A 57,671-nucleotide genomic window follows, 5' to 3' on the forward strand; every position below is an offset into this window, starting at 1 on the left:
TGACCCCGATCGCCGATTTCAACGAGCGTTTCAGCGCGGATTTCGACGACGACGAGTACGACACCATCGGCGGCCTGGTCACCGCGGCGATCGGTCACCTGCCCGAAGCCGGCGAGGAGCTCACGCTGGGCCGCTTCGCGTTCCGCGTGACCCGCGCCGACGCGCGCCGGCTGCATGCCCTGCACGTCAGCGTGCATGCCGATCATTCCGCCGAATAGCGGGCCCGTCCCCGCTGCGGCGGACGGGCCCGGGCGGACACGCGAAGCACGGCTCGCCGATCGCTGGCTGGCGCTCCCGGACGTCCGGCCCGGCATCGCGAACCCGTCGACCGGATCGCACGCGGGCCCGCCCCTGTTCGCCTGCCGGCCCCGGCGCCCGGTGCGGATGCTGATGCTGCTCCTGTGGCTGCTGGCCTTTCCGGCCGCGGCGCAGGTCCGCATCGGCGTCGCCACGATGCTGCCCGGCGAGATCTTCTTCGAGCGTTTCGGCCACAACGCGATCGTGATCGACGATCCGGCGACCGGCGGGCCGGTCTCGTACAACTTCGGCTTCTTCGACCTGGACGAGCCGGATTTCACCGGCCGCTTCGTGCGCGGAGACATGCGCTACCGGCTGGTCGCGCTGCCGCTGTCGCAGGACCTGGCCTACTACCGCGAGGTCGGGCGCGGCGTCTCTGTGCAATGGCTCGACCTGGATCAGGACGAAGCTGCGCGCCTGGCCGCGGCGCTCGCGGACAACGCGCGCCCCGAAAACGCGGTCTACCGCTACGACTACTTCACCGACAACTGTTCCACGCGCGTGCGCGACGCGCTCGACGGTGCGCTCGGCGGCCTGCTCCGGCAGCAGCTGGCCGGACGCTCGCGCGGCAACACCTTCCGCGGCGACGCGGTGCGGCTGGCCTCGCCCGCGCCGTGGCTGTGGCTGGGCTTCGACCTGGGCCTCGGTCCCGCGGCCGACAGGCCCAACGCGCTGTGGGACGACGCCTTCGTGCCGATGCGCCTGGCCGATGCGCTGGCCGGCATCCGCCGAGCGGACGGCCGCCCGCTGGTCGCCGCGACCGAAGAACTGCTGCCGCACCGGCTGCCGCCGGAACCGCCCGAGGCGCCGCGGCCGTGGTGGCCTTGGCTGCTCGCCGGCCTCGCGATCGCCGCGGGCTCGCGCCTGCTCGGCCAGCGCCGCCCTGCCGCGCTGGCGGCGCTGGCGCTGCCGTTCTGGACGCTGGCCGGCATCCTCGGCCCGACGATGCTGTTCCTCTGGGGCTTCACCGAACACCGCTTCGCCTGGGCGAACCAGAACCTGCTGCTGCTGTCGCCGCTGTGCCTGCTGTTGTGGCCGGGGGGGTGGCGGATCGCGCGCGCGCGCGCGCCGGGCAGGCTGTTCCGCGCGATCGCGTGGCTGGTCGCCGCCGGCGCCGTACTCGCGCTGTTCCTGCACTGGCTGCCCGTGCTGCCGCAGCGCAACGCGCACTGGATCGCGCTGCTGCTGCCGATCCATGTCGCCCTGGCGTGGGCGCTCGCGGGCAGCCCGTCGCGGACTGCGTAACTCGCGAATACCGTCCTCCCACACCGCCGCAACTGCATACGTATGCACGCCTCGGGCGCGCGGGCGCCGTGACATCATCGGTCCGATTCCGCGAGAGGGACCCGCCCGATGCAGATCCGCCACGCAGCCATCGCCGCCATGCTTCTGTGCGCCGCGGCATCACCCGGTTGGACGGCCCCGCCATCGCCGAAGGCGCAGGCTTGCTCGCCCGGCAACGTGCTGTGCGTCGAGCTGACCACCGACAACGACGGTCGGCCGAGCTACGCGGTGCATCGCGTGGGCCGTGAGGTCATCGCGCCTTCGCGCCTGGGCGTGCTGTTCACCGATGTGCCGAAGTTCGAGCGCAACCTCGAGATCGCTGAACTGGCACAGGATCGATTCGACCAGACCTGGGAACAACCCTGGGGCGAGCGCCGCGAGATCCGCAACCACTACAACCAGCTCACGGTGACCCTGCGCGAGAGGACGGGCCGCAAGCGCGACTTCGATGTGGTGTTCCGCCTCTACGACGACGGCATCGGCTTCCGCTACGTGTTCCGCAACCAGCCCGGGCTGGAGGAGCTGAACATCGCCGAGGAACTGACCGAGTTCGCGCTCGCCAAGGACGCCACCGCGTGGTGGATCCCGGCCTTCGAGTGGAACCGCGAGGAATACCTGTACCACACCACGCCGCTGCAGCAGGTCGGCGACGCGCAGACGCCGATCACGCTGCGCACCGGCGACGGCCTGCACGTGTCGATCCACGAGGCGGCGCTGGTCGACTACTCGGGCATGAACCTCACCCGCGTCGAAGGGCGAAGGCTCAAGGCGGCGCTCACCCCGGGCAGCGGCACGGCGGCGAAGGTGTCGGTGGCCACGCCCTTCAGCACGCCGTGGCGCACGCTGCAGGTCGCGACGCGCGCCGGCGACCTGGTCGAGTCCTCGCTGATCCTCAACCTCAACGAACCCAACAAGCTCGGCGACGTGTCCTGGGTCAAGCCGATGAAGTACGTCGGCGTGTGGTGGGAACTACACATGGACCTCAAGACCTGGGGTACCGGTGCGCGCCACGGCGCCACCGACGCCAACGTGCGCCGGCACATCGACTTCGCCGCCGAGCATGGCTTCGGCGGGGTGCTGGTGGAAGGCTGGAACCGCGGCTGGGACGGCGACTGGTTCGGCAACGGCGAAGAGTTCAGCTTCACCGAGTCGGCCGGCGATTTCGACCTCGCGGCGCTGAGCGAGTACGCGCGAAGCAAGGGCGTGGTGCTGATCGGCCACCACGAGACCTCGGCCCATGCCGCGCACTACGAATCGCAGCTCGACGCCGCGTTCGACCTGTATCGGCGCGTCGGCGTGCCGGCGGTCAAGACCGGCTATGTCGCCGACGCCGGGCAGGCCAAGGTGCGCGATGCGGGCGGGAATATCGCCTACGCCTGGCACGAGGGGCAGGCCATGGCCAACCACCACCTCAAGGTGGTGACGGAAGCGGCGAAGCGCCGGATCTCGGTCAATCCGCACGAACCGGTGAAGGATACCGGGCTGCGGCGCACGTATCCGAACTGGGTCACCCGCGAGGGCGCGCGCGGCATGGAGTTCAGCGCCTGGGGCCAGCCCGGCAATCCGCCCGAGCACGAGGCCAACCTGGTGTTCACGCGCCTGCTGGCCGGACCGATGGACTACACGCCCGGCATCTTCGGCATGCGCACGCGTTCGTCCGGCGGCATCGAGACCACCTGGGCCAAGCAGCTGGCGCTGTACGTGATGATCCACAGCCCGCTGCAGATGGCGGCCGACCTGCTGGACAACTACGAAAAGAACCCGGGCCCGTTCCAGTTCATCAAGGACGTGCCGGTGGACTGGGAGACCACCCGCGTGCTCAACGGCGAGATCGGCGACTACGTCACCATCGCACGCCGCGAACGCGGTGGCGACGACTGGTACCTGGGTTCGCTCACCGACGAGCATGCGCGCAGTTTCGAGGTGACGCTGTCGTTCCTCGACCCAGGTCGCCGCTACACCGCCCAGGTCTACCGCGACGGCGACGACGCGGACTACCGCGGCAACCGCGAGGACATCGTGATCGAGCAGCGCGAGGTGACGCACGCCGACACGCTGATCCTGCGGCTCGCACCGGGGGGCGGCCAGGCGATCCGCTTCGTCGCGCACTGACGCAGGTGGGCGGCGACGCTTCCCGCCGACGCTCCCCTCCGATCGCCCCTCGCGTCCGACCGGCGGCCGCGCATCTGCTCGCGCCGGCTTGCCCGCGCCGGCCCGCTCGCGCAGGATGCGTCCCATGAGCGAAACGCCCGACCCCGCGTCGAATCCGCCTTGCGTCGTCAACTGCGCGGTGTACGCCCGCGACGGCGTCCGCCGCGACATCGCGCTCGACGCGATCAGCGACGTGCTCGCCCAGGACGACGGCAGCTTCGTCTGGATCGGGCTGTACGAGCCCGACGACGCCAGCCTCGAGAAGCTGCAGGAGGAGTTCGACCTGCACGAGCTCGCGATCGAGGACGCGCACAACGCGCACCAGCGGCCCAAGGTCGAGGCCTACGGCCAGGCACTGTTCCTGGCGGTGAATACGGCGCAGATGGTCGACGGGCGCATCCTGTTCGGCGAGACCCACCTGTTCGTCGGTCCGAACTACCTGATCACGGTCCGGCACGGCGCTTCGCTTTCCTACGCGCACGCCCGCGCACGCGTCGAGCGCGAGCCGGCCCTGCTCGCACTGGGTCCCTCGTACGCGCTGTACGCGGTGCTCGACTTCATCGTCGACAACTACCTGCCCATCGCCGACCAGTTCAAGGCCACGCTGCGCGCGCTCGAGCGCGACATCTTCTCCGACGCGTATCGGCGCAGCACCCTGGTGCGGCTCTACGATCTCAAGCGCGAACTGACCGAGATGCGGATGTCGGTGGCGCCGCTGATCGACGTGCTGTCGCAGCTGGTGCGTTCGCCCTCGCCGCAGATCCCGGAGGAAACGCGCTTCTACTTCCGCGACGTGCACGACCACGTGATCCGGGTCAACGACACGGTCGACGCACTGCGCGACCTGCTGGGCACGGCGATGGCGGTCAACCAGTCCCTGGTGACGCTGGCCCAGGGCGAGACGGTCAAGAAACTCGGCGCCTGGGCCGCACTGCTGGCGGCACCGACCCTGATCACCAGCTGGTACGGGATGAACTTCCATGCCATGCCCGAACTCGACGAACGCTACGCCTACCCGGTGCTGGTGCTGCTGGTCGGCGTGGTCTGCTTCGGTCTCTACCGCCTGTTCCGACGCATCGGCTGGCTCTAGCCGGTCCGCGCCAGCAGGTCGGCGATCGCGGCCACACCCGTCTCTCCCGCCACGTCCCCCGCCAGCAGCGGAAGCTCCTGCAAAGCGATTCCCGGCAACGCTTCGCGCAGCAAGTGCAGGTGGACCTCCTCCTGCGCCCGCCGTCCGGCGAGGAACGCCCCGGCATCGGCGGGCGAGCGCCGGTTGACCACGAGCGCGCCGACGTGGATCCCCGCGCGTACCAGGCCGGCGTGGAGTTCGATGGTTTCCAGCACCGGCAGGCGCTCTGCCGCCAGCACGATGGCGAACGCGGTGGTGCCCGCATCCGCCAGCACCTCGCGCAGGTCGCCGAACAGGTGGCGGCGCCGGTGCAGCATCGCGCGGATCGCCTGGTCGCGGTCGCCGGGGGTCCGCGCCTCGTCGCCTTCGCCGAGCGCGCGCGCGGCCAGGCCGTCGTCGCCACCCAGGTTGCGCAGCGCGGCGCCGAAGCGTTCGCTGCGGGCCTGGCGTCGCAGCAGGCCGTCGGTCCACGCCGCCATCATGTCCGGCAGCGCCATCAGGCGCGCGGTATGTCCGGACGGCGCGGTATCGAAGACCAGCAGGTCATGGCTGAGCAAGCCCTGCTGCACGATCCCCGCGATGCGCTCGAGCAACGCGGCCTCGTGCATCCCGGGCGCGTCGCGCGACAGCGCCAGGTGCCGGTCGACCTCGCCGGACAGGTGCGGCGGCATCAGTTTTCGCAGGGCGTCCCCGACCTGCGCCAGGTGCGCTTCCACGGTGGCGCCGGGGTCGATCTCGACCGCGTCGAGCCCGGTCGCAAGCGGTCGCGCATCCGCGCCGATGCGGCATTGCCACAGGTGGCCGAGGTTGTGCGCAGGATCGGTGGACACCAGCAGCACCCGCCGGCCGGCGCGGGATTGGGCATACGCCACGGCCGACGCGACCGTGGTCTTGCCCACCCCGCCCTTGCCGCCCAGGAACAGTACGCGGCGCGACGCAGCGAGCGTCAGCAGCATCCGACGTGGTCCAGCGGCGAACGCTCCATGCCCATCCGCCGGTGCCAGTCGTGGAACCGCTCGTACAGCACCGGCATCAGCTCCAGGGTGTAGTAGGCGGCCGGGTTCGGCACCCCCAGCGCCTCCGAGCAGACCAGCAGCATGAACAGGTCGTCCTCGTCGCGCCGGGCACGCGCGAACGTGCGCCGGTACGGCGCGGCGTAGAACTCGCCGAGCGCCGCCGACAGCCGCGCCAGCAGCGAACCGCCGGGTGCATCCTCCGCCATCAGCCGCGCCCGGCGTCCAGCGTTCCGTCGTCGGCGGAACCTGCCTCACGCCCCTTGCGCATCGCCAGGAAGGCCTCGAACGACACCCACAGCGCGGCCACCAGGATCACCAGGTCCATCGCCAGCAGCAGCCAGTTGCGCTGCTCGAGGAACGTTCCCAGTTGCACGATCAGGGCATACACGGACATCACCAGCAGGAACGCCAGCGGCACCAGGGTGAACACCGGGTTGCGGCCCTTGCGGATCAGGATCACCGAGATCACCGCCAGGGTCAGCGCCGCCAGCAACTGGTTGGTGGTGCCGAATAGCGGCCAGATCACCATGCCGCCGGCGCCATCGCCACCGGCGCCGAAGGCCAGCGCCATGCACACCGCCAGTGCGACCACCGTGCCGAGGAGGGTCCCGACCTTGAACCCGGCCAGCTCCGCCGCCTCCTGCACCACGAAGCGCTGCAGGCGCAGTCCGGTGTCCATGGTGGTGGCGGCGAACAGGATCGCCATCGTCGCCAGCAGCGTCGAGCCGAGCTGCTCGGGCATCCCCAGCCCCTCGACCAGCAGCACGTCGCCGCCGTTGACGAACGCGGTCACGCCGCCGGCGCCGAACTGGGCATAGACCGCCTGCCAGTCCACCAGCGTGGCGAAACCGGCCGTGCAGCAGATGATCGCCGCCAGCGACAGCATGCCCTCGCCGACCGCGCCGAAATAGCCCACGAACCGCGCATCGGTCTCCTTGTCGAGCTGCTTGGACGTGGTGCCGGACGCGACCATGCCGTGGAAGCCCGAGATCGCCCCGCAGGCGATGGTCACGAACAGCAGCGGCACGATGCCCGGCGTGCCGTCGGGGACCGCGTCGTTGAACGCCGGGGCGACGATCGTCGGCGAGGCGATCAGCACCGCCGCGTACAGGATGCCGAGCCCCACGAACAACTGCAGGCCATTGATGTAGTCGCGCGGCTGCAACAGTACCCAGACCGGCAGCAGCGAGGCGATGCCCGCGTACAGGAACAGGAGCACGATCCAGGTCGACTTCGCGCTCATGCCGAACACGGAATCCGGCAGTACCAGCGGATAGCTGTTGCCGACCAGGATCAGCGCGTACAGCACGAGCACGCCGCCGATCGAAGGCCACAGCAGACCCACCTTCCAGCGGTAGATCAGCTGGCCGATCACCAGCGCGACCAGGATCGCGCCCCAGACCGGGATCACCGAGGTGGGCGTGGACACCAGCAGGTTGGCGATCACCACCGCGAACGCGGCATTGACCATGAGCAACAGCAGGAAGATCACGACCAGGAACAGGTTGCGCCCGCGTCGGCCGATGTAGCTGCCGCTGAGCATGCCCATCGACTGGCCCTTGTTGCGCACGCTGGCCCAGAGCGCGCCGAAATCGTGCACGCCGGCGAAGAACACCGTGCCCAGCGTCACCCACAGGAACGCCGGCGCCCAGCCCCAGATCACCGCGATCGCCGGACCCACGATCGGCGCCGCGCCGGCCACCGACGTGAAGTGGTGGCCCCAGAGCACGAACCGGTTGGTCGGCACGTAGTCGACGCCGTCGCGCAGGGTATGCGCCGGCGTCGGGTAGTCCGCCTGCAGCCGGTAGATCTTCTCGGCGATGAACTTCGAATAGAACACGTAGCCCAGCGCCATCGCGCCGAGCCCGACCAGCAACAGGATGATGGCATTCACGTGCAGCGGCCTCCCTTGGCGACGGCGATGCCGCCCGGTAGCGCAAGCCGAACCCATACGGCGCCGGTTTGCAAGCCCCGGGCGGTGCAGCCGACTGCGATGCCGGTCCACTGGACTTGCTGCACCGCGAAAAACGTGCCGTGGAGCGCAGGGCAGGTTCCCTCGCGCTATGCAGGCGTAGCACGGCCGGGACACAGGACCCGCAGTCGCGCGAAACCGCTTCGCGAGGCACAGGCGGTCTTGCGGCCCCTCCCGCGGACCTCGGCTGCGCCGGGTCATCCAGGGCCACGGATCTGTGCCTGGCGCTTCCGCGCCCCCCGGTAGCGCCCACCAAGGGCTTGCGAAACCTTCTTTCGCGGGTGTCTTCGGGAATCCCCGGGCGGCCTGGCGGCTTCCGGCGCGAGCTATGGCGATCCGCCCGGGGAGTCGCCCGGAGTCGGGTCCCCGCCGCGTACCGGACGCTCGGATGCAGCGGCCAAGGAGGCGATCGCCGCGAGCACCAGCAGCGGGAAGGCAGCCTGCAGATACTGGTGGTTGAGCGCAGGAAACGAAGACAGGTCCACCAGAGCCAATAGCAGCGCGCGACTGGCCACCAGGCCCCACCCTGTCGCCGCCAGCACCAGCAAGACGCCGAGCCGGCGCTGCCCGAAGGCCCGCAGCAGTGCCCAGGCGAAGGCGAGCAGTCCGGCGCCGGCCAGCCAGGGCAGCCCCCGCTCGTAGGCCAGCCACACCCCACGCTTGACCGTAGCCGACCAGGCGGGCGCCACGGCCTGAGGCGGGATGGCTTCCAGACCATCGAGGTACAACTGCGCGCCACCGAGACTGAACGCACCTGGCGTCGCCTCCACCGCCGACAGCGCGAGCCTGCCCGCGCCGGGCAGTTCGATGTCGCAATCCGGGCCCGGAGGCCTGAACCGGAAGCGGTTGTGGACCGTCGTCGGATCGTCCAGGTGCGCTGCGACATCGGGACTGGGCAGGCGGTCGATCGCGATGATGCGATCGTCGGCGCCGCAACGCCCCCGGATCCACCCCCCATGCGGATCGCGCATCCAGCCGACGGCGCGGTCCCCCAGGGCCTCGGCCTTGTCCGGCACGCGCGGGCCGCCGACGAAACGCCACATGTCCGCGTTGCCGGGATGGTCGAGATGGCTGCGGAACGGTGCCTCCTGCACCCCTTGCCAGGACAGCAGGCCAGCAGCGGTCCGCAGCCGTCCGGGCAGGCTCCGCCACTGCTCTGCGGTGGCCGCCGGCATCAATTGGAGCAGCGGGCGCTTACAGGTCAGTCGGCCGTCCTCACAGGCCCGGCGCACTTCGTCGGCCAGTCCTGCGTAGAACGCGTCGGCCGTCGGTGCGGACGCGTGTGCGCCCACCGAGGCTGCCGCATCGCGCAAGGCCCACAGGAACCAGCCACCGGCGTAGTCGCCACAGGTCTGTCCGTACAGCGTGCAACCAGGGCGGAGCCAGAACCGATCGCCCTCTTCCAGCGCGGGCCGCAGTCGCGCGAACGAAGGGCTGACGGCGTACACGGCCTCGCGCACCCGCTCCGGAACCGGCACGAAGGGCACCACGTCTCCCTCACGTACGCCCTGCAGCGCGCCCAGGGCATCGCTGAATGCCGGGCTCTTGAGTTCGACCGTCGTGAACGCGCCGTACTTGAGGCCGTTGGTCGTGGCCACCAGCGACAGCCAGGCAAGGGTCGCCAGCACCGTCCAGGCGCAGGCGGCAAGCACCGAGCGCCGCTGCGCACGGTCGCGCCAGGCCCAGCCCGCGCCCGCGAGAAGCAACAACGCGACGCCGGGCAGCATCCAGATGCCGTCTTCGCGAGTGGTCCAGAACCAGCCCAGCGTAACTCCGGCTGCGCTGGCCCAGGCCAGACGCGCCCTGGGTGAGCGCGCCACCCAGACCGCCTGCAGCACACACGCCAGCACCAGCAGCGCCTGCGAGGCGGAGAGGTTGTCGCGCAACACCCGCGTCCACGTCATCGCAGCCGGATGCCACTGCATGGCGACGACCAGGAGCAGCGACAACCCAGGCCTGTCACTGACGCGATAGATGGCGTGGCCCAGAAGAAGGCACGCGACCGAGTACAGCAACGCCTGCGAAGTGGCTACCGACAGTCCCAGCCCGTGGTTGACGGCGAGGAACAGCGGGTAACCAGGGCCCTTGATCAGCGTGTGCTGGTCGTAGCCGCCAAGCCAGCTGCCGCTTGCGATCGCCCTGGCCCGCAACCAGAACCAGGCATCGTCGTGCCCTGCGCCTGAGAGGATCGCGATCGGCAGGTTCGACACCAGCCCCACGAACAGCAGCGACGAGGACAGTGCCACCAGCACCGCGATCCATGCGCGCCTGTCGCCCCGCCACGATCCTTCCCGCACGCGCCAGCCTCCGTATGCCCGGGCAAAGCGTAGCGCATGCGCTCGCCCTGCGGCGCCCCCGGGCGCGCGCGGACCCGCCGGTCCTGATTGCTACGACTCCGCGCCCCGGGCCTGGGGCTTGCGCAGCACCAGCAGCAGGTTGCTCGGCCACATGCCCAGCGAGACGCTGTCGACCCGCCAGCCATCGAGTCCCAGCCCGCGGCAGATCGCCTCGAGCTCGCTGCGCCCCAGCAGGTTGAGATTCTCCTCGAGCGCGAGGGCGTGGTGCCCCAGCCGCCGCAGCAGGGCGCGGAAGCGGGGCTTGGGCAACCAGTGCACCAGCGGCAGCACCGTATGGAACTCGATCGGGAACCAGCGGTTCGGAGTTGTGGCGAACACGCCCTTGCGGCAAACGCGATGCAACTCGGAGACGAAGTCCGCCTGCCGGGCCGAGGAGCCCACATGCTCCAGCACCGCGCTCGAATGCACCCAGTCGTAGCTGCCATCGGCAAACGGCAGGTCGCGGCCGTCGGCTTGGACGAAGCGCACGCCCGGATACTGCTGTTCGAGGAAGGAGGCATCGTCGATGCCGCAGGCGGTGATCCGGTGCTTGTGCGGATGCCAGGCCTCCAGGTAGTTGGAGGCCAGCTGGTCGCGATCGCTGGTCACGCCGACATCGAGGATGCTGTCTTCGGCCTGCACCCCTTCGGCCAGGAAGCGCGCGTACATCCTGCGCCGCACATGCGTCGAGATCCGGTCGGTCAGGCTGCCCGCCCGGGCGACGTTGTACTGCGCGTTGACCTGCCTGCCACCGCTCATGGGCGCTTCCCCGGACGGAACACGAGGTACGACAGCGCCAGGTACGACACGACGATCACCACCGAGCCGGAGACGATGAAATTGACCTCGTCGGCGAGTCCCACTCGCCGCCCGAGGCGCGCGAGCAGGCCGATCGCGACCGCATTGAACGCCTGCAGCACGCAGTAGCGGGCGAGCGACGGCAGCGCGGCGCCGCGGTCGCGAAAGGTGAAGTGCTTCTGCAGCAGGAAGGTCGGCGGGATCGACAGCAGCACAGCGACGAAGGCCGCCAGGCCGGCTCCGACACCGGGGATCCTCACCAGCAGCATTGAAAGCGCGTAGTACAGCGCGAATCCGGTGGCACCGGACAGCAGGAAGGTGAACTTGCGCCGCAGGGACTCGCGCGCGGCAGGAGTCATCGCCGCGCGTCCGGCAAGCGCAGCGCCTCGAGGAAGAACGCGGCCAACGCCAGTTCGCCTCCTATTCCCATCAGCGTGACCGAGGGAATCACCCAGCGCATCGTCTGGCGCGGATCGAGCTCCCCGAACCCCTGGCCCGACCAAAGCCATACCGCGTACAGCGACATCGCCACGCCGGTCAGGAACAGCAGCACCGCCGCCACTAGGCAGCGTTCCAGCGTCAGCGCGGCCTGCAGGTGGCTGGCGGTCCCGGCATCGGGCAGCCAGCCGTTGCGTATGCCCATGAGCCGGGTCAATACTGCGAACAGCAGCATCTGCACGCCCAGCACCAGCGCCGCGCCGGCGTAGGACAGGGTATGGATGTCGAGGTTGACGCCGCCGATCTCCAGGCTATGCACCCCGATCACCAGCATCGCCAGGGCGCCCAGCGCGACCAGGGCGAAGCCCGGCACCAGGAACAGCCAGCGCGGGCTGTGCACCAGCAGAAAGCGCAGGTGGCGCCAGCCGTCGCGCCAGGTGCGCAGGTGCGGTGGTCGCGAACGGCCGTCCGGGCGCAGCGTAGTGGGCACCTCGTCGATGCGGTACCCGGCCAGCGAGGCCTTGACCACCATCTCGCTCGCGAACTCCATGCCGGGCGTCGCCAGCCCCAGTGCCAGGATGCGCGCGCGGTCGAAGCCTCGCAGTCCGCAATGGAAATCGCGCGCCTTGACCCCGAAGAAGAGCCGCCCGAGGAAGCTCAGCACCGGATTGCCGACGTAGCGATGAAGGAAGGGCATCGCGCCCGGCGCGATCCCACCGCGAAAGCGATTGCCCATCACCAGGTCGCTGCCCCGCCGCAACTGCTCGACGAACGGCATCAGCCTCGAGAAATCGTAGGAATCGTCGGCATCACCCATGACGACGAACCGGCCACGCGCGGCCTCGATCCCGCCGGCGAGCGCGGCGCCGTACCCCTTGCGCGGCACGTCGACGACGCGAGCACCAGCCTCGCTGGCGATGCGTTGCGAACCGTCGGTGCTGCCGTTGTCGGCGACCAGCACTTCTCCCCGCACTCCCGACTCGGCCAGAAACGCGCGCGCCTTGCCTATGCAGGTGGCGAGCGTCTCCGCCTCGTTGAGGCACGGCATGAGGATCGTCAGTTCCACTGCTCTGCGCAGCTCCGTTTCACGGCCAGGTGCAGCCGCGCAGGATACAGCCTCAACCGCCGGCCATCACCCGCAGGATCTGTCCGGTTCCGTACGCCACGACGGTACCGGTCGCATATCCGACGGTGCCCAGCAGCACGCCCACCGGCGCCAAGGTCGGGTGGAAAGCGGCCGCGACCACCGGCGCCGACGCGGCGGCGCCGACATTGCCCTGCGAGCCCACCGCCATGTAGAACAACGGCGCCTTGACCAGCCTGGCCGCGAACCACAGCACGCCCACGTGCACCAGCATCCAGATCAGGCCGATCAGGATCAGTTCGAGCCGGTCGAACAGCTTGGTGAAATCCATCTGCATGCCGATGCAGGCGATCAGGAAGTACAGGCAGGCCGTGCCGATCTTCGACGCACCGGCATCCTCCAGCCTGCGTACGCGGGTGAAACTCAGGCCCAGGCCAGCGGCCGTGGCCAGCAGTACGACCCAGACGAAGCCGGAGTCGAGGCTGAAGCGCGACGCATTGGCCACATTCGCGCCGAACCACGCCGCCAGCGGCGATGCGAGCGCATGCGCCAGGCCGACGATGCCGAAGCCGACGCCGATGATCACCATCAGGTCGGTCAGCGTGGGGATGCGGGCGTTCGCGGCTTCGTACGCCGAGATGCGCGCCTGCATGTCGTCGATGGCCGTCGTGTCGGCGCCGCTGGCGGCATCGATCTGCGCCGAGCGGTTGGCGAGGAACAGCCATGTCGCCAACAGCATGCTGGCGATCGCGACATCGACCACCGCGAACTGGCCGAACAGCGTCGCATCGACTTCGTACACCTCGCGCATCGCCACCATGTTGGCCCCGCCGCCGATCCAGCTGCCGGCGAGCGCCGCCATGCCCTTCCAGGTATCGCCGGCCACCGCCGCAGGCCATACCCATTCCATCAGCTGGAACGAGACGATGGCGCCGAGCACGATGCCGATCGTCGCCATGCAATAGACGAACAACAGGCGCGGGCCGAGCTTGAGGATGCCCTTGAGGTCGATCGACAGCGTCAGCAGCACCAGCGCCGCCGGCAACAGCACGCGGCTGGCGATGGGGTTGTACAACGCACTGTTCTCGCCATCGATCAGCCCGACGGTGTTGTAGAACGCGGGAATGAAATAGCACAGCAACAACGCAGGTACCCACGCGAAGAACTTCTTCCAGAACGGCGTCGGCCCGCTGGCCAGCCAGAACACCAGCCCCAGCGTGGCCGCGATGAGGCCGAACACGACGATGTCGTTCTCGATCAGTGCCGCGGAGGTGTCGATGGTTGCGATGGCCATGCTGGGTTCCTGGGACGACCTTGTGTTCCGTGGGAGCGGGCCACGCCCGCGACGCTCCTCCTATCCGCCACCATCCGCGGGAAGGCTTCGCGGGCATGCCCGCCCCTGCACGAGGGTGTTACTGGCCGATGTGCTGCTTCAGCCAGGCGTTGACGGTGTCATGCCACAGGATGCTGTTGTGCGGCTTGAGCACCCAGTGGTTCTCGTCCGGGAAGTACAGCAGCTTCGACTCGATCCCCTTGCGCTGCAGCGCGGTGAACGTCGACAGGCCCTGGTCGACCGGCACGCGGTAGTCCTTCTCGCCCTGCACCACCAGCATCGGCACCCGCCACTTGGCGACGTGGTTCACAGGGTTCCACTTCTCGTAGGCCTGCGGCTTGTCGAACGGCGTGCCACCGTTCTCCCATTCGGTGAACCACAGCTCCTCGGTGACGTAGCCCATCGAGCGGGTGTCGAACACGCCGTCGTGGTTGACCAGGCACTTCCAGGGCGAGCTTCCGTCGCGCTCGAACCAGTTGCCGGCGATCCAGTTGACCATGTAGCCGCCGTAGCTGGCGCCAAGCGCACAGGCACGGTCGCCGTCGAGGAACTCGTACCGCTCCAGCGCCGCCTCCCAGCCCTGCTGCAGGTCGACCAGCGGCTTGCCGCCCCAGTCGCCGCTGATGGCATCGGTGAACGCCTGACCGTAACCGGTCGAACCGTGGAAATCGATCATCACCACCGCATAGCCCTGGCCGGCATAGGTCTGCGGGTTCCAGCGGTAGCTCCAGCCGTTGCCGAAGCTGCCCTGCGGGCCGCCGTGGATCAGGAAGGCGACCGGGTACGAATGCCCCTCCACGTAGTTCCAGGGCTTGACCACGTAGCCGTGCACACGCTCGCCATCGGCGCCGCGGAAGGCGAACTGTTCGAAGCCGCCGAAGTCGACGTCGGGCAGGCGTTCGGCCGCGGTCGGGGTGATGGCGCGCAGGCCCTGTCCATCGGGCGACGCGGCGTACAGCACGTCGCCGGTGTCGAGCGCGTTGCGAGTCAGCACCAGCGATTGGCCGGCGACCTCGTAGGCCGAGACGCTGCCGTCGCCGACCAGTTCGGTCACCTCGCCGCTGGCGACGTCGACCCGGAACAGCGGGTATGTGCCCATGCTTTGCGCCGCCGCATAAAGCGAAGCGCCGTCGGGCGAGGGCTTCAGGCTGCTCGGCGAACGGTCCCAGCCCGGCGCGATCTCGCGGGTCCGTCCGCTGGCGACGTCCATCGCCATGATCGCGTAGCGGTCGGCCTCGAAGCCGGGGCGCTTCATCGCCCGGTAGTACAGCGTGCTGCCGTCGGCACTGAACACCGGGCCGGCGTCCCAGGCCTTGTTGGCCTCCGTCAGGTTCACCGGCGCGCCGCCGGCGACCGGCAGCCGGTAGAGGTCGAAATTGGTCGACCAGGGTTCCTCGCGCCCGGCCACGCGAATGCTGGCCACCACGCTGCCGCCATCGGGCGCCCAGGTGTAGTCGCCCGCGTCGCCGAAGGGTTTCGACGGCACGTCGCCATCGAGCGCGTGGCTGATGCCGCGCGCCGCAGCCACCGGTTTCGCTGCGGCATCGCCCGGCAGGTCCGCCACGAACAGCCGGCTGCGGCGGCCGTCCTTCCAGGTGTCCCAGTGGCGCACGAAGAGCTGTTCGTAGACCACGCCGCTGGCCTTGGCCCCCTTGCGTTCGTCCAGACGCTTCTGGGTGCAGGCGAAGTCGTCCGCACAGTCGGCGAACGTCTCGGCGCTGAAGGCGATGCGGCGGCCGTCTGGCGAGAGCCGGTAGCTGCCCACGTCGAGCGCGAACCCCGTCAACCGGCGCGGTTCGCCACCAGCGACCGGCATCGCGTACAGCTGCTGCGAACCATTCTTCGCACTGAGGAAGTACAGGGTCGACCCGTCCGGCGAGAATGCCGGCGCGCTCACGCTCCAGCCCTCGGGCGTGATCCTGCGTGGCGGCGCCATGTCGCGGGTCACCAGGTTACGCACGTAGACGGCGGTGGTGGCCTTGAGGTCGGCATCCACGCTGCGCTGGAGGAATGCCGCGACGCGGCCATCGGGCGACAGCGCCGGGGACGAGACCCGGTCGAGCCGGACCAGGTCGCGCACGTCGAAACCGCGCGCATCGGCCACCGCCGGCAGCGCGGTCAGCAGGCACATCGGCAACAGGGCGTGTCGCAGCATCATCGGGCCACTCCGGACGGGAAAGGCCCGATGGTAGGCGCTCGGGTGGATGCGGCGCAAAGGCCATGCGGCAGGTGCGGGAGGCAAGCGCAGTGGTCGCTGACAGGGGCGGAGCTTCCGTTGCCGTAGCGATCATCGGTACGACAGCGCAATCATCCCCCGGCAGCCGCGACAGACCCGCTGACCGCCCGTCCCGTTCCGGCCGTCGTCCGGACCACCCGGCCGCTCGCTAGTGCGCCAAAGCGCCCTCGCCGTCCAACGTCCGCGCCAGCGCGTCCCGCCATGCGGGCAGTTCGATCCCGAAGGAGCTCGAGAGCAGGGTCGTGTCGAGGCAGGAATACGCTGGCCGCTTCGCGGGTGTGGGATATTCGCTCGTGGCAATGGGAACCACGCGCGGCTTGCGCGCGATCATTGCGCGCGCGTGTGCCTCGTCGACGATGGCTTCGGCAAATGCGTGCCAGGAGGTTTCCCCGTTCGCGGTCAGGTGCCAGGTGCCCGAGCCGGGAAGCCCGCGGGCCAGGATCTTGGCGGTGACATCGGCGATGAGCGACGCGGGCGTCGGCGTGCCGGCCTGGTCGGACACCACGCGCAGCTCGTCGCGCTCCCTGGCCAGGCGCAGCATGGTCAGCATGAAATTGCTGCCGTGCAGTCCGTAGACCCAAGCCGTGCGGAAGATCATGTGTCGCGCGCCGCTGGCCCGGACTGCCTCCTCGCCTGCGAGCTTGCTGGCGCCATAGACGCCGAGCGGCGCGGTGGGGTCGTCCTCGCGGTATGGTCGCGCGCCGGTGCCATCGAATACGTAATCTGTCGAGTAATGCACCAGCAGCGCGTCGCGTCGGGCGCAGGCACGCGCGAGCTCCGCCGGCGCCTCGGCGTTGGCGCGGAACGCGACCTCGGGTTCGGACTCGGCCTTGTCCACGGCGGTGTACGCGGCGGCGTTGACCACGATGTCCGGCGCGATCCGCTCAACCAGCGGCGGCAACGATGCCGGCTCGTCGAAATCGGCGACTTCACAGCGATCCGCCCCGGGCAGGATGCCGCTGCGCGTGGTGCAGACCACCTCGCCGAGCGGGGCGAGCGCACGGCGCAGCTCGTGGCCGAGCTGCCCGTTCGCTCCCAGCAGCAACAGCCTCACGGCACCAGGAGCGGCAAGCGCTCCTGCGGCACGTCCGCCAGGAGCGGCGCACTTGCGTCCTTGCCCGACAGGCCCGGATCGGCGACCGGCCAGTCGATCGCGAGGTCGCCGTCGTTCCAGCGGATGTTGGCGTCCGCGGCCGGGTCGTAGGTCGCGGTGCACAGATAGGTGAACAGCGCGTGTTCGCTCAGCACGACGAAGCCGTGCGCGAAACCCTCCGGGATCCAGAAATGCCGTTTGTTGTCCGCGCTCAGCACCACCGCGGTCCACCTGCCGAAATGCGGCGAACCGCGACGGATGTCGACCGCCACGTCCCACACCTCGCCTTGCAGCACGGACACGTACTTGCCCTGCGGGTTCGGCCACTGGTAATGCAGGCCGCGCAGCACGCCGCGCACCGAAGACGACACATTACCCTGCACGAAGTCCGGCGCCAGCCCGTGGGCCGCGAGCTTGTCGCGGTTGAACGATTCGAAGAAAAACCCCCGATCGTCGCCGAAGACCTGCGGCTCGATCACGACGCAACCCGGCAGCTCCGTCTCGACCAGCTTCATGGCACGTATCCGCGATCGCCCAGGGCGAGCAGGTACTGGCCGTAGCCGTTCTTGGACAGCGGCTTGGCCAGCGCCTCGAGCTGCGCCTCGTCGATCCAGCCGTTGTTCCAGGCGATCTCTTCCGGGCAGCACACGCGCAGCCCCTGGCGCGCCTCGATGGTCTCGATGTAGTTGGACGCCTCCAGCAGGGATTGGTGGGTGCCCGTGTCGAGCCAGGCATAACCACGGCCCAGGCGCTCGAGGTGCAGTTCGCCCTGGTCGAGGTAGCAGCGGTTTAGGTCGGTGATCTCGAGTTCGCCGCGCGGGGAGGGTTCCAACGACGAGGCGAATTCGCTGGCGCGTCCATCGTAGAAGTACAGGCCCGTCACCGCATAGTTCGAACGCGGTTCGGTCGGCTTCTCCTCCAGCCCGATCACCCGACCGACGTCGTCGAACTCGGCCACGCCGTAGCGTTCGGGATCCGAGACCCAGTAGCCGAACACGGTCGCGCCGGTTTCGCGCGCGTCGGCGCGCTTGAGCATCGCGGTCAAACCCGGCCCGTGGAAGATGTTGTCGCCCAGCACCAGGCAGCTCGGGGCGCCATCGAGGAACTCCCGGCCGATGAGGTACGCCTGGGCGAGCCCGTCCGGGCTGGGCTGCACCGCGTACTCGATCTTCATGCCCCATTGCGTGCCGTCGCCCAGCAGCGCCTTGAACAGGGCCTGCTCGTGCGGCGTGTTGATGATCAGCACCTCGCGGATGCCCGCCAGCATCAGCACGCTGAGCGGGTAGTAGATCATCGGCTTGTCGTAGACCGGCAGCAGTTGCTTGCTGATCGCCTGGGTGATCGGATACAGCCGCGTCCCCGACCCGCCGGCGAGCACGATGCCCTTGCGGGCCGTCATGCCGCCACCCCGATCCGTTCCAGCCGATAACTGCCGTCGAGGACCCGGTTCACCCAGGCCTGGTTGGCGAGATACCAGTCCACCGTCTCCGCGATGCCGCGCTCGAACGTGTACTTCGGCTCCCAACCCAGCTCGTCGCGCAGCTTGGACGCGTCGATCGCGTACCGGCGGTCGTGGCCCGGGCGATCTGCCACGAAGGCGATCTGCGATTCGCGCGGCCTGCCGTCGTCGCGCGGGCGGCGCTGGTCGAGCAAGGCGCAGATGGCCTTCACCACCTCGATGTTCTGCTTCTCGGCGTTGCCGCCGACGTTGTAGGTTTCGCCCACCCGGCCCTTGGCCAGCACGGTGCGGATCGCCTCGCAGTGGTCGCTCACGAACAGCCAGTCGCGGACCTGCCTGCCATCGCCGTACACCGGCAGCGGCTCGCCCGCCAGCGCCTTGGCGATGACCAGCGGGATCAGCTTTTCCGGAAAGTGGAACGGGCCGTAGTTGTTGCTGCAGTTGGTGGTCAGCACCGGCAGGCCGTAGGTGTGGTGGAACGCGCGGACCAGGTGGTCCGACGCCGCCTTGGAGGCGGAATATGGCGAATTGGGTGCATAGGGCGTGGTTTCGGTGAATTTCCCGGTTTCGCCCAGCGTGCCGTAGACCTCGTCGGTCGACACGTGCAGGAAACGGAACGCGTCGCGTTCATCGCCTTGTAGCGACTTCCAGTGATCCCTGACCGACTCGAGCAGGGCGAGTGTGCCAACGACATTGGTCTGGACGAACGCCGCCGGGCCGTCGATCGAGCGGTCGACATGACTCTCCGCAGCGAAGTTCATCACCGCATCGGGACGATGCTCGGCCAGCAAGCGGGCAACGAGCGCGCGATCACCGATGTCGCCATGCACGAAAACGTGGTGCGGATTGCCCTTCAGGTCCGACAGAGTGTCGAGGTTGCCGGCGTACGTCAGGGCATCCAGATTGACGACGCGGACACCACGAGACACCGCATCCAGCACGAAATTGCCGCCGATGAACCCGGCGCCGCCGGTCACAAGCCAAGTCGGCACGAAACCTCCTGTTCTGTTCGATGGGGTCACTCGACGGTCGGCCTCAGAACGGGATGTCGTCGTCCGAGAAGTCGTCGACCGGCGCCTGCTGGCGGGCGGGTGCCGACTGCGAACGCGGTGCGGACTCCTGCCGCTGCGGGCGCGGTCCACGTTCCTGTGAACCACCCCCTCCCTCGCCACGACCGCCGAGCATCTGCATCTCGTCGGCGATGATGTCGGTGTAGTAGCGCTTCTGGCCGTCGTCGCCGGTGTGTTCGCTGTAGCTGATCCGGCCCTCGACGTACACCTGCGACCCCTTGCGCAGGTACTCGGCCGCGATCTCGCCGAGCTTGCCGAAGAAGGTCACCCGGTGCCACTCGGTCTTTTCCTGGTTGTTGCCGTCCCGGTCCTTGCGCACCGAGGTGGTGGCGAGGCTGATCTTGGTGACGGCCATGCCGCCCTGCGTGTACCTGGTTTCGGGATCGTTGCCGAGATTGCCGACAAGGATCGCCTTGTTGATGCCACGGGCCATTGCATTCCTCGGGTGTCGCCGGCAGAGCCCGGCGAGGGACATTGGATTATAGCGTCGGTCCCGCGACCGTCGGGACATCCCGGTAGCCGCCGTCGGATTTCGCCGCACCCGGGCCTCCACGCAGGCTCCGTATAATCGGCCGTTCATCTTCGACGGACCCCCCATGGCCGCCCCCACCCCAGCGCCGGTCCCCGGCCTCCCCGCGATCCAGGCGCTGGCCGCACCGGACATGGACGCGATCGATGCCTTGATCCGCCGTCGCCTGGCCTCGGACGTCGTCCTGGTCAACCAGATCGCCGAGCACATCGTCTCCGCCGGCGGCAAGCGCCTGCGGCCGATGCTGGTGGCGCTGGCCGGCCGGGCCACCGGACCGGTCACGCCGCAGCACCACCAGCTCGCCGCGATCGTCGAGTTCATCCACACCTCGACCCTGCTGCACGACGACGTGGTCGACGAATCCGACCTGCGCCGCGGCCGCAGCACCGCCAACGCACTGTGGGGCAACGCGCCGAGCGTGCTGGTCGGCGATTTCCTGTACTCGCGCAGCTTCCAGCTGATGGTCGAGCTCGACCGCATGGAGGTCATGCGGATCCTCGCCGACACCACCAACCGCATCGCCGAAGGCGAGGTCCTGCAACTGCTGCACGTGCGCAATCCCGACACCGACGAGGCCGCCTACCTCGACGTGATCGAGCGCAAGACCGCGGTGCTGTTCGCCGCCGGCACCCGGCTCGGCGCGCTCGCATCGGGCGCCGACGAGGCAACGCAGCAGGCGCTGCACGACTACGGGTTGCAGCTCGGCCATGCTTTCCAGATCGCCGACGACGTGCTCGACTACAGCGCCGACGCCGATGCGCTGGGCAAGAACCTCGGCGACGACCTCGCCGAAGGCAAGGCCACGCTGCCGCTGATCCATGCGATGGCGCATGCGGACGACGCCACGCGCGCGCGCCTGCGCGGCATCGTCGAACGCGGCGAGGTCGACGCGATGCCCGACGTGCTGGCCGCGATCGCGTCCGCCGGCAGCCTGGACTACAGCCTGCGACGCGCCGGCGAGTACGCAGCCGCCGCCGAAGCCGCGCTCGACGGGCTGCCACAGAACGACGCCGTGGCTGCGCTGCGCGGGCTGGCGCGCTACGCGGTGGCGCGCAGCGCCTAGGTCTTGCCGTCGGGGGAATGGGCGTCGACGGGCGCCGGAGCGTTCGCGCTCCAGCCCATCGCCGATCCGGTCACCGGCGTCACGGCACTGGCCGGAAGCGCTTCACGCCGGCCGATCCCCCGGAAGCGATGTTCCCGACGCACTGGGCAACTGCTTCCCGGATGCCCCTGCGGGCCGCGCCGGCTCACGCGTCCGGCAAGGCGAACACGTCGGCATAGACCAGGCGGCGCGCGAAGGTCTGGCTCCGGCTGCGCGCCCCCGGCTCAAGGTCGTCGGTCCGGAACCACTCGTACTCGCGCAGCGCGACGCGGAACGCGCCGGGCGCCAACGGCTCCGACAACGTGAGTTCGCCTTCCCAGACGCCGGGAGCCGACGGCTCCTGCAGCAGCAGGACGCGGGTCGATTCGATCCGCTGCCACGACAGCGGGTCGCCGGGGTCGCCGCCCGCGGTCAGGCGCTCGACCACCGCCTCGATCTCGTTCAATCCGTTGCTGCCCTCCACGTCGCGGAATCCGCTGCTGGCTTCCGAGGCGACGGGTGCCGGACCGGCCACCAGGATCCCGACGGTCGGCGCCGCCACCTGCAGCACCGCATGCCGGCGCGGCGGGATCTGGATGAAATCCGTGCGATGCACCGCCGACAGGTGCGCATCGTCGATCGAGTGCGGCTGGAACCGCGCCAACGCCATGCGGACGAACGGCCAGTAGGCATCGCCAGCGGCGATGCGCAGGTCGGCACGCCACAGCCGCCGCTGCTTGTCGAACACCGGTTCGTATCCGGCCACGGAGACTGTCTCGTTGCCCTCGCCGGGCAGCGTCAGGTTGCCACGCGTGTCCGCGGCTCCGACGAACGAGGACCCGCTGGCCTGTCCGCTGGCCGCGCGCCCGGACCAGACCGGATCCCCGCCCCAGACGGTGGCGAATCGCGCGCGCGGATCCTCCGGATCGGGGAACGGCTCGCCGTCCAGGAACACCACGCCGAGCAGTTCGCCGTCACCCGAGGAATACCAGGGGCGATCGAGATAGACGCGCAGGCCGACCTCGCGGGTACGTTCCAGCACCCCCGGCGTCCCCGGCGGCGTGTCCCAGTGGAACAGCGGCAGGGCGTACAGGAACTTCGGCGGCGCGGGGCGCGCCGTGTTCGGCACGTCGACCGCGACCGTCGCGCCCGCCAGCGTGGTGGCGTCGACGGTGTTGCTCGATGGCGGGAAATACTCGCGGAACCGGGTCATCGCCACCGGCGTGTAGGCGACCTTGTGGTAGCGGGTGTCGTGGAATTCCTGCCGCAGCAATGCGGTGGCCGGCGCCTGCCGATTGGCGTCGTGGAACGGCAGCGGCCCGGCCCCCTCCACCGGCACCGGGCTTTCGCCGACCATCGCGCCGCGCTCGTGCTGGCCGGGCTCCGGCATGTCCGGATCGTCGACCCAGTCGGTCCAGCGCGCGTCCAGCTGCAGGCGCCCGGTGCTGGCACGCTCGGCTTCGAACGTGCCGCCGATGTCGGCGCAGGTCCAGCCCACCGCGCGCTGCGGCAAGATGCTCGCGACCGCAGGCGCCGCGAGCGGCTTCTGCACCGCATGGACCATCACCAGCTCGCGCCATGGTAGGTGCGCCCAGTGGCGCCCCTTCTCGAACCTGCCGCGGACATCGGCCAGGTTGGAAGGTGCCTGCTGCTCGGTCCATTCCCAGACGCCGCGCTTGCCGATCTCGCTGCCGTCGAGCGCACTGTTGAACCGGACCACGGCGCGCTGCGCCGGCGCCAGTTGCACCGCAAGCACGCCGCTCCCCGGGCCACCGCCCGCCTCCGGCTGCCACGCCGGCTGCGCGGGCACCTGCCCTTGCGCGATCGCCTGCAGTTCGATCCGCAGGGGCAGCGCATCCGGCCATGCGCCGTCGAAGTCGATGCGCCGCATGCCGTCGACCGCGGTTTCACCCGGCAGGCCTTCGAACAGCACGCCGCGCGCCTGCGGATCGGGGAGATAGCGGACGGACACGTAGTCCGCCGGCTGGATCCACGGACTGCTTTCGCCGATCGCAGGGGGCGGCGCGCCGGACGGCGGTTCGACGTCCGGCAGCGCCTGCAGCGCATCGTCCTGGACGCTGTTCGATTCGCGTGCCGACAGCTGGTGGCTCGCCAGCGAGCCGTCGAAACCGCCACCGTCGATCGCGCCATGCAGTTCGGCCATCAGTTGCGCGGTCTTGGGCGGCGCGACGTGCCGCGCCGTCAGGCTGCGCGGCGGTCCGGAGGCCGGCGTGCGGATCACCATCCGTTCCAGCGACTCGCCTTCGATCGGCGCTTGCCGCAGCATCACCACCGGTGGTGCCACGGGTTCGTATCGCACCGCGGTGAATTCGTCCGTCACCGCCGGCCCGTCGTCCGCGAACGCGGGATCGTCCGGATCGACCACGCTGTTGCCGGCGAGATCGGCGACGCGGGCGCGCAGCCGGTACTTCCTGCCGAAGCGCAGCCGCGGCAGGCTGCCCGGTCGCGCCTTGAAGTCGGCCTCGATCCGGAACGGCGTCGCCGCCTCGTTCGCCGGATCCTCGTGGCTGTCGTCGGGCATGATCGCCAGGCCAGGCCGCGATGCGCACAGGCTCCAGCCGTCCCAGGTGAACAGCGTCTCGCCGATCCGCAGGCTGCGCGGCACCGACGGATCGCGCGGTTCGGTCGCGGCAAGCTGCACGAAGCCCTCGTCGCCGGCGCCTTCGGTCACGGGTCCGGGCTGCGCGTCCAGAAACCGGTACTGGCCGATGCGCTCGCACAGCGAACGCCAGTGTCCGGTCTTCGCATCGAACACGTCGATGCGATAGCCGCGCACCAGGTCCTCTGCATACAGTTCGTCGTCCGCCGGCGGCGGCGGATCGCCGACCGGTTGCGGCGGCGTCGAACCATCCAGCGCGACCACGTGCCGGTTCAATGCGCACGAGCGCAGGAACTGCCCCGCAAGCTCACCTGCGGCTTCGCGCCTGACCAGGGAAATTCCCGCGGTCCGCAGTGCCGGCAAGCCGGCTTCCCCCGCGGCGCCCGGCGGCCGGTCCGCCTTGTTCCCGAACCGGAAGAACCGCGTCGCCGCATTGCGCAGCTTGTTGGCGTCGGCGACGACGTCGTTCTGGACGATGCGGAAACGCGCGGCATCGTCCACCCGCAGGAAGCCGTCGACGATCTCCGGGGCCGACGGCCGCGGCGCGGCGACGAAGCGGCCGCTGCCGGCATCCGCCCGGAAGTGCGTGCGCGGGGACACCGGCGTGGTGCCCGGACTCCACGACACGCCCGTGGCGAGGACGCGGACCGTTCCCGAGGCGGGCAGCGTCTGCCCGTCGGGCAGACGCAGGTCGATCACCATCCCGAGCCGCCGCAACATCGCCGGGAAATCCCCGAGCGCGGCGATGGCCTGGTGGAAATCCCATTCCTCGGCGATCGCCGCCGCGTCCGGCAACGGCACGTCGTCGCCCGGGAACGGCCGCAGGAAGGCGTCGAGCGCGTCGAACGCGGCGCGCCTGGCCTGATGCTGCGCGGTCGCCGGCAGCGGCGGAATGAAGGCCTTGGGCACCTCGGGGACCACGGTGGATACCGGCGGCGTGACCGAGGTGTCGAACGACGGCGTCGGCAGCGGCGCGGACGTGGGCGGTTCCGGCTGCACCGGTGGCACCCCGCCCTCCGCCCACGGCGACGGCCAGCCGAACAGCTTGTGCAGCAGCCAGCGCAACGGGCGTAGCGGCCAGGTGAGGCAGCCGCAGCCGCCGGGCTGCGCGTCGTCGTCGGGAGCCGGCGGTTGCGGCCAGACGTCGGGCTGCTCCTCGACCGGAGGCGCGTCGGGATGCGGCACCGCCGCGGTGCCCGGCGTGACCCATTCCGGTTCCGGATCCGGAAGCCACGGCTCGGCCACCGCGGTGATGTCGGGATCGGCGGCAAGCACCTCCAACGCGGGCCGTTCGGCGCCGGCGCCGTAGGCCGGGTCGGCCGACGCGCGTCCATACAGGTCCGACAGCAGGTCGTGGACGGCCCACACCGGAAAGCTCTCGATCGGCGTCCCCCGGTAGTCGTCGAACCGGTACGGCCGCACCGGCGTATCGTCGCGGAACAGCGCCGACCACAGCGCCTGCTGGAGCGGATGGTCCCCCGCCACCACGTCCAGCGGCAGCGGCGCGCCGCCGTCGACTTCCGCCCGCCAGTCGATGGCGGCCACCCGGTCCGGCCATTGCAGCAGGTCCGGGTACAGCGACAGCGGCAGGCTGGCGGCGGCCGAATCCGTCCACAGCCGCGGCGACACCAGGACCGACAGCAGCGCCCTGCCATCGGCGTCGTAACCGTTCGGCAGCGCGGTGAAGATGAGGGTCTGTTTTTCCATGGCCTGCGCTCCTCAAACCGCTTCCGGCGCGAACGCCGCGCAGTACTCGTTCCATTGCGCCGGCGAGACCATCTGCGCGAACGCGGGATCGCTGCCTGCGAGCTTGCGCTCGACGCTGATGCTGACGCTGGTGCTGAAGAACGCGATCTTGATCTTCACCTTGACCGTGGCGGTGCCGTACAGGCTGCTGTCCTGACCGCCCTGCTTGGAGATGAACTTCAGCCCGACGTAGAGTTCGACCGAAACGGTGACGATGCCGAGCACGCTCAGCGAACCCGCCGCGCGGAAGTACGCCGACAGTTCGAAGCCGGTGGTGCTGCGCTTGTAGTACACGCCACCGGTGATCGAGGCCTTGCCGGCCGCGACGCCGAGGTTGATCGCGACCGCCGCGCCGAATTCCAGCGCCGCCTCGATGTTGGTGACCTCGCTGGTGCTCATCTCCAGCGCGAAGAAGCCGCCGCCGCCGAACGCCATCACCGTCAGCAGGAACGGATGGTCGCGTTCGCAGAAGGCGAAGCGCAGCCCGGCCGCACCGCCGACGAACGGCAGGTGGAAGCCGGCACCCAGGCTGATGTCCTGCAGCACGAAGATGCCGATGCCGATCATCGGCACGCCCAGCGAGTAACCGGCTTTCACGCCCTCGTCGGTGATGTCCAGGTAGGGCGGGTCGATGAACCCGTCGAGCGGGACGTACTCGCGGATCTTGTTGACGAACTCCAGGTCGCCCTTGAACACGATGTCGTCGAACTGCACCGACACGTCCAGCTTGCGTCCGCTGCCGGCGGAGAAGCGGACGTGGTCGAAACGCGCGCCGACCAGCGCCGTGTCCCCGGGCGGAAGCACGATCTCGAAGTCCTCGAGCTTGCCCGACACCTCGAAGACCGGTTCGCCGCCGTCCTGCGGCGTCGCGATCACGGCGTCGAGCGCGAACTGCGCGGAGGGACCGGGCAGGAAGATCGGCTGCTGTTGCAGTTCGGCGGCCGTAGCCTGCCAGCGGTAGCTGGTCTCGACCACCGGCTCCGGTCCGCTGCCGAGGTCGCGCTCGGTGCGGATCGAGCCCAGGCCGGGGACCCGTCCGCCGGCCTGGTCGGGCCAGGAGAACGGCACCTTGCGGAAGATCAGGTCCAGCGGCAGGCCGCCCAGGATCTTCACACCCTGGAAGATCGCTCCCGGATCGAAGCTGCCCGAGGCGAAGGCGTCGGCATCGCCGACCGGTCCGAACCTGCGCGAGACTCCCTGCGGGGTCAGGTCGGGAGCGACCAGCCCTCCGACCTTCTGCACGGGGAACGCGATCCCGGCATTGCCGCCGTCGATGCGCGCGAACACCTCGCCGGCGTTGCCGAACTGGCTTGCGGACGCGCCCAGATAAGCTTCATCGTAGCGGATCGTGCTGGCGCCACCGGCGCCGGTGACCTCGCGTACGGCCGGGATGATCACCCGGGCCGAGGCCAGGGCCGGCAGGAACCGCGGTGTTCCCGATGCCTTCAGCGCGCCCAGCGTCAGGCGCTCGGTGTCCAGCGCGGTGTCGCCGGGCGCCTGCGGCAACGCGTAGGCCAGCCGCTGCAGTTGCAGTTCGGAGCTGCGCTGGGCTTCCGGCACCGTCTGCAGCGGACCCGCGGCGCCGTTGTAGGCGTCGACGATCTGCTCGACGGGCGGATTCGCGATGCCTGAATCGAACACGAAGATCTGGCGCACCCCGAACCGGGTGCCGCGGCCTTCGCGGTCGGTGCCCTCGACGTCGAACACGACGTCCCGCTCCGGGCCGCCCTCCTCGTGCATCGGCCAGAAGGCCCGTTCGGGCGGATCCGGATCGTTTCCGTCGCCGGCGGGCGAGCCGTCCAAGTACCGCCGCGACGACAGGATCGGCGTCACCCGTGTGTGGAACGCGAGGTGCTTGAACGGGAAGTGGCGATGCCCGTAGTTCTTGACCGGTTCGCGGACGACGATGAACTCGCGCACCCGCAGATAGGCGTACAGGCCGGACGGATGCTCCGCGGCATGGCCGCTCGCGGCATGCGTCCACCCGCCGGGCGCCGCTGCCAGCTTGCGTTCGGCGATGCGGATCAGCGCGGCGCGGTGCCCGCAAGGAAACAGGAATCCCTTCCGCACCGTCTTGACGAACTGGTCGCGGCCCAGTGTCGCGCGGTGCTGCCAGCGCACCAGCGACAGATCCTGCACGTTCCACGCACCGTCGAGCCGCATCGATGCGCCGAACGCAGACAGGATCAACTGTTCGACCGCCACCGGCGCGTTGCCACGCAGACTGCGCTCGGATGTGATGCGCACCAGCTCGTGCCTGTCCTGGCGGGTCAGCGACGCGAGGAAGGGCGAGGGGCCGTCGGTCGGAACGGGCCCATCGCTGCCCGCGTGGTCCGGCGAATGCACCGCGCGCGCGGTGCGCTGCGAGGGCGCGCGCTCGTCGACCTCGCCATCGCTCCTGGAGACGACGCCCAGGCGTGTATGCCACAGCTCCGTCGCCCCGTCTACGCCGCCTGCGACCGGAACCGAGGCATGCGCCCAGCGCGCCTGCGGATGCGGCGACAGCACCAGTCGCCAGGGCGCTTCGATCGCCGTGAACTGCGACGACAGCCCGCCGAACCACGCGTCGGCGCCCGGCGCCGGCGCGGATGGTGGCGCGCCGCTGCGGTCGCGCACCAGCGGCGCACAGCGTGCGAGCGCTCCCAGCACCGCTTCCACCGAAAAATCCAGCGGCAGCAGTGCGGGAGCGAGATGGAACACCAGCCGGCTTTCGCCGGACAGCCGCGCAGCCACCGGTGGCGCGCCGACCTGGTCGTCGCTGGCGCCTTCCTTGAAGGCCTGCTCGACCACGTGCTGCGCGGGCAACCGCACGGCAACGAACGCGTCGCCGGCCCCCGCGGCCTGCAGGCGGTGCGTTCCGGCATCCAGCGCAAGGTTGTAGAACTCCAGCCCCAGCACCAGCAGATCGTCGGCGCGGACGACATCGGCGGTGAAGGACAGCCGCTGCCGCTGCAACGGCACCGGCGACGGGACCGGCGGCACCAGCACGCCGATCAGGATCTGCTGGGCGGTCGCGATCGCGCTGGAGACCAGGTTCGCGAGCGCGTTCATCGCCGCGTCTCCGTTGCCGGTCCGGTCGCGACGGGATCCTCACGATGGCAACGGGTCTGCGATGTCATGGCGGCCTCCTCGCTCTGGCGCGATCAAGGCGACCGGATGCGCATGCGCATCGGAGGCCGACGTCGCCGTCGGCCGCTATGGCGCCCCCTGAATCGCCAGACGCGCTGCCAAGGAAAGATGGCGCGCCGGTGGCCCTACATCAATTGGGAACGCAATGCCTGGCCGCGATCGGACACGCCTGGCGCCTGGGAAATGTGCCGGGTTTCGCAATATCGCCCGTTTCCCCTGCCCACGGCCGCTCGGGCCGGCTCGTGCTCCGACCGCCGGGAAACCGCCGTCGATGACAAGTCGTGCATCGACCCGAACGCGCGGCCGGATTACGGCGGATGCGCCCGCGCCAGTGCTTCTCTGGCGTCAGAAGATGCCGATGCCGGGAATCGCCGCGATGGCCTCCGGGTCGAAGCCCGCGAGCACCGCGAAGTGGCGGCCGCGTTCGACGTAGTCGCGATACATGCCGAAACTCGGCGCGCCGGGCGACAGCAGCACCACGCCCTCGCCGCCCAGCCGCGTCTTCGCCTGGGCGACCGCATCGCCGAGTTCGGCCGCCTCGCCCAGCGCGAAGCCGGCGCGGCCTGCCATGCCGCCCAGCAGCGCGTGGATGCGCGGCCCGTTCTGGCCCATGGTCACGATCGCCACGGGTGGCCGGGCGGCCACCGCATCGGCGAACGGCTGCCAGTCGAGGCCGCGGTCGTGGCCGCCGACAAGGATCGCCACGCGCCGCCCGGCGAACAGCTCCAGTGCCGCGAGGCTGGCGTGCGGCGTGGTGCTGATCGAGTCGTTGACATAGGTGATGCCTTCGCGGGTGCCGAGCGACTGCAGCCGGTGCGGCAACGGCCGGAACGTGAGCGCATGTCGCGCCAGCGCCTGCGTATCCAGGCCCAGCGCCTCGACCGCGGCCAGCACGGCACAGAGGTTGCCGCGATTGTGGCGGCCCGGCACGGGCAACTCGCTGGTGTCGAGCACCGCCTCGTCGCCGCGCCACAGCGCGTCGCCACGCAGGTGCCAGCCATCGGCGCGACCGAACCAGCGCACGTCGCTATCGGGCAACGCAAGCGCCGACAGCGTCGCATCATCGGCGTTGAGCACCGCGACGCGCGGATGCGCTTCGGTGAGCAGCGCCAGCTTATCGGCGACGTAGCGCGCCTCGCTGCCGTGCCAGTCCAGGTGTTCCGGGAACACGTTGGTGACCACGGCGACGTCCGGGCGCACGCCGCTGGTGGCGACGTCGCGGGTCTGGTAACTCGACAGTTCGATCACCCAGAACGCGGCCTCGCCATCGAGCAGCTCCAGCAGCGGCTGGCCGATGTTGCCGGCCAGCGCGGTGCGGTGCCCGGCCGCGCGCAGGATGTGCGCCAGCAACGCCGAGGTGGTGCTCTTGCCCTTGGTGCCCGTGACGCAGATCGTGCGCGCCTCGGGATGTTGTGCGAACCACAGCGCGGTGCCACCGATGAAGCGCGTGCCTTGCGACGCCGCCGCGACCGCTTCCGGGCGGTAGGGACTGATGCCGGGCGACTTGACCACCACGTCGAACGCCGACAGGCGCTCCGCACTCGCTTCGGTCTCGACGACCAACGCGTCGTCAGCCAGCGCACGCACCTCTTCGGCTTCGGCGGCCGTGCAGAAGACCGTCAGCCGCGCGGGGAACCGCTCGCCCGATTCCCCATCCCCCATTCCCGATTCCCGCGCGTCGCGCAGCGCCGCATACGCCGCCCGGCCCTCCCGGCCCCAGCCCCAGAGCGCGACACGCTGCCCCGCGAGCGACGCGATGCTAGGCGGCGAAGCGTGCACGCAGGCGCTCCCACAGCGGCGCCGGGATGCCGTGCTCTTCGTCGACCGTCAGCAGCGCTTCCACATCGACCTCGCCGGCCCCCAGCTGCGGCGCGATCTCGCGGGCGAAGCGCGCGACGATCGCATCCTCGCGCCACTCCGGCCGCACCGCCAGCGCCGCCATCGCCGCGCGCGACTCCCTGCCCTCGCCCACGCATTCGAACGGCTTGTGGTCGCGGTATTCGAGCAGCGCGTCGTAGCCGCCGACCTGCGCCGGATCGTCGAGCAGGTTGCGTCCGAAGATGCCGACCAGACGCGGCTTTGGCATGAACGGCGCCAGCGCGAGGAACACGAAGTGGCACTTGGGGCACACCCCGCACCAGCGGTTGACCGGCCGCTCGCCGAGCAGGTGGAAATTGCGGTTGCAGCTGGAGAAATGCGCGTCGTACTGGTCGGTCTTCGCGAACTGCCGCGCCACCGCGAGTTCGCTCAGCGGCCGCAGCAGCGAGTAGTACGACAGGTCGGCCGCGACGTGGCTGCGCAGGTGCGCGGCGAACGCGCGCTCGAACGCCCAGCCCTTCGACCACTGGTGGTTCACCTCACCGGTGACGCTTCCATCGGACGCGAGGATCACGCTGCCGTAGCTGGCCGAGCGCTCGTTGGAGAACACGACCTGGTCGTAGCCGAGCACCGCCGCGGCGAAGGCCAGGATCGCCGAGTTCACTGCGGTCACCGGGATATGGCCGTTCCAGGCGCCCTGGCGGTTGTACTCGAACAGCTCCGGCGCAAGCTGGCGGCCGATGTTGAGCGTCGGCAGGCCGGTGCGCCCGGCGCAGGCGCGGATCAGCTGCGAACCGCCGATCCAGGTCACCGTCTGTTCCACGCCGAGCGCACGCAGCGCCTCGATGCTGACCAGCGAATCCTTGCCGCCACCGATGGCGACGAGGGCGCGTTCGCGCAATCCGAGGGGCGCCGCCCTTCCCCCGCTTGGCGGGGCATTGCGCCCTTCACGGGTGGACGGTGCCCGAAGGGCGGATGGGTGCGATTCCGGCGCGACGGACACTCCCCCGCCCCGCCCACCCGCAGGCGGGACAGGGGGGGCAATGGCGGGGAAGCGGATCCTGCCGTGCAGGTCCAGGCCATTGCGATAGGCGAATTCGCCCAGGCCGTGGACGTACACGTCCTCCAGCAACGTTGCGGTAGCCGCATCGATTCCGTCGCCATCGATGCGGATCTCCGGCGGCACCGCCGCCTTGTAGTAGCTGACGCCGGCAACCAGGTGCAGCAGTTGCAGCGCACGCTCCGCAGCTGCCGTGCGTTCGCCATCGAGCGCGAACGGCGCACCCGGCAGCGTCACCGTCTCGACCAGCTCCGGACCGTCGTCGAAGGCGTAGACGAGTTGCGCGACGCCGGTGCCGGCATCGAATCCGCACCGAACGAAGCGGAAAACGCGGACCATGCTCCTGTCGAACGTGCTCATGCGCGACTCGCGGCAGGACCGGCCGGTCGCTGCAAGTAGCGACGACAGGCGACGTACTCGAGCAGCAGCGCAGGAACGAGCCCGACGCCGAGCGAGACGACCCCCACATAGGCCATTACGAACCCCACGTTGTCAGGGCGCGGAGCCACCACCCGCAACCCGGCTGCAGGCAGCGACCCTTGAAGGGACTGGTCCAGGACAGCGAGCACGAGTGCCATGCCAAGGAACAGCAGGTAAGCGACCGCGACCACGCGCAGGGCCATGACGAGCGGCCGTGCGCGCGGCGACGTCCCGAGGTCGCGGCGTGTCGACAGGCGGGCTGCGCAGGCGGCGGCCACGGCGGCAGCCAGTACCAGGCCCGCCCATGTCATGTTCCAGTCGAGGACATCCCCGTCCGATGCTATGGCGAAGCCGATCGCGACCGGCAAGGCGATTACCGTCGCAATCGACGCGCTTTCCAGGGCGAAACGCGAGTCCGCTGTCACATTGCCTCCCCGGCGCCGCGCCCGAGAATCAGGTCAGTCATCCAGCACGTCCTCTTGCGGCAGTCCGCGCAGGTTGTAGGTGTTGGCCATGGCGAACCCGTAGGCGCCGGCATCGGCCAGCAGCACCACGTCGCCTTCCGCGGTGGCCGCGGGCAGGCGGCGGCCGGTGCCGAACACGTCGCTGGATTCGCAGATCGGTCCGACCACGTCGCAGGCCATGTCGGCCGGTGCGTCGTGGCGCGACAGGTTGTGGATGCCATGCCAGGCGTCGTACAGCGCCGGGCGCATCAGCGCGTTCATGCCGGCATCGAGGCCGACGCGGCGCACGCCCTGCTTCTCCACCACCTGGGTGACGTGCGCCAGCAGCACCCCCGCCTCGGCCACCAGGTAGCGGCCGGGTTCGATCGCCAGGCGGTAGCGCGGCCACGCGGCCTTGATCTCCGCCAGCCCCTCGGCCCAGCCGGCGACGTCGAACGGCGCATCCTCGGGCTTGTAGGGAATGGTCAGGCCGCCGCCGATGTCGATGGTGTCGACCGTGCCGATGCCGTCCGCGATCGCCGCCAGCTCGGCGTACACCTCTCGCCAGTGCCTGGGCTGGCCGATGCCGCTGCCCAGGTGCGCGTGGATGCCGGTGATGCGCGCTTCCAGCGCGCGCGCGGCTTGTGCGAAGGCGTCGACCGATGCCAGTGCCAGCCCGAACTTCGAGGCCGTGCCGCCGGTGACGACCTTGGCGTGGTGGCCGTCGCCACGGCCGAGGTCGACCCGCAGCCACAGGTCGCGCCCGCGGAAGATCTCCGGCCAGCGCGACAGCGCCTCGAGGTTGTCGAGCGTCACCGTGACGCCGCGGGCGAACGCGGCTTCGTACTCGACGCGCGGGGCGAAGCTCGGGGTGAACAGCACGCGTGCCGGATCGATCCCGGGCACGGCCGCGAACACGTGCTCCAGTTCGCCCTGCGACACGCACTCCAGCCCGAAGCCTTCTTCGGCGAGCGCTCGCAGGATGGCCGGGTGCGGGTTGGCCTTGATCGCATAGAAGCGGCGGTCCACCGCCGCCACCGCAAGCAACGCACGCGCGCGTTCGCGTACCGTCGGCAAGTGGTAGGCGTAGGCCGGCGTGCCTGCTGCCGCGAGCGCGAGCAGGCGTTCGCGTGCGCCCTGCCACCAGGCTGGCGCGCGTTGCGGCCGGCCGTGCTGGATCTCGCGCCAGCTCGGGCCGAACACGTCGCCGTCGGCCACCGGCATCGCGCCGCTGCCGATCAGTTCGGCGTGCAGTTCGGGGAGCAGGCCGTCGGCATCGGCCTCGTCGATGACGAAGGTCAGGTTGAGGTCGTTGGAGGACTGCGAGATCAGGTGCACGCGCTCCTGGCCGAAGGTCGCCCATACGTCGGAGAGCTTGTGCAGCAGCGAGCGCATGCCGCGGCCGACCAGGGTGATCGCCGCGCAGGGCGCGATCACCTTGACCCGGCAGATCTGCGACAGGTCTTCCGACAGGCGCGCCAGCACGTCGGTGCTGACCAGGTTCTCGCTCGGGTCGAGCGAGACGGTGACGTTGGTCTCGGCGGTGCCGATCAGGTCCACCGACAGTCCGTGACGCTTGAAGCGCTCGAAGATATCGGCCATGAACCCGACCGACTGCCACATGCCCACCGTCTCCATCGACACCAGCACGACGCCGTTGCGGCGGCTGATCGCCTTGACCCCCGGCACCGGCGAGGCCTCGCCGTCGATCCGCGTGCCGGGCAGGTCCGGGCGCTCGGTGTCGAGGATCGCCATCGGCACGCCGCTCACGCGACACGGCCCGAGCGCGCGCGGATGCAGCACCTTGGCGCCGGTGGTGGCGATTTCCTGCGCCTCGGCGTAGTCCAGGTGGGTGAGCAGGCGCGCATCGGGCACTTCGCGCGGATTGGCGGTGAACATGCCCGGTACGTCGGTCCAGATCTCTACGCAGCGCGCATGCAGCAGCCCGCCGAACAGTGCCGCCGAGGTATCGGAGCCACCACGCCCGAGCACGGCGGTACCGCCGTCGCCGTGGCGCGCGATGAAGCCCTGGGTGAGCAGCAGGCGCGTCGGCTGAATGGCGAAGCGCGCGCGCCAGTCGTCGTCGGCCTCGCGCCGGCAGGACACCGACAGCCGCCGGCCCCATGCGCTCTGGTTCGGCAGTTCGATCGCCTCGAGCCAGTCGCGCGCATCGAGCCAGCCGATGTCCAGGCCCTGCGCGGCGAGGTAGGCGACGCCCAGCGTGGACGACAGCAGTTCGCCCTGCGCCAGCACCTCGGCCTGCCAGTCGAGCGCCTGCGTCGACGCGCGCGCATCCGCGGCCAGTCCGCGCAGCCCGGCGAGCCGCTGGGCCAGCACCCGGTCCGGATCGAGCCCGAGTTGCTCCGCGAATTCGCGATGCCGCGTCGCCAGCGCATCGATCCGCGCGACGCGGTCGCCGTCGTCTGCCGCGATCGCGGTCAGCTCGTTGGTTACACCCGAAAGCGCCGAAACGACCACCAGCACGCGCGCGTCGTTGTCCGCCGCGCGTTTCGAAGCCAGCCGGCCGATGGTGTCCCAGCGATGGCGTTGCGACACCGAGGTGCCGCCGAACTTGAGCACGACCCAGGGCGTGCCGGTCGGGGAAGCGGGCATGGACGTGGATGGATTCCGGTATAACGGGCGGCCGATCCGCGCCTGCGGACGCGACGCGCGGATGCATGAATAGCGCGGATTCTATCCAAATCGAGGCCACTCCCCACATGTCGCCACGCCGTTACCTGCAGCTGGACGTCTTCGCCGATCGCCCCGGGGCCGGCAATCCGCTCGCCGTGGTCCTGGATGCGCGGGGCTTCGACGACGCGACCATGCAGGCGATCGCGCGCTGGACGCGCCTGCCGGAGACCACCTTCGTGTTCCCGGCACCCACGCCCTCGGCGAGCTACGACATCCGCATCTTCAGCCCGCGTCGCGAGGTGCCGTTCGCCGGGCATCCCAGCGTCGGCACCGCGCACGCGGTGCTGCAGGCGGGGCTGGCGACGCCGCGCGACGGCCTGCTGGTGCAGTCGGGGATCGCCGGCGAACTGCCGCTGCGCGTGCTCGGCGAAGGCGCGACCCGCATGATCGCCGTGCGCACGCCGCGGGCGCGGATCGTCGAGATCGCCGATCCGGCCCACCCGCTGCTGCACGCGGCGCTGGCCGGCATCGCGCGGGGCGGCCTGCCGCAGGCGCTGGTCGACGGCGGGCGTCGCTGGTGGCTGGCGGAAGTGGCGGACGAGGCCTCGCTGCGCGCCGCGACGCCCGACTGGGATGCGATCGAACGACTGGCGATCGCCACCGACAGCATGGGCCTGTGCGTCTTCGCGCGCAGCGAGGATCCGGTGCACCACCTCGCGGTGCGCGCATGGGTCGGCGCGACCGGGCGCTTCGAGGATGCGGCCTCGGGCGCGGCCAACGCCACGCTGGCGGCATGGCTGGCTTCGCAGGATGCCCTGCCCGGCCGCGACGGACGCTACCGCATCAGCCAGGGCCGCGAAGTGGGCTTCGACGCGATCATCGAGCTGCACGTGGACGAGGCCGGCGACGTGTGGTCGGGTGGTCGCGTGCAGACCGTGGTCGACGGGATGATCGACTGGTTCGAGGTGCGCGACTAGCGTTCGCCTGCGGCGGCTGCGCGCCACCAAAGACGGAAGCGGTGCGCCCGTCTGCGCCATGGGCATCCGGCGGCCGCTAGCCCGGCACGGAAAACACCGATGCCGGAGCGCTGTTCCGGCCCGGAACCGGTTCGCCGCGATCCGTGCGGGCGCCGGATCATTCCGAAGCGGCGGCCTCGAACACGGGCTTCCCGTCGACCCAGGTCGAGCGGATCTCGAGCGCGTGCAGTTGCGCCGCGTCGATCGCCAGCGGATCCTGTGCCAGCATCACGAAATCCGCCTGCAGGCCGGGCGCCAGGCGTCCGGTCAGCGCTTCGTCGCGATGCGCCCAGGCCGCATCCGCGGTGAAGCCGCGCAGGGCCTCGCCCGCTGTCAATGTCTGGTCCGGCAGCCAGCCGCCCTCGGGATGTCCCTCGCGATCCTGGCGGGTCGCGGCGGCATGCAGGCCCAGCCTCGGATCGGGCGACTCGACCGGAAAATCCGAACCCAGCGCGAGCCGCACGCCGGCCCCGGCGAATCTCCGCCAGGCATAGGCGCCGGCGATGCGCTCCGCCCCGACCCGGTCCTGCGCCCACGGCATGTCCGACGTCGCATGCGTGGGCTGCATCGAGGCCACCACGCCGAGCGCGGCGAAGCGCGGGATGTCCTCCAGCGCCATGATCTGCGCGTGCTCGATGCGCCAGCGGTGGTCGTTGTCCGCGGCCTCTCCCAGCACGCGCGCGTAGGTGTCGAGCACGATTCGGTTGCCGCGGTCGCCGATCGCATGCGTGGCCACCTGCAGGCCGCAGCCCTGCGCACGCCTGGCCAGCTGTTCGAAACGTACGGGCTCGACCAGCAGCAGGCCGCGGTTGCCGGGATCGTCGCTGTAATCCTCGATCAGCGCGGCGCCGCGGCTGCCTAGCGCGCCGTCGATCAGGAACTTCACCCCGCGCATCTGCAGGCGCCGACCCGGATGCACGTACGGCCCGTGCTCGCACAGCCACGCGAACGCATCGGCGTCGCCGTCGGCGTAGGCGCTGATGCGCAGCGGCAGGCGGCCTTCGTCGGCGAAGCGCCGCAGCTGTTCGAAGTCGCGGCGGCTGGTGCCCATGTCGTGCACGCCGGTGAGGCCGTTGCGCACGGCGGCCTCGAGCGCGAGCGCGAGGGCGCGGTCGGCATCGGCCTGGTCCATCGCCGGCACGACCGCGTCGACCAGGCGTTCGGCCTCGTCGACGAACACGCCGGTCGGGCGTCCGTCGGCATCGCGCACGATCAGTCCGCCGTCCGGCTGTCCCGACGCCAGCAGCGCCGCGCCCTGCGGGCGGCCGGCGACCGCACGCAGCGCCGCCGAGTTCACCCAGCCGGCGTGGCCGTCGACGCGGCGCAACCACACCGGGCGATCCGGAAACGCCGCGTCGAGGTCGGCCGCGGTCGGGAACGCCTGCTCCGGCCAGTCGTTCTGGTCCCAGCCGCCGCCCAGCAGCCACTCGCCGTCCGGCAAGTCCGCCGCGAACGCACGCAGGCGCGTCACGATCTCCTGCTTGCTGCGCGTGCCGACGAGGTCGACACGGGTCAGCGCAAGGCCGAGCCCGACGATGTGCGCGTGCGCATCGATCATCCCGGGGATCACGGTGGCGGTGCCGACATCGATCACGCGCGCGTCCGGATGCCGAGCCGCGAGCCCGGCGGCCGAACCGACCGCGACGATGCGGCCGTCGTCGTCCCAGACCATCGCCTCGACCACGGGCGCGGCCGGGTCCGAGGTATGGATGCGCGCAGCCTGCAGCCGGGTTTCGCCGGCCGCGACCGGCAGGCAGGCGACGGCACACAACAACGGCAAGAGCATCTGGCGCAGCATCGGCGGGCTCCGGTTGGCGGTGGCGCGATGCTACAACGGGAACGAGGCCGACCCGGCGCAAGCACGCGCGCATCGCCCCACGAGTCCGTTGGCGATGCGCTGCTAGACGGGGAAGGGCCCCAAGGCCCCTCCCCTCATCCCGGCGATGCGCGTGCGCTCACTCCGGGCGCACGTCCACCCGCACGCGGATGCGGTCGCCGGGGTGGTAGGACGTGCGCGTGACGTACTCGCGGCCGCCGTACTCGTAGGTGACGTCGTATTCCCCGACCGTGCGGTCGTAGGCATCGTTGCCGTAGGCGTCGTACCCGCCGTAACCATCCCGGTATGGGTCGGGCTCGCAGACGGTGACATAGCCGGCGCGCTCGCGCCGGTTGGCCTCGTAGATGCCGCGACCGGCCACGCCACCGACCATCGAACCGACCGCGGTGCCGATCACCTGTCCGCTGCCGTCGCCGATCCTGCTGCCCAGCACCGCGCCGGCGATGCCGCCGAGCACGGTGGCGACCAGCCGGCCGTTGTCGTCGCGACGCTGGTCGCGGTAGGGATCGTGCGGATAGCCGTCCCGGTAGTCGCCGCCGCCGTAGGAATCGGCACGGCGATCGCCCCAAGGGTCGCTGCCCGCATAGCCTTCGCGCCGGGTCTGGCAGCGCCGCGTGTCGCGCACCGGCCTGCCGCGGCCATCGAAGACCGGGTCGACGCGCACCACCCGGGCCCAGTCGTGGTGCCCCTGCGTCGCGTACGCGTCCGGTCTCGCCTGCTGCTGCGGGACGCGGTGACTGTAATCGCCGTAGGGCGCCGGACCGTAACGGCCATCGTGGACCTGCGCGTCGGCGACGCCGGTGGCCAGCGCCAGCGCGATGGCGACGGACATGCTTGCGGATTTCATTGTCTCGACCCCGGGCGCCGGTCAGGGCGGCGCGCATCGCCACGCTAGGGATGCGCGGCTAACGGGCGGCTGAATCCGACCGGCCTGCAGCCTCCGGGGCTCGGCGCGTTCACCGTGCCGACAGCCAGGACAGCGCCTGCGCGGCGCACTCGGCGGCGTTGCGACCGAGCAACGGGCCGACGTGGCTGACCGCGGTCGCACGCAACAGCGAGGCCTCCCATGCGCTCGCCAGGGCGGCGGTGAGCCGCGGCGGCACGTCGTCATCCACCATCGAGGCGATGCACAGCACCCGGCACGCGGGCGGCTGCACGACGATGCCGCCGCAGGCCTCGCGCATCGCCCGCCCGCTCTCGTCGCGCCAGTTCCGGAACGCGAACAGCGCCGTCGCCTCGTCGGCATCGGGCAACGCGCGCTGGGTGCCGGTCAATCGCGCGTCGCGCTGCCAGGGCACGACGTCGGGCCATTCGCGGCCGGGCAACTGCGCATGCCAGGGCGACGGCGGCAACGGGTTGACCAGCACCAGCGCGTCGGCGCCCTCGGCGCAGGCCATCGCCAGCAGCCCGCCGAGGCTCGCACCCACCAGCGCGCGCGGGCGCGGCAAGGCGTCCAGCGCCACGCGCACCTGCGCGGCGTAGTCGTCGAAGCCGGTGGCGGCGAGGCCCTGTGGCGAGGCCTGCAGGTCGGGCGCGGCCACGCGCAGGCGGCCGGCCTCGAACACGGCCTTCCACACATTCCATTCCCAGCCGCCCCCGCCCCCGCCGTGCACCATCAGCGCCGAAGCGATGCGCTCATCCAACCAGTTCCGCCTCCAGCGTGATCGGAACCGCGCTCAGGGCCTTGGACACCGGGCAGTTCTGCTTGGCGTCGTCGGCGATCGCGCGGAACTTGGCCTCGTCCAGGCCCGGGACCTTCGCCTTCATCTTCAGCCGGATCGCGCTCAGCGTCGGGCCGCCCTCCATCGACAGATCCACTTCGGCGCTGCCGTCGAGCGCCTCGGGCGGATGCCCGGCCTCGGCCAGCTTGGCCGCCAGCGCCATGGTGAAGCAGCCGGCGTGCGCCGCGGCGATCAGTTCCTCGGGGTTGGTGCCCTTCTCGTCGCCGAAGCGGCTGTTGAAACCGTAACGCGTGCCGTCGAGCAGGCCGCTCTGCGGAGTGGACAGCGTGCCCTTGCCGCCCTTGAGGTCGCCTTCCCAGTGTGCGCTGGCCTTGCGGGAGATGCCCATGATGTCGCTCCTGTGGGGTAAAGCGTGCAGCGTAAGCACGCCCGCGTTACTTCCGCGTGCGGGCGCGCCGGGATGCTGCGTCGCAACGCGCTCCGCCCGGTGCGACGCGCTACTGTGTCGGCCCGCCATGACCGCCCCTCGAGCGTGCGCTCGAACGGCAGCGTTCCTCCCGCGGACAGCCATGACGGCCGCCATGCGGATCCCCCGCAGGGATCGGACCAGCCCGCCTGGACGTTCCGCGGCACGGATCCCTCAGAACGATGCCGGCCGCTGGCCGGCATCCCATCCAAGGGAGGATCGGCCCCATGCCCTATTCGACGCAACAGGTCCGCAACGTGGCCCTCGCAGGCCACCCCGGCGCCGGCAAAACAACCCTGTTCGAAGCCCTGCTGCATGCCGGCGGCACCGTACAGACGGCAGGCACCGTCGAACGCGGCAACACCGTGTCCGACTTCGACCCGATCGAGAAGCAGCGCGGCCACTCGATCGACGCGGCCATCGCCGGCATCGACTACCGCGCGGGCGCGGACCGTTCCGCGCACATCAACCTGATCGACCTGCCCGGCTATCCCGAATTCCGCGGTCCCGCGCTGTCGGCGCTGGGTGCGGTGGAGACTGCGGCGATCGTAGTCGACGCCACCGGCGGCGTGGAATACGGCACCCGGCGGATGATGGAGCGCGCGAAGGAACGTGGCCTGTGCCGCGCGATCGTGGTTTCGCGCATCGACGCCGAGGGCGCCGAGCCCGGCCGCGTGCTCGACCAGCTGCGCGACGCCTTTGGGCCGGAATTGCTGCCGCTGAACCTGCCCGCGGACGGCGCGACGCGCGTGGTGGACTGCTTCGCCACGGCCGACGGCGACGCGCGCGACGCCGTCAGCGACCTCGGTCCGGTCGCCGACTGGCATCGCCGGATCCTCGACCAGGTGGTCGAGATCAACGAGACGGTGATGGACCATTACCTCGACCTCGGCGAGGAGGGCCTGTCGGGCCAGGAACTGCACGATGCGTTCGAGCAGTGCCTGCGCGAGGGCCACCTGGTGCCGGTGTGCTTCGCGTCCGCGCGCACCGGCGTCGGCGTGAAGGCGTTGCTGGACGTCGCCACCCGGCTGTTCCCGCATCCGGGGGAAGCCAACCCGCAGCCGTTCGTGAAGGGCGTCGGCGCCGACGCCCGGCCGATCGCCACCACGCCCGACCCGTCGGCGCACGTGGTCGCCGACGTGTTCCGCATCGTCCACGATCCCTTCGTCGGCAAGCTCGGCGTGTTCCGGGTGTACCAGGGCACGGTGCGCCGCGACACCCAGCTGTTCATCGACGACGGGCGCAAGCCGTTCAAGGTCGGCCACCTGTTCCGGCTGCACGGCAAGGAGCACGTCGAGGTCGACCAGGCCATCCCGGGCGACATCGCCGCGGTGGCCAAGGTCGAAGACCTGCATTTCGACGCGGTGCTGCACGACAGCCACGACGAGGACCAGATCCGGCTGGCGCCGGTCGCGTTCCCGAAGCCGATGTTCGGGCTCGCGATCGAGGCCGGCAGCAAGGGCCAGGAGCAGAAGCTGGCGAACGCGCTGCACAAGCTGGCCGAGGAGGATCCCTGCTTCCATGTCGAACACGAGGACGAGACCAACGAGACGGTCATCCGCGGCCTGTCCGACCTGCACCTGCGCATCCAGCTGGAGCGGCTCAAGGATCGCTTCGCGGTGGAGGTGGCCACCCGGCCGCCGCGCATCGCCTACCGCGAGACCATCGGTGCGAAGGCCGAGGGCCACCACCGGCACAAGAAACAGACCGGCGGCGCAGGCCAGTTCGGCGAGGTGTTCCTGCGCGTCGAGCCGCTGCCGCGCGGGGGCGGGTTCGAGTTCGTCGACGAGGTCAAGGGCGGGGTGATCCCGGGCCAGTTCCTGCCGGCCGTCGAAAAGGGCGTCCGCCAGGTGCTGGCCTCCGGCGCGATCGCCGGCTATCCGATCCAGGACGTGCGCGTCATCGTCTACGACGGCAAGCACCATCCGGTCGACAGCAAGGAGGTGGCGTTCGTCGCCGCCGGCCGCAAGGCGTTCCTCGACGCGATCGGCAAGGCCCGGCCGCAGGTGCTCGAACCGATCGTCGACCTCGAGGTCAACGCGCCCGAGGCGCACATGGGCGACATCAGCGGCGGCCTGGCGGGCAAGCGCGCGCGCATCAACGGTACCGATGCGGCCGGCAACGGCGAGATCGCGGTCACCGCCCAGGTGCCGCTGTCGGAGCTGGAGGGCTACGCGGCGGAACTCAAGTCGGCGACCGCCGGGCGCGGCCGCTACGCCCTGGAATTCAGCCACTACGAACCGGTGCCGCCGCAGGTGCAGCAGGCCCTGGCGGCGGCCTGGCGACCCAGGCACGAGGAGGACTGACGGGGCGGCCGTCAACGCATGTCCCCCGGCCGCGCCGCCCTGCTCGCCGACGCGATCCTCGCCCTGCACGTGGGCGTGGTCGCGTTCGTCGTGCTCGGACTGCTGGCGATCGTGGCAGGCGGTGCGCTCGGCTGGCGTTGGGTCCGCGGGTTCGCATTCCGCGCCACGCACCTATTGTTGATGCTGGTGATCGCGCTGCAGGCCTGGATGGGGCGGCTGTGCCCGCTGACGACCTGGGAACAGGCGCTGCGAATCCGAGCGGGGCAGGATACTTACGGTGAATCCTTCATCCAGTACTGGCTGTCGCGCCTGATCTTTTTCGAGGCGCCGTGGTGGGCGTTCGTGTTCGCCTACAGCGCGTTCGCCGGACTGGTGATCGCCTGCTGGTGGCGGTGGCCGCCGGTCCGGCGTCGCGCAAAGAGCAGGCGCTCGCCCTGAGGTCGTTGCGTAATATGCGTGTTTTTTCGCGTTTTCCTATTGGCGGCGCGATGCGGATGCCCTACATTGCGCCTGCCGGCATGTTCGGCCGCACCAAAACGCAGACCACAGACACTGACGAGGGAACACAAAACCCATGGCAAAGAAGAAGGCCACGACCAAGAAGGCAGCCCCGAAGAAGGCCGCCAAGCCTGCCGCGCCGAAAGCGATCAAGGATCCGTTGAGCAAGTCGGGCCTGGTGGCCCACATCGCCGACGCCACCAGCGTCGCCGCGAAGGACATCCGTGCCGTGCTCGGCGCGCTCGAGGGCGCGATCCACGGCTCGCTGAACAAGAAGGGCGCGGGCAGCTTCACCCTGCCGGGCGTCGCCAAGTTCAGCGCCGTCAGCGTGCCGGCCAAGCCGAAGCGCAAGGGCATCAACCCATTCACCAAGGAAGAGCAGTGGTTCGCCGCCAAGCCCGCCTCGGTGAAGGTGAAGGTCCGTCCGCTGAAGAAGCTCAAGGACGCGGCCGCCTGATCGCCGCAAGCGACAGCGACGCCACGAACGGGACGGCCTTGCCGTCCCGTTTCTTTTTTGGCGGATAAGATGCGCCTCCCACTTCCCCATCGGACCCGACGATGAGCCTCAACGGATTCCTCGACCACCTGCTCAAATCCGCGGCACCGACCACCGTGTCGGGCAACGACGGCCGCGGCGGACTCGGCGGCATGCTCGGCTCGGATTTCGGCAAGGGCACGATGGCCGGCGGAGCGCTCGGCCTGCTGCTGGGCCGCAACAGGACCACCCGCAAGCTCGCGACCTACGGCGGGCTGGCCGCGCTGGGGATGATGGCCTACCGAGCCTATGGCGACTACAAGGCGCAGCAGGGCGCGCAGGTGCAGCCGCAGACCGTCGACCGGCTGCCGCCACCGCAGGCGAACCTGCATGGCGAGGCGATCCTGCGCGCACTGGTCGCCGCGGCCAAGGCCGACGGCCATCTCGATGCGCGCGAGCGCCAGGTGATCGAGGGCGAGTTCGCACGGATCGCGCCGGAGGCCGAAGTGCAGCAGTGGCTGAAGGTCGAGCTCGACAAGCCGCTCGATCCGGCCGAGGTGGCGCGCTCGGCGGGCACGCCGGAGATCGCCTCGGAAATGTACCTGGCCAGCCTCGTCGCCGCGGACGAGCAGAACTACATGGAGCGCGCGTACCTGGACGAACTCGCGCGCCAGCTCGGGATCGACGACGCCCTGAAGCAGCGGCTCGAGCAGGAATTCCGCAGCGCCGCCGGGTGAGCGGGCGCCAGCATCCACCGATGCCACGCGCACGCCTGCTGCTGCCGCTGCTGCTGTTGCTCGCGCTCGCCGCGGTGCTGGTCTTGCGTGGCTGCGATCGCGACGACGCCGGTACGGCGGGCGAACGCCCGATCGCGTCATCCCCCGCTCCCGTGGCCGACGTCGCCGCGCGCACCGCACGCGAGGACGAGGAAGCGTTCGCCCGTGCGGAACAGCGCGACCGCCACGACGCCGCCATGCGTGCCGCGGTCTCGACCCTGCACCGTTATCTCGCGAAGCTGCCCGAAGACCGCGCCGCGGCCGACGCGTTCTGGGCCGGAGGGCAGCCGCCTTCCGACGCAGACGAAGCCGACCTGCGCACCCTGCCCGCCGCGCCGAGCTTCTTCCGTACCCGCAATCGTTCGCCCGAACCAATGGATGGCGCCCCTGTTCCGGTCGCGGTCCGTATCCCGGTGGAACTGCGCCTCGGGCTCCGCGGCGAGGCGCCGCGCCGCTACGCGGGCTGGTACGCGTTGCGCCACGACCCCACGCAGGACGCATGGCGCCTCACCGGTGCCTCCATCGACGCGGTGCCACCCCCGCAGTAGCATGGCCGCGGTCATCGTCGGCGACCCTTCGAGGGCGCGGGGGCGGAATGGACAAGCGCTTCTGGATTTGCGGCATCGTGGTGTCGTTCGCCGCGTTGCTGCTGTCGTTCCTGATCCACGGGCTGTTGCTCGGCGACGATTACGCCGCGCTCGGATCGATGTACCGCGACCCCGCGGACGGCATGCGCCATTTCCGCTGGCTGCTGCTCGCCCATGGCCTGCTCGGTTTCGCGATGACCTGGCTTTTCTCGCAGGGTTTCGCCCGCGATCGTCCCACACTCGCGCAGGGGCTGCGCTTCGGCCTGGCGATGGCGCTGTTCGCGACCGTACCCGGCTTCCTGGTCCACTACGCCGTGCAGCCGCTGCCGGCGACGCTGCTCGCCAAGCAACTGGTCTTCGGAACGCTGGGCATGGTGCTGCTCGGCGTGCTTCTCGCCTGGCTGCAACCGCGCCGCAACGCGTTGCGCGCGCCGGCATGAGCCGCCCAGCCACGGTTCAGGCCGGGGCCGCACACTGATCGACCTCGCCTTCCGTCCGGGACCGTCGCATGCGCCGCCTGTCGCCTTCCGTTGTTCTCCCGCACCTGGCCGTGCTGCTCGTCCTGCTCGCCGGGTGTTCGACCATCGGCGCGGTGTCGGCATGGCTGGGCGACCAGGTCGCGTTCACGCCCGGGCAGCTGCAGCGCCACCTCGATCGCCGCTTCCCGCGCAGCTTCGACAAGCTCGGCGGCCTGGTGACGGTGACCCTGGACAACCCGCGCGCCTCGATCCCGCCCGGCGACTCGCGCCTGCGCCTGGAATTCGACCTCGGTCTCGGCGCGCTCGGCGGCGAGGGCGCGACCACCGGCCACCTCGCGTTGGCCAGTGGCCTGCGCTACGACCCGACGACGCAGGGACTGCACCTGGACGCGCCCGAGGTGCTGCAGTTCGAGATCCCCCGCTCCGGCGAGCTGCTGCGCGGCGGCGCGCGCGGCATCGTCAACAGCCTGCTCGCCGAGTACGCGCGCACCGAACCGGTGTATCGCCTCGACGACGACCTGCTGGCGAAGCTGCCGGCCGGCAGCCGCATCGGCGAGGTCGGCATCGAGCGTGGCGTGGTGGTCGTGCGGCTGGACCGCTGACCATGGCGCGCACCGCCCGGCCGCCGATACACGCCCCCTTGTTCGCGACGCTGCTGGCCTGCGTGCTGGCCGCCTGCGCCGGCGACCAGGCTGCCGACGCCGGACCGGACGCCGCCATCGATGCACCCCTGCCGCAGCCGCAGGCGGACGGCGCGGTCACCGACATGCCGGCCCGCCCGGGACCCGGCGAAGTGCCGCTGGCCGGCGAGGCGCCTCCGCCGCCGCCACCGGCGCTGCTGCCGGCCGACGGGCGCTTCGGTCTGCCGCCGCTCGAGGAGAATCCGGAAACCGGAATCGCATCTGCCGCGCCGGATGGGCCCGAGCCCGCGCCCGCCGAGGCCGCGACGCTGATGCGCGAGTATTACGCGGCGATCAACGCCCGCGACTTCGTCCGCGCCCATGCTGCCTGGTCCGATGGCGGCCGCGCCAGCGGGCAGACGCCGGAGGAGTTCGCGGCCGCCTTCGCGGACGTCACCGGAATCGAGGCGACGTTCGGCGAGCCGGGCCCGGTCGGACCCGCCGCCGGTTCGCGCTACGTCGAGGTGCCGGTCACGGTCACCACCACCCGCACCGATGGCAGCGTGCAACGCCAGGCCGGCCGTTTCACCCTGCGCCGCGCCGTGGCGGACGGCGCCACGCCGGAGCAGCGCGCCTGGCGCATCGCCTCGGTCGACCTGCGCGACGCCGCGCCCTAGCGCGCAGCCGCGATCAGAGTTCGAATCGATAGCTGAGCTTGACCATCAGCTGTTCGTCGTCGCGCAGATCGAAGCTGTCGAGCAGCGCTTCGTCGACGCCATCGGCGATCGTGCCGCGGTCGAAACCGCCGCGGCCGTAGACCACGTACAGGTACGACAGCGGCGCCAGCTCGTAGCGATAGCGGATCTGGAAGGCGAGGTTGCGCACGCTGAAGTCCTCGATGGCGTCGTCCGTGGCGATCGCGTTGCCGGCCGGGTCGAATCGCCATGCGTGTCGCGCGCGGGCATCGATACCGATCGCCTGCAGCTTCACCCGCAGTTCCTGGCGCGGATCGATGTTCCAGTCCAGGCCCGCGAGCAGTTTGGCCTCCTTGCCGTCGAACGCGCCGACCAGATCGCCGCTGTCGGGTCCCTGCCAGATCAGCCAGTCCGGGCGCTGGATCAGGATCGCACCGGCGTTGAGGCTGAAGGCGTCGTTGACGAAATAGGTGGCGCCGTACCACAGCGAGCCGCCGAGCCGGTCGTTGCCCGCCAGACCGCCGCCGAACAGCTCGGCCTCCACATCGTGCGCCCAGCGCCCCTTGCGCGGGCGCGAGTACTCGTAGTACGCGTTGAAGTTCGCCGGCAGGCGGACGATGCCGTTCCCGCGCAGCAGCAGGTCGTTGACGCCGGCCCCGTTGATATTGATTTGCGCGTACTCGTCGCTGCCGTTGCGCAGCTGGCCCTGGCGGCTGACGCGGAACTGGTCGTTGAGCTTCTGCCCGCGGTCGTTGTGGTTGCTGCTGACGCGCCAGCGCCAGTCGGTGGAGGCGTAGCGCGCGTCTTCGGGCAGGTCGGTGAAGCGCCTGGAGACCTGCCAGTGCAGGTAGTTGGTGCTGGCGCGGGAGAGATAGCCGGCATCGTTGATCTCGAGCTCGTTGCCGAAGTGCATCGCGATCCACTGCTGGCGCCAGCCGCGGTCCATCTCGTAGTCGGCCCACAGCGTCGCGCCGAGGTCGCTCCAGCGCTCGCCCTCCTGCTCGATGCGGCTGCCGAACACCCGGCTGCGGACGTTCCAGCGGGGCGTCGGGCGCCAGCTGTGGTCGAGACCCAGCACGCTCGCGTCGCGGTCGAGGTACGGTCGCTCGACCCGGGTCAGCATCATCCCCAGGTTCTGGGTTTCGAAGTCGCGCACCACGCGCAGCGCGTGGAAGCTGCGTCCCGCGGCACCCGCCTCGTCGGCCGAGAACAGCCCGTACTTCGCCTGCCCCAGGCTGCCGTTGAGCTTGACCGCGGCGGCGATGTCGCTGGCGCCGCCGCCGTCGTCCGCCGGCCCGCCGATGCGGCGCGTGTACAGCAGCTGGCTGAAATCCGACGGCGTGGTGTATTCGAAGATGCCCTGGTTCTCGGTGAAGAACGGCCGCTTGTCGCTGACGAAGGTCTCGGTGGCGCTGAAGTTGACCACCAGGTCGTCGCTTTCCACCTGGCCGAAGTCGGGGTGTACCGTGGCGGAGAGCTGGAAGCGTCCGTTCGGCTTCCAGAACAGGTCGGCGCCGGCATTGCCTTCGCCGCCGCCGCGGATGTTGTCGTACAGGCCGGACACATAGGGAGTGATTGCGAGCAGCGACTGGTCGTATTGCGGCACCGTCAGCGGCGCGAAGTCCGACAGGAACCGCGAGCGCTCGAAACTCGCCGCCGGCCACGCCATGCGCTCGCCGGTGGAGCCGATCACCCGCGCGAGGAACAGCTTGAGCGTGCGCTCGCCGCCGGTGCCGTCGCGCATCGGCGCGGTGTGCCAGGGGATCAGCAGTTCCACGCTCCAGCCGTCCGCGTCCTCGCCGACCGCATGGCGCCACTGCCCGTCCCAGTCGCTGCTGAACTGGTTCTCGTTGGTGATGATCTCGTCGCCGATGCCGCCGGTGGAACTCACCGTGAAGGCGTAGCCGGTGCGGCCGTCGCCATCGAAATCGACGAATACGTTGACCCGGTCGACCTGCTCGTCGAAGTCGCGCCGCACCTTCTGCCGGGTGCGCGGCACGCCGGGCGGCTGGATGTTGCGGAAGGCCACGGCGAGGCCGTCGGGCGTCGCCAGCACCCAGGCCCGGGTCGGCAGCGAGCCCGGCTCGCCGCTCAACGGCTGCACCTTGCGGAAATCGGTGACGAGGGTGGCGCCTTCCCACTCGGCCGGGTCGATCCGGCCGTCGACCTCGACCGCGGCGGCAGGGCCGCCCATCAGGGCGAGTGCCAGCGCCACCGCCCCGTATCCGCGCCTCCAGCCTGCCAAGCGATTCCCCTCGCGTCCTCCACCGGCGCGCAGGCTAGCCGCGGTCACCTCCCCTGCCGCGTCCCATCGGTCATGGCAACCCTTTGCCCGCGGCGCGCATCCCGCCCGGGAAGGCGCCGGTCAGCGCTTGGGCTGGAGCATCGTCCCGGTGCACTTCTTCGAGCCGCATTTGCAGGCCCAGAGCTTCTTCAGCCTGGCCGTGTGCGGCTCGTCGAGGGTGATGCCGTAGTTGTAGGTCAGCTCCTCGCCGGGCTTGATCTCGCGCAGGGCCTGGATGAAGACCTTGTCCTTGTGCCGGCGGTCCTTCGCATCCTCCTCGATCTCCGACTCGCAGTTCGGCTGGCAGCTGTGGTTGATCCAGCGCGCGATGTTGCCGCCGACGTTGGCGTCGACCACGTAGTCGTCGTTGAGGGTGAACAGGAAGGTATGGCCATCCTCGTCGTCGTCGCCGTACTCCTCGTCGACCTCGGCGTGGGTACGCAGCTTGCCCTTGTAGCGGACGACGCGCTCGCCCTTCTTGATCAGTCCGGTGGCGAACACGCCGTTGCCGTGGATCGGCGACAGGCGGGCTTCGATCTTCTTTTTCTTCTTCGGCATCGCGGGGGGTGTCGGCGGCGGGAGCCGCATTGTGGCACGAGCGACCCGCGCTGCCGGCATCGCCCCTGCGATCGCGTGCCGGATGCCACCCCGACCAATGGCAGGGCAGGGCCTCGACGCGTCCTCCCGGGTCCGCATCCGGCGTTGGCTAGGCCATGTCTCCGGACGACACCTCGAACACATGGAACACATGCGCCTACCATCACGCTTCTCCCCGCTTCCGCTCCTGATGCTGGCCTGCGCCATCGGCGCATGCCAGCGCGTCCCGAACGCCCCGGACGCCGTCGCCAAACCTCTGCCCATCGCGACTGCGGCGGCAGCGGCGGGCGACGACCTGGTCGCCCACGGTGAGTACATCGTGCGCATCGGCGGCTGCAACGACTGCCACACCGCCGGTTACGCCGAACGCGGCGGCGACGTACCGACCGGTGAATGGCTCACTGGGTCGCCGCTCGGCTACCACGGTCCCTGGGGCACCACCTATGCAAGCAACCTGCGGCTGACCGTCGGCGATCTCGACGAGGCCGAGTGGCTCGCCTACACCGCCAACCTGCATACCCGGCCGATCATGCCCGACTTCATGCTGCGGCAGATGCGCGAGCGCGACCGCCGCGCGATCCATCGTTTCGTGCGTTCACTCGGCCCCGCCGGCGAGCCTGCGCCGGAGCCGCTGCCGCCTGGCCGGGTTCCGCCGCCTCCCTATTTCCAGCTCGTGGCGCCCGCGCCCGCGCCGCCGCGTCCGGAACGCCGGCAGGCCTCAGCCGATGCTCAGAACGGCCAGAATCCGGTCCAGTAGGCGGCGACGCCGAGGCCGAACGCGGCCCAGGCGAGATCCTTCGCGCTGCGCGCGGCCTTCCACAGCACGAACACCGCCCCGGCGACCAGCGCCGCATGCAATACATCGCCGCGGCGATCGCCCGCCGCATCGGAAGTGCCGGTCGCACGCATGTCGCTGTCTCCGTTGCCGTCCGTCATCGGACGCACGAATGCTCGCGCACGGATGCAGGGAGGATCAGTGGCGCGCATCAGCCATCGAGGCTGACAGGCGTCACCTCGACCCCTTCGGGGTGCGAACGCCCCGGCGCCTGCGCATCGGAGGGCGGGCTCACACTGGCCGCGATGCTTTCCACGCGAACGGCATGAATGGTTCCGACCGGGAAAATTGAGCCTGGTCGACGAAAAGCGTACAATTTTGGTCCGCTTTCGAGAACCATTCGCATCCATGCTCCGCGTCACCCGACTGACCGACTACGCCACTGTCGTCCTGACCGTCCTCGCCTCGCGCCCGGAGGCGGTGCTCAGCGCGGCCGACCTGGCCGAGCGCGCCGGGCTCGAGGGGCCGACGGTGAGCAAGCTGCTCAAGCCGCTGGCGCAGGCCGGCCTGGTGGAGGGCTTCCGCGGCGTCCACGGCGGCTACCGCCTGGCGCGGCCGGCGACCGAGATCAGCCTGGTCGAGATCGTCGAGGCGATGGAAGGCCCGCTGGCGATGACCGAGTGCAGCCTCGACCACGGCGAATGCGGGATCTCGGCCAGCTGCGGCGTGCGCGCCAACTGGCGCCGGATCAACGACGTGGTCGCCGAGGCGCTGCGTGGCGTGAGCCTGGCGCAGATGCTCGACGACGCCCCGCCGTCGCCCCCGCCCGCCCGGCGCATCGCCGCTCGGCTGGCCAACGCTTGACGCGGTTCCCGGACCGCGCACCCCACATGGACACTCCAGGCAGCCCCATGGCCACCGACCTCGCAGAACCGATCGCCAACAAGGAAATCCACGAACAGCTCGGCCGTCGCTACGACGCCGGCTTCGTCACCGACATCGAATCCGACTCGCTGCCGGCGGGTCTGGACGAGGACGTGGTGCGCGCGCTCTCGGCCAAGAAGGGCGAGCCGCAGTGGATGACCGACTGGCGCCTGGCCGCCTACCGCCACTGGCTGACCATGCCGGTGCCGCACTGGGCCAAGCTGCGGATCGCGCCGATCGATTTCCAGTCGATCAGCTACTACTCCGCGCCCAAGGGCCCGAAGTACAAGTCGCTCGACGAGGTGCCGCAGGAACTGCTCGACACCTACGACAAGCTCGGCGTGCCGCTGCACGAGCGCGCGCGGCTGGCCGGCGTGGCGGTGGATGCGGTGTTCGACTCGGTCTCGGTGGGCACCACCTTCCGCAAGGAGCTGGCCGAGAAGGGCGTGATCTTCTGCTCGATGTCCGAGGCCATCGCCGATCATCCGGAGCTGGTGCGCCAGTACCTGGGCACAGTGGTGCCGGTGGGCGACAACTATTTCGCCGCGCTGAACTCGGCGGTGTTCTCCGACGGCAGCTTCGTGTTCATCCCGAAGGGCGTGCGCTGCCCGATGGAACTGAGCACCTATTTCCGCATCAACGCCGGCCATACCGGCCAGTTCGAGCGCACCCTGATCGTCTGCGAGGACAGGGGCCACGTGTCGTACCTGGAAGGCTGCACCGCGCCGATGCGCGACGAGAACCAGCTGCACGCCGCGGTGGTCGAGCTGGTCGCGCTGGAGGACGCCGAGATCAAGTACTCGACGGTGCAGAACTGGTACCCGGGCGACGAGAACGGCGTGGGCGGGATCTACAACTTCGTGACCAAGCGCGCCGAGTGCCGCGGCGCTCGCAGCAAGGTCACCTGGACCCAGGTCGAGACCGGCTCGGCGATCACCTGGAAGTACCCGTCCTGCGTGCTGCTGGGCGACGACTCGACCGGCGAGTTCCACTCGGTGGCGCTCACCCACCATCGTCAGCAGGCCGACACCGGCACCAAGATGATCCACGTCGGCAAGCGCACCAAGAGCAAGATCGTCAGCAAGGGCATCAGCGCCGGCCACGGCCAGAACACCTACCGCGGCTTGGTGAAGGTCGCCGCCGGCGCCGATGGCGCGCGCAACCACACCCAGTGCGACAGCCTGCTGATCGGCAAGCGCTGCGGCGCGCACACCTTCCCCTACATCGAGGTGAAGAATCCGGGCGCGACCATCGAGCACGAGGCCACCACGTCCAAGATCAGCGACGACCAGCTGTTCTACTGCCGCACGCGCGGCATCGGCCAGGAAGACGCGGTGAGCCTGATCGTCGACGGCTTCTGCAAGCAGGTCTTCCGCGAGCTGCCGATGGAGTTCGCCGTGGAGGCCAAGAAGCTGCTGGACGTGTCGCTGGAAGGCAGCGTCGGCTGACCGGACCACGTTTGTCATCCCGAGCGCAGCGAGGGATCTTCCTTTTCACCCACGACGGATCGCAGATTCCTCACCTGCGGTTCGGAATGACAGCTTCGAGACGCACCCCATGCTCAAGATCGACAACCTCCACGCCAGCATCGCCGGCAAGGACATCCTCAAGGGCCTCACGCTGCACGTGAAGCCTGGCGAGGTGCACGCCATCATGGGCCCGAACGGCGCCGGCAAGTCCACGCTCGGCAACATCCTCGCCGGCCGCGAGGGCTACGAGGTCACCGCGGGCACGGTCGAGTTCGACGGCAAGCCGCTGCTCGAACTGGAACCGGAAGAGCGCGCCGCCGCCGGCGTGTTCCTCGCCTTCCAGTACCCGGTCGAGATCCCGGGAGTGAACAACACCTACTTCCTGCGCAGCGCGCTCAACGCGCAGCGCAAGGCCCGCGGCGAGCCGGAGCTGGATTCGATGCAGTTCCTGAAGCTGGTGCGCGAGAAGCTTTCGGTGCTGCACCTGGACGACAGGCTGCTGCATCGCGGCGTCAACGAGGGATTCTCGGGCGGCGAGAAGAAGCGCAACGAGATCTTCCAGATGGCGGTGCTCGAGCCGCGGCTGGCGATCCTCGACGAGACCGACTCGGGCCTGGACATCGACGCGCTGCGCCACGTCGCCGAAGGCGTGAACGCGCTGCGCGCGCCGGACCGCTCGTTCGTGGTGATCACCCATTACCAGCGTCTGCTCGACTACATCAAGCCCGACGTGGTGCACGTGCTGGCCGACGGCCGCATCGTCGAATCCGGGGGCCCGGAACTGGCGCTGGAGCTCGAACAGCACGGCTACGCCTGGATCGCCGACCGGATCGCGCCGGAGGCCACGGCGTGACCAGTCCGCTGCTCGAATCGCTGGCCGCCGGCTTCAGCGGCGACCCGGCGCGGCGCGACCTGCTCGACGCCGCGTTGCGCGACGGCATGCCGGGCCCGCGCAGCGAGCGCTGGAAGTACACGACACTGCGCGCGCTGGAGCGCCGCAGCTTTGCCGCGGTGGAAGCCGCGCCGATCGTCTCCCCGGACGCGCTTGCGCACATCGACGCGCCGCGACTGGTGTTCGTGAACGGCCTGATGGATTCCACATTGTCCCGGTTCGAAGGCCTGCCGGCCGGCATCCACCTCGAGAGTGCGCACCGCCCCCAGGCCGGGCTCGCGACCGCAGGCGACGAGGACGCGCGGCACGCTCCGGGCGACGACGTCTTCGCGCGGCTCAACGCCGCGCTCGCGACGCAAGGCGCCAGCCTGCGTGTCGATGCCGGCGTGCACGTCGCAGGCCCGGTCAACCTCGTGTTCGTCGGCGCGCCCGCGGAGGGCAACCTCGCCTGGCACCTGCGCCATCGGATCGAGCTCGGCGCAGGCGCCTCGTTGCGCGTGGTCGAACACCACCTGTCGACCGGCCCGCACCGCCACCTCGACAACGGCGCGCTTTCGATCGCGCTCGGCGACGGGGCCCGCCTCGAGCACGCACGGGTCCAGCAAGCCGCCGACGGCGCCACCCTGTTCACACGTACCGACGCGACCCTGCAGGCCGACGCACGCTACCACCGCGTCGACCTCGAGCTGGGCGGCGCCCTGTCGCGCCATGAGCTCAACGTCCGGCTGGAAGGCGAGCGCGCCACGCTGGCCGCGCACGGCGTGCTGCTCGCCGCGGACCGCAGCCACCTCGACACGCGCCTGGGCATCGAACACGCCGCGCGCGACACCGCCTGCGACCTGTTGTGGCGCGGCATCGGCGCCGGACGTGGACGCGCGGTGTTCCATGGCGGCATCACCATCCACGGGGGCGCCGACGGGAGCGACGCGCGACTGTCGAACAAGAACCTGCTGCTGTCGGCGACCGCCGAGATCGACACCCAGCCGGTCCTGGTGATCCACGCCGACGAGGTGCAGGCCGCGCACGGCGCGACGGTCGGCCAGCTCGATCCCGGCGCGCTGTTCTACCTGCGCTCGCGCGGACTCGGCCAGGACGCGGCGAAACGGCTGCTGACCGCGGCGTTCTGCCGCGAGCCGCTGGCGGCGATCGGCGACGAGCCATTGCGCGCCATGCTTGAGTCGCGCATCGATGCGGCGCTGGAAGCGCTGTCCGCATGAGCGCGCCTCGGCCCGACGTGGCGATGCGGCAGGACGTCGACTGGGCACGCGTGCGCGAGGACTTCCCGCTGCTCCGGCGCACGGTGCACGGCAAGCCGCTGGTGTATCTGGACAGCGCCAATACCGGACAGAAGCCTGCGGTGGTGATCGAAGCGGTCGACGATTTCTACCGCCAGCACAACGCCAACGTCAGCCGCGCGGTGCACGCGCTCGGCAGCGAAGCCACCGAGGCCTACGAGGGCGTGCGCGGCAAGCTGGCCCGCTTTCTCAATGTGCGCGCCGACGAACTGGTGCTGTGCAGCGGCACCACCTTCGCGATCAACCTGGTGGCGTACTCGTGGGCACTGCCACGGCTGACAGCCGGTGATGCGATCCTGGTCTCGCGCATGGAGCACCACGCCAACATCGTGCCCTGGCAGCTGGTGGCGCAACGCACCGGCGCGACGATCCGCGTGGCCGGCATCCGCGAGGACGGCACGCTCGACCTCGACGCCCTGCGCGCGGCGATGACGCCGGAGGTGAAGCTGCTGGCGGTGACCCACGTTTCCAACGTGCTGGGCACGGTCAATCCGGTGCGCGAGATCTGCCGCGAGGCGCGCCGGCGCGGGATCACGACCGTGGTCGACGGCTCTCAGGCGGTACCGCACCGCGCGGTCGACGTCGCCGCGATCGGCTGCGATTTCTACGCCTTCACCGGGCACAAGATGTGCGGGCCGACCGGCACCGGCGCGCTCTGGGCGCGGCGTGAACTGCTCGCGACGATGCCGCCCTTCCTCGGCGGCGGCGAGATGATCCGCGAGGTCAGCTTCGAGGGCACCGTGTTCAACGATCCACCGCAGAAGTTCGAGGCCGGCACGCCGAACATCGCCGGGTTCGTCGGGCTCGGCGCAGCCGTGGACTATCTCCAGGGCATCGGCATGGCGCGGATCGAGGAGCGCGAGGCCGAACTGCTGGCGCACCTGACCGGCGCGCTGGACGCGCTCGATGGCGTGCGCATCTTCGGCCGCGCGCCGGAAAGGGCCGCCGTGGTCTCGTTCCTGATCGAAGGCGCGCACGCCCACGACCTCGCCACCCTGCTCGACCTGGAGGGCGTCGCGGTGCGCTCGGGCCAGCACTGCGCGCATCCGCTGCTGCAGTTCTACGGCGTCGCCGCCACCTGCCGCGCTTCGCTGGCGTTCTACAACACCCACGCGGAGATCGATGCGTTCGTCGCCGCGCTCGAGAAGGTGCGCAGGCTGCTGGGCTGATCGTGGCGTCCGGCCGCGAGCCGGATCGTCCGGAGACGGCGTCCACCACAAGCCGATGTCGCTGCCCCGCGCCCGGTTTACATAGAATGTGCGCATGCCCGCACCGATCCTCCGCCCGGCGACGCCAGCCGACGTGCCCGCCCTGGTCGCCCTGGTCACTTCCGCGTACCGCGGGGAATCCAGCCGCGCCGGCTGGACCACCGAGGCCGACTTCCTCGACGGCAACCGGATCGACGCGGACGTGCTGCGCGCCGACATCGCGCGCCCACGCAGCCGTGTGCTGGTCGCCGAGCGGGAAGACGGCCTGGCCGCGTGCGCCCACGTGGCCGACGAGGACGGCGCCGGCTACTTCGGCATGTTCTCGGTGCGGCCCGACCTGCAGGGCGGGGGACTCGGCAAGCGGTTGCTGGACGAGTGCGAGCGCATCGTGCGCGAAGAGTGGCGGCTGCCGGCGATGCGCATGGCCGTGATCGACATCCGCGACGCCCTGATCGGTTTCTACGAACGCCGCGGCTACCGGCGCACCGGCGTGTTCAGGCCCTTCCCCTACGGCGACCCGCGCTACGGCATCCCGCTGCGCGACGACCTGCGCTTCGAGGTCCTCGAGAAGCGCTTCGACGGAAGCAACGCATGAGCGAAACCTGGACCTGGGTCTGCGCCACGGGCGAGCTGCTACCTGGCGAGATGAAGATCGCCTTCGACGAGACCACCGGTGCCGGCATCCTCGTGGTCAACCTCGACGGCACGCTGTACGCGCTGGAGGACCAGTGCAGCCACGAGGAATTCGAGCTCTCCGCCGGCAGCATCGACACCGGCGAGGGCAGCATCGAATGCGTGCTGCACGGCGCGCGCTTCGACCTCCGCGACGGTCGCGCCCTGTGCGCCCCGGCCTACGAGCCGGTGGCGAAGTTCCCGGTGAAGATCGAACACGGCGGCATCTGGGCGCGCGACGACCGGGAGTAGACACGGCCGTCGCGTGGGCGCGACGGCACCGCAAGCGGGCGCCGGCGTACGTCGCCGGAAGCTGGGCCAGGCTCCCCGGGTCGCGGCGCGCGGCACTGGACGGAGAGGTCGTCGACATGCCGCGGAGGCGGGCGCAATCGCCGCGAGATCTACCCGGCCGCCTGCCCCGCCCGCGCGTCGATCCGCACCAGCAGCGCCTCGCCGCCACCGTCGAGCACGTAGCGCGCGCGGCCTTCGGGAGCGCCCAGCAGCGCGGTGTCGCCCATCGCCATCGACGGCAATGGGTCATCGCCCTCGAGGTGCGCGCGGCCCGCCAGCAGGTACACGACCCAGGTCGTGCCCGGATCCATGAACAGCACCATCGGACCGGCGAGCGGGCGATGCCACAGCTGCGTCGCGACCGCGTCGCGCCGCCACATCAGGTTGAAGGCTACGGCACGTCCGTCGAGGGGCTGCCCGCCCAGCGCGCGATCGCCGGCGAAGCGCAGCCGCTGGTGCGGCGGCAGCAACTCGCGCGTCTCGCCGTCGTCGAAGCGCAGGCGCAGCCCGTCGCCTTCCAGCAGCACGAGTTCGCGATCGACCCCCGGCAGTAGCGAAAACGGCGCATCGGCCTCGACCTCGGCGATCGACAGCCGCCATGCCCAGCCCTCGCCGCCGGGCTCGGCGTGGATCTCGCGCGTCCAGCCGGCG

The 57,671-nt window shown here is 70.3% G+C and carries 50 protein-coding genes (2 of these 50 running past the window's edge); 22 read left to right on the forward strand and 28 right to left on the reverse strand.

The genetic code is table 11. From position 1 onward, the window contains the following. The 4 genes from JMO03_RS05455 to JMO03_RS05470 all read left to right on the forward strand — a co-directional run. Positions 1–218, forward strand: the 3' portion of a protein-coding gene (locus JMO03_RS05455; RefSeq protein ID WP_202841155.1) for a CorC family transporter. Its footprint begins 658 nt before the window's first position; 218 of the gene's 876 nt are visible here — the last part of the coding sequence; its start codon lies off the left edge, out of view; its stop codon occupies positions 216–218. 166 nt (positions 219–384) lie between these two features. Further along, positions 385–1,542 carry a lipoprotein N-acyltransferase Lnb domain-containing protein gene (locus JMO03_RS05460; RefSeq protein ID WP_202841157.1) on the forward strand — a complete coding sequence of 386 codons (1,158 nt, stop codon included), beginning with the start codon at positions 385–387 and terminating at the stop codon, positions 1,540–1,542. Between the two features lie 108 nt (positions 1,543–1,650). Then, a complete protein-coding gene (locus JMO03_RS05465; RefSeq protein WP_202841159.1) occupies positions 1,651–3,693 on the forward strand; it encodes a glycoside hydrolase family 97 protein in 2,043 nt (680 codons plus the stop codon). A 115-nt stretch (positions 3,694–3,808) separates the two neighbouring features. Next, positions 3,809–4,822, forward strand: a complete 1,014-nt coding sequence (locus JMO03_RS05470) for a magnesium and cobalt transport protein CorA (RefSeq protein ID WP_425491786.1) — start codon at positions 3,809–3,811, stop codon at positions 4,820–4,822. On the opposite strand, the gene JMO03_RS05475 is transcribed toward JMO03_RS05470, so the two are convergent. The 14 genes from JMO03_RS05475 to ssb form a co-directional block, all read right to left on the reverse strand. Then, positions 4,819–5,817: an ArsA family ATPase gene (locus JMO03_RS05475; protein WP_202841162.1), complete on the reverse strand. Its 999-nt coding sequence runs from the start codon at positions 5,815–5,817 to the stop codon at positions 4,819–4,821. The two genes, JMO03_RS05470 and JMO03_RS05475, sit on opposite strands and share 4 nt — an antisense overlap. Further along, positions 5,808–6,083, reverse strand: a complete 276-nt coding sequence (locus JMO03_RS05480) for a cory-CC-star protein (protein WP_202841164.1) — start codon at positions 6,081–6,083, stop codon at positions 5,808–5,810. The genes JMO03_RS05475 and JMO03_RS05480 overlap by 10 nt, the downstream gene beginning before the upstream one ends. Further along, positions 6,083–7,771 (reverse strand): carbon starvation CstA family protein, encoded by a 1,689-nt coding sequence (locus JMO03_RS05485; protein ID WP_202841166.1) that lies wholly within the window; start codon positions 7,769–7,771, stop codon positions 6,083–6,085. Before JMO03_RS05485 ends, JMO03_RS05480 begins: the two co-directional genes overlap by 1 nt. Before the next feature lie 404 nt (positions 7,772–8,175). Then, a complete protein-coding gene (locus tag JMO03_RS05490) occupies positions 8,176–10,095 on the reverse strand; it encodes a thioesterase domain-containing protein (RefSeq protein ID WP_202841168.1) in 1,920 nt (639 codons plus the stop codon). A gap of 141 nt (positions 10,096–10,236) precedes the next feature. Then, positions 10,237–10,944 (reverse strand): class I SAM-dependent methyltransferase, encoded by a 708-nt coding sequence (locus JMO03_RS05495; protein ID WP_202841170.1) that lies wholly within the window; start codon positions 10,942–10,944, stop codon positions 10,237–10,239. Continuing rightward, the gene (locus JMO03_RS05500) at positions 10,941–11,342 is read right to left on the reverse strand and encodes a GtrA family protein (protein WP_202841180.1); all 402 of its coding nucleotides are present in this window, start codon (positions 11,340–11,342) and stop codon (positions 10,941–10,943) included. Before JMO03_RS05500 ends, JMO03_RS05495 begins: the two co-directional genes overlap by 4 nt. After that, positions 11,339–12,487 carry a glycosyltransferase gene (locus tag JMO03_RS05505; protein ID WP_202841182.1) on the reverse strand — a complete coding sequence of 383 codons (1,149 nt, stop codon included), beginning with the start codon at positions 12,485–12,487 and terminating at the stop codon, positions 11,339–11,341. Before JMO03_RS05505 ends, JMO03_RS05500 begins: the two co-directional genes overlap by 4 nt. Positions 12,488–12,539: 52 nt before the next feature. Beyond that, on the reverse strand, positions 12,540–13,799 hold the full coding sequence (locus tag JMO03_RS05510; RefSeq protein WP_202841184.1) for a DUF819 family protein: 1,260 nt from the start codon (positions 13,797–13,799) through the stop codon (positions 12,540–12,542). 118 nt (positions 13,800–13,917) lie between these two features. Then, a complete protein-coding gene (locus JMO03_RS05515) occupies positions 13,918–15,996 on the reverse strand; it encodes a dipeptidyl-peptidase 5 (RefSeq protein ID WP_202841186.1) in 2,079 nt (692 codons plus the stop codon). 226 nt (positions 15,997–16,222) lie between these two features. Next, positions 16,223–17,128, reverse strand: coding sequence for a dTDP-4-dehydrorhamnose reductase (gene rfbD / locus JMO03_RS05520; RefSeq protein ID WP_202841188.1), 906 nt, complete (start codon positions 17,126–17,128; stop codon positions 16,223–16,225). After that, positions 17,125–17,682 (reverse strand): dTDP-4-dehydrorhamnose 3,5-epimerase, encoded by a 558-nt coding sequence (gene rfbC, locus JMO03_RS05525; RefSeq protein ID WP_202841190.1) that lies wholly within the window; start codon positions 17,680–17,682, stop codon positions 17,125–17,127. The genes rfbD and rfbC overlap by 4 nt, the downstream gene beginning before the upstream one ends. Further along, positions 17,679–18,566: a glucose-1-phosphate thymidylyltransferase RfbA gene (gene rfbA, locus JMO03_RS05530; RefSeq protein ID WP_202841192.1), complete on the reverse strand. Its 888-nt coding sequence runs from the start codon at positions 18,564–18,566 to the stop codon at positions 17,679–17,681. The genes rfbC and rfbA overlap by 4 nt, the downstream gene beginning before the upstream one ends. Beyond that, a complete protein-coding gene (gene rfbB, locus JMO03_RS05535) occupies positions 18,563–19,618 on the reverse strand; it encodes a dTDP-glucose 4,6-dehydratase (protein ID WP_202841194.1) in 1,056 nt (351 codons plus the stop codon). The genes rfbA and rfbB overlap by 4 nt, the downstream gene beginning before the upstream one ends. Before the next feature lie 43 nt (positions 19,619–19,661). Beyond that, positions 19,662–20,129: a single-stranded DNA-binding protein gene (ssb, locus tag JMO03_RS05540; protein WP_202841196.1), complete on the reverse strand. Its 468-nt coding sequence runs from the start codon at positions 20,127–20,129 to the stop codon at positions 19,662–19,664. Positions 20,130–20,292: 163 nt separating this feature from the next. Between ssb and JMO03_RS05545 the strand changes: the two genes are divergently transcribed. After that, the gene (locus JMO03_RS05545) at positions 20,293–21,288 is read left to right on the forward strand and encodes a polyprenyl synthetase family protein (RefSeq protein WP_202841198.1); all 996 of its coding nucleotides are present in this window, start codon (positions 20,293–20,295) and stop codon (positions 21,286–21,288) included. Positions 21,289–21,472: 184 nt separating this feature from the next. Here JMO03_RS05545 and JMO03_RS05550 read toward each other — a convergent pair whose 3' ends face one another. The 6 genes from JMO03_RS05550 to JMO03_RS05575 all read right to left on the reverse strand — a co-directional run bounded on the left by JMO03_RS05550 (position 21,473) and on the right by JMO03_RS05575 (position 35,155). Then, complete coding sequence (locus JMO03_RS05550) at positions 21,473–25,633, reverse strand: hypothetical protein (RefSeq protein ID WP_202841200.1); 4,161 nt, start codon at positions 25,631–25,633, stop codon at positions 21,473–21,475. A 12-nt stretch (positions 25,634–25,645) separates the two neighbouring features. Beyond that, positions 25,646–28,723 (reverse strand): hypothetical protein, encoded by a 3,078-nt coding sequence (locus JMO03_RS05555; RefSeq protein ID WP_202841201.1) that lies wholly within the window; start codon positions 28,721–28,723, stop codon positions 25,646–25,648. Between the two features lie 423 nt (positions 28,724–29,146). Continuing rightward, positions 29,147–30,580, reverse strand: coding sequence for a UDP-N-acetylmuramoyl-L-alanine--D-glutamate ligase (murD, locus tag JMO03_RS05560; protein WP_425491788.1), 1,434 nt, complete (start codon positions 30,578–30,580; stop codon positions 29,147–29,149). Further along, positions 30,561–32,039, reverse strand: a complete 1,479-nt coding sequence (murL, locus tag JMO03_RS05565; protein ID WP_202841203.1) for a UDP-N-acetyl-alpha-D-muramoyl-L-alanyl-L-glutamate epimerase — start codon at positions 32,037–32,039, stop codon at positions 30,561–30,563. Before murL ends, murD begins: the two co-directional genes overlap by 20 nt. Then, entirely contained in the window at positions 32,036–32,524 is a 489-nt protein-coding gene (locus JMO03_RS05570) for a hypothetical protein (protein WP_202841205.1), read from the reverse strand. Before JMO03_RS05570 ends, murL begins: the two co-directional genes overlap by 4 nt. A gap of 33 nt (positions 32,525–32,557) precedes the next feature. Continuing rightward, on the reverse strand, positions 32,558–35,155 hold the full coding sequence (locus tag JMO03_RS05575; protein ID WP_202841207.1) for a bifunctional aspartate kinase/diaminopimelate decarboxylase: 2,598 nt from the start codon (positions 35,153–35,155) through the stop codon (positions 32,558–32,560). 107 nt (positions 35,156–35,262) lie between these two features. Between JMO03_RS05575 and JMO03_RS05580 the strand changes: the two genes are divergently transcribed. Continuing rightward, the gene (locus JMO03_RS05580; protein WP_202841209.1) at positions 35,263–36,153 is read left to right on the forward strand and encodes a PhzF family phenazine biosynthesis protein; all 891 of its coding nucleotides are present in this window, start codon (positions 35,263–35,265) and stop codon (positions 36,151–36,153) included. Positions 36,154–36,310: 157 nt separating this feature from the next. On the opposite strand, the gene JMO03_RS05585 is transcribed toward JMO03_RS05580, so the two are convergent. The 4 genes from JMO03_RS05585 to JMO03_RS05600 form a co-directional block, all read right to left on the reverse strand. Beyond that, positions 36,311–37,990 (reverse strand): amidohydrolase, encoded by a 1,680-nt coding sequence (locus JMO03_RS05585; protein ID WP_202841211.1) that lies wholly within the window; start codon positions 37,988–37,990, stop codon positions 36,311–36,313. Positions 37,991–38,147: 157 nt separating this feature from the next. Next, a complete protein-coding gene (locus JMO03_RS05590) occupies positions 38,148–38,876 on the reverse strand; it encodes a glycine zipper 2TM domain-containing protein (RefSeq protein ID WP_425491789.1) in 729 nt (242 codons plus the stop codon). Positions 38,877–38,985: 109 nt separating this feature from the next. Beyond that, complete coding sequence (locus JMO03_RS05595) at positions 38,986–39,672, reverse strand: alpha/beta hydrolase (RefSeq protein WP_202841222.1); 687 nt, start codon at positions 39,670–39,672, stop codon at positions 38,986–38,988. Further along, positions 39,665–40,099, reverse strand: coding sequence for an OsmC family protein (locus tag JMO03_RS05600; RefSeq protein WP_202841224.1), 435 nt, complete (start codon positions 40,097–40,099; stop codon positions 39,665–39,667). Before JMO03_RS05600 ends, JMO03_RS05595 begins: the two co-directional genes overlap by 8 nt. 305 nt (positions 40,100–40,404) lie before the next feature. Between JMO03_RS05600 and fusA the strand changes: the two genes are divergently transcribed. The 8 genes from fusA to JMO03_RS05640 all read left to right on the forward strand — a co-directional run bounded on the left by fusA (position 40,405) and on the right by JMO03_RS05640 (position 46,595). Further along, complete coding sequence (fusA, locus tag JMO03_RS05605; RefSeq protein WP_202841226.1) at positions 40,405–42,483, forward strand: elongation factor G; 2,079 nt, start codon at positions 40,405–40,407, stop codon at positions 42,481–42,483. Positions 42,484–42,501: 18 nt separating this feature from the next. Then, positions 42,502–42,921, forward strand: a complete 420-nt coding sequence (locus JMO03_RS05610; protein WP_202841228.1) for a DUF2784 domain-containing protein — start codon at positions 42,502–42,504, stop codon at positions 42,919–42,921. 136 nt (positions 42,922–43,057) lie between these two features. Then, positions 43,058–43,438, forward strand: a complete 381-nt coding sequence (locus tag JMO03_RS05615) for an HU family DNA-binding protein (protein ID WP_149103725.1) — start codon at positions 43,058–43,060, stop codon at positions 43,436–43,438. A gap of 101 nt (positions 43,439–43,539) precedes the next feature. After that, positions 43,540–44,193 carry a tellurite resistance TerB family protein gene (locus tag JMO03_RS05620; protein WP_202841230.1) on the forward strand — a complete coding sequence of 218 codons (654 nt, stop codon included), beginning with the start codon at positions 43,540–43,542 and terminating at the stop codon, positions 44,191–44,193. 20 nt (positions 44,194–44,213) lie between these two features. Beyond that, entirely contained in the window at positions 44,214–44,780 is a 567-nt protein-coding gene (locus JMO03_RS05625) for a hypothetical protein (RefSeq protein ID WP_202841232.1), read from the forward strand. Between the two features lie 47 nt (positions 44,781–44,827). Then, on the forward strand, positions 44,828–45,259 hold the full coding sequence (locus tag JMO03_RS05630) for a hypothetical protein (protein WP_202841234.1): 432 nt from the start codon (positions 44,828–44,830) through the stop codon (positions 45,257–45,259). Between the two features lie 68 nt (positions 45,260–45,327). After that, positions 45,328–45,900 (forward strand): DUF1439 domain-containing protein, encoded by a 573-nt coding sequence (locus JMO03_RS05635; protein ID WP_202841236.1) that lies wholly within the window; start codon positions 45,328–45,330, stop codon positions 45,898–45,900. Between the two features lie 2 nt (positions 45,901–45,902). Continuing rightward, a complete protein-coding gene (locus tag JMO03_RS05640; protein WP_202841238.1) occupies positions 45,903–46,595 on the forward strand; it encodes a hypothetical protein in 693 nt (230 codons plus the stop codon). A gap of 13 nt (positions 46,596–46,608) precedes the next feature. On the opposite strand, the gene JMO03_RS05645 is transcribed toward JMO03_RS05640, so the two are convergent. Together JMO03_RS05645 and JMO03_RS05650 are read right to left on the reverse strand one after the other, a co-directional pair. Continuing rightward, entirely contained in the window at positions 46,609–48,828 is a 2,220-nt protein-coding gene (locus tag JMO03_RS05645) for a DUF5916 domain-containing protein (protein ID WP_337926365.1), read from the reverse strand. A 150-nt stretch (positions 48,829–48,978) separates the two neighbouring features. Then, entirely contained in the window at positions 48,979–49,455 is a 477-nt protein-coding gene (locus JMO03_RS05650; RefSeq protein ID WP_202841245.1) for an SET domain-containing protein, read from the reverse strand. A 181-nt stretch (positions 49,456–49,636) separates the two neighbouring features. Between JMO03_RS05650 and JMO03_RS05655 the strand changes: the two genes are divergently transcribed. Further along, positions 49,637–50,251: a hypothetical protein gene (locus JMO03_RS05655; protein ID WP_238345921.1), complete on the forward strand. Its 615-nt coding sequence runs from the start codon at positions 49,637–49,639 to the stop codon at positions 50,249–50,251. Here JMO03_RS05655 and JMO03_RS05660 read toward each other — a convergent pair. Beyond that, complete coding sequence (locus tag JMO03_RS05660) at positions 50,224–50,430, reverse strand: hypothetical protein (protein WP_238345922.1); 207 nt, start codon at positions 50,428–50,430, stop codon at positions 50,224–50,226. The genes JMO03_RS05655 and JMO03_RS05660 overlap by 28 nt on opposite strands. A 247-nt stretch (positions 50,431–50,677) precedes the next feature. Here JMO03_RS05660 and JMO03_RS05665 point away from each other — a divergent pair, with 247 nt between their 5' ends. The 7 genes from JMO03_RS05665 to JMO03_RS05695 all read left to right on the forward strand — a co-directional run bounded on the left by JMO03_RS05665 (position 50,678) and on the right by JMO03_RS05695 (position 56,981). Continuing rightward, positions 50,678–51,133, forward strand: a complete 456-nt coding sequence (locus JMO03_RS05665; protein ID WP_202841250.1) for an SUF system Fe-S cluster assembly regulator — start codon at positions 50,678–50,680, stop codon at positions 51,131–51,133. 47 nt (positions 51,134–51,180) lie between these two features. Further along, positions 51,181–52,641, forward strand: coding sequence for a Fe-S cluster assembly protein SufB (gene sufB / locus JMO03_RS05670; protein WP_202841252.1), 1,461 nt, complete (start codon positions 51,181–51,183; stop codon positions 52,639–52,641). Between the two features lie 109 nt (positions 52,642–52,750). Next, the gene (sufC, locus tag JMO03_RS05675) at positions 52,751–53,515 is read left to right on the forward strand and encodes a Fe-S cluster assembly ATPase SufC (protein ID WP_202841254.1); all 765 of its coding nucleotides are present in this window, start codon (positions 52,751–52,753) and stop codon (positions 53,513–53,515) included. Beyond that, positions 53,512–54,771: a Fe-S cluster assembly protein SufD gene (gene sufD / locus JMO03_RS05680; protein WP_337926366.1), complete on the forward strand. Its 1,260-nt coding sequence runs from the start codon at positions 53,512–53,514 to the stop codon at positions 54,769–54,771. Before sufC ends, sufD begins: the two co-directional genes overlap by 4 nt. Next, positions 54,768–56,018, forward strand: coding sequence for a cysteine desulfurase (locus tag JMO03_RS05685; protein WP_202841260.1), 1,251 nt, complete (start codon positions 54,768–54,770; stop codon positions 56,016–56,018). Before sufD ends, JMO03_RS05685 begins: the two co-directional genes overlap by 4 nt. A gap of 94 nt (positions 56,019–56,112) precedes the next feature. Further along, entirely contained in the window at positions 56,113–56,652 is a 540-nt protein-coding gene (locus JMO03_RS05690; RefSeq protein ID WP_202841262.1) for a GNAT family N-acetyltransferase, read from the forward strand. After that, a complete protein-coding gene (locus JMO03_RS05695) occupies positions 56,649–56,981 on the forward strand; it encodes a non-heme iron oxygenase ferredoxin subunit (protein WP_202841264.1) in 333 nt (110 codons plus the stop codon). The genes JMO03_RS05690 and JMO03_RS05695 overlap by 4 nt, the downstream gene beginning before the upstream one ends. 149 nt (positions 56,982–57,130) lie before the next feature. On the opposite strand, the gene JMO03_RS05700 is transcribed toward JMO03_RS05695, so the two are convergent. Beyond that, positions 57,131–57,671: the 3' portion of a HutD/Ves family protein gene (locus tag JMO03_RS05700; protein WP_202841267.1), read on the reverse strand. Its footprint extends 62 nt past the window's final position; only the last 541 of its 603 coding nucleotides appear in the window; the start codon falls outside the window, past its right edge; its stop codon occupies positions 57,131–57,133.

The organism is Luteimonas saliphila, from assembly GCF_016774335.1.
In the GTDB taxonomy this organism is placed as follows: domain Bacteria; phylum Pseudomonadota; class Gammaproteobacteria; order Xanthomonadales; family Xanthomonadaceae; genus Luteimonas; species Luteimonas saliphila.

Excerpts from the sequence above, each read along its gene's own strand:
- JMO03_RS05460 (WP_202841157.1), top strand. The coding sequence starts at position 385 with ATGCTGATGCTGCTCCTGTGGCTGCTGGCCTTTCCGGCCGCGGCGCAG.
- JMO03_RS05465 (WP_202841159.1), top strand. The coding sequence starts at position 1,651 with ATGCAGATCCGCCACGCAGCCATCGCCGCCATGCTTCTGTGCGCCGCG.
- JMO03_RS05470 (WP_425491786.1), top strand. The coding sequence starts at position 3,809 with ATGCGTCCCATGAGCGAAACGCCCGACCCCGCGTCGAATCCGCCTTGC.
- JMO03_RS05475 (WP_202841162.1), bottom strand. The coding sequence starts at position 5,817 with ATGCTGCTGACGCTCGCTGCGTCGCGCCGCGTACTGTTCCTGGGCGGC.
- JMO03_RS05480 (WP_202841164.1), bottom strand. The coding sequence starts at position 6,083 with ATGGCGGAGGATGCACCCGGCGGTTCGCTGCTGGCGCGGCTGTCGGCG.
- JMO03_RS05495 (WP_202841170.1), bottom strand. The coding sequence starts at position 10,944 with ATGAGCGGTGGCAGGCAGGTCAACGCGCAGTACAACGTCGCCCGGGCG.
- JMO03_RS05500 (WP_202841180.1), bottom strand. The coding sequence starts at position 11,342 with ATGACTCCTGCCGCGCGCGAGTCCCTGCGGCGCAAGTTCACCTTCCTG.
- JMO03_RS05510 (WP_202841184.1), bottom strand. The coding sequence starts at position 13,799 with ATGGCCATCGCAACCATCGACACCTCCGCGGCACTGATCGAGAACGAC.
- JMO03_RS05515 (WP_202841186.1), bottom strand. The coding sequence starts at position 15,996 with ATGATGCTGCGACACGCCCTGTTGCCGATGTGCCTGCTGACCGCGCTG.
- rfbC (WP_202841190.1), bottom strand. The coding sequence starts at position 17,682 with ATGAAGCTGGTCGAGACGGAGCTGCCGGGTTGCGTCGTGATCGAGCCG.
- rfbA (WP_202841192.1), bottom strand. The coding sequence starts at position 18,566 with ATGACGGCCCGCAAGGGCATCGTGCTCGCCGGCGGGTCGGGGACGCGG.
- ssb (WP_202841196.1), bottom strand. The coding sequence starts at position 20,129 with ATGGCCCGTGGCATCAACAAGGCGATCCTTGTCGGCAATCTCGGCAAC.
- JMO03_RS05545 (WP_202841198.1), top strand. The coding sequence starts at position 20,293 with ATGGCCGCCCCCACCCCAGCGCCGGTCCCCGGCCTCCCCGCGATCCAG.
- JMO03_RS05550 (WP_202841200.1), bottom strand. The coding sequence starts at position 25,633 with ATGGAAAAACAGACCCTCATCTTCACCGCGCTGCCGAACGGTTACGAC.
- JMO03_RS05555 (WP_202841201.1), bottom strand. The coding sequence starts at position 28,723 with ATGAACGCGCTCGCGAACCTGGTCTCCAGCGCGATCGCGACCGCCCAG.
- murL (WP_202841203.1), bottom strand. The coding sequence starts at position 32,039 with ATGAGCACGTTCGACAGGAGCATGGTCCGCGTTTTCCGCTTCGTTCGG.
- JMO03_RS05575 (WP_202841207.1), bottom strand. The coding sequence starts at position 35,155 with ATGCCCGCTTCCCCGACCGGCACGCCCTGGGTCGTGCTCAAGTTCGGC.
- JMO03_RS05580 (WP_202841209.1), top strand. The coding sequence starts at position 35,263 with ATGTCGCCACGCCGTTACCTGCAGCTGGACGTCTTCGCCGATCGCCCC.
- JMO03_RS05585 (WP_202841211.1), bottom strand. The coding sequence starts at position 37,990 with ATGCTGCGCCAGATGCTCTTGCCGTTGTTGTGTGCCGTCGCCTGCCTG.
- JMO03_RS05590 (WP_425491789.1), bottom strand. The coding sequence starts at position 38,876 with ATGAAATCCGCAAGCATGTCCGTCGCCATCGCGCTGGCGCTGGCCACC.
- JMO03_RS05600 (WP_202841224.1), bottom strand. The coding sequence starts at position 40,099 with ATGGGCATCTCCCGCAAGGCCAGCGCACACTGGGAAGGCGACCTCAAG.
- fusA (WP_202841226.1), top strand. The coding sequence starts at position 40,405 with ATGCCCTATTCGACGCAACAGGTCCGCAACGTGGCCCTCGCAGGCCAC.
- JMO03_RS05610 (WP_202841228.1), top strand. The coding sequence starts at position 42,502 with ATGTCCCCCGGCCGCGCCGCCCTGCTCGCCGACGCGATCCTCGCCCTG.
- JMO03_RS05615 (WP_149103725.1), top strand. The coding sequence starts at position 43,058 with ATGGCAAAGAAGAAGGCCACGACCAAGAAGGCAGCCCCGAAGAAGGCC.
- JMO03_RS05620 (WP_202841230.1), top strand. The coding sequence starts at position 43,540 with ATGAGCCTCAACGGATTCCTCGACCACCTGCTCAAATCCGCGGCACCG.
- JMO03_RS05625 (WP_202841232.1), top strand. The coding sequence starts at position 44,214 with ATGCCACGCGCACGCCTGCTGCTGCCGCTGCTGCTGTTGCTCGCGCTC.
- JMO03_RS05630 (WP_202841234.1), top strand. The coding sequence starts at position 44,828 with ATGGACAAGCGCTTCTGGATTTGCGGCATCGTGGTGTCGTTCGCCGCG.
- JMO03_RS05635 (WP_202841236.1), top strand. The coding sequence starts at position 45,328 with ATGCGCCGCCTGTCGCCTTCCGTTGTTCTCCCGCACCTGGCCGTGCTG.
- JMO03_RS05640 (WP_202841238.1), top strand. The coding sequence starts at position 45,903 with ATGGCGCGCACCGCCCGGCCGCCGATACACGCCCCCTTGTTCGCGACG.
- JMO03_RS05650 (WP_202841245.1), bottom strand. The coding sequence starts at position 49,455 with ATGCCGAAGAAGAAAAAGAAGATCGAAGCCCGCCTGTCGCCGATCCAC.
- JMO03_RS05655 (WP_238345921.1), top strand. The coding sequence starts at position 49,637 with ATGGAACACATGCGCCTACCATCACGCTTCTCCCCGCTTCCGCTCCTG.
- JMO03_RS05660 (WP_238345922.1), bottom strand. The coding sequence starts at position 50,430 with ATGACGGACGGCAACGGAGACAGCGACATGCGTGCGACCGGCACTTCC.
- JMO03_RS05665 (WP_202841250.1), top strand. The coding sequence starts at position 50,678 with ATGCTCCGCGTCACCCGACTGACCGACTACGCCACTGTCGTCCTGACC.
- sufB (WP_202841252.1), top strand. The coding sequence starts at position 51,181 with ATGGCCACCGACCTCGCAGAACCGATCGCCAACAAGGAAATCCACGAA.
- sufC (WP_202841254.1), top strand. The coding sequence starts at position 52,751 with ATGCTCAAGATCGACAACCTCCACGCCAGCATCGCCGGCAAGGACATC.
- JMO03_RS05685 (WP_202841260.1), top strand. The coding sequence starts at position 54,768 with ATGAGCGCGCCTCGGCCCGACGTGGCGATGCGGCAGGACGTCGACTGG.
- JMO03_RS05690 (WP_202841262.1), top strand. The coding sequence starts at position 56,113 with ATGCCCGCACCGATCCTCCGCCCGGCGACGCCAGCCGACGTGCCCGCC.
- JMO03_RS05695 (WP_202841264.1), top strand. The coding sequence starts at position 56,649 with ATGAGCGAAACCTGGACCTGGGTCTGCGCCACGGGCGAGCTGCTACCT.